At 59.5% G+C, this 53922-nt stretch carries 58 protein-coding genes, 2 tRNA genes, 1 pseudogene and 1 riboswitch (1 of these 62 running past the window's edge); of the genes and pseudogenes, 26 read left to right on the top strand and 35 right to left on the bottom strand.

The genetic code is table 11. The features are described from left to right. The 3 genes and pseudogenes from ACYZTY_RS23680 to ACYZTY_RS23670 all read left to right on the top strand — a co-directional run. A pseudogene (locus ACYZTY_RS23680) lies at positions 1-728 on the top strand (PAS domain-containing protein) (its annotated part extends 49 nt beyond the left edge of the window); the annotation flags it as partial. Then, positions 708-1316 carry a methyl-accepting chemotaxis protein gene (locus ACYZTY_RS23675; protein ID WP_461959387.1) on the top strand — a complete coding sequence of 203 codons (609 nt, stop codon included), beginning with the start codon at positions 708-710 and terminating at the stop codon, positions 1314-1316. The pseudogene ACYZTY_RS23680 and the gene ACYZTY_RS23675, both read left to right, overlap by 21 nt. Before the next feature lie 57 nt (positions 1317-1373). Continuing rightward, complete coding sequence (locus ACYZTY_RS23670; RefSeq protein WP_461955710.1) at positions 1374-1973, top strand: flavin reductase family protein; 600 nt, start codon at positions 1374-1376, stop codon at positions 1971-1973. Positions 1974-1985: 12 nt separating this feature from the next. On the opposite strand, the gene ACYZTY_RS23665 is transcribed toward ACYZTY_RS23670, so the two are convergent. Both ACYZTY_RS23665 and ACYZTY_RS23660 read right to left on the bottom strand, forming a co-directional pair. After that, a complete protein-coding gene (locus tag ACYZTY_RS23665) occupies positions 1986-2354 on the bottom strand; it encodes a cupin domain-containing protein (RefSeq protein WP_461955709.1) in 369 nt (122 codons plus the stop codon). Between the two features lie 77 nt (positions 2355-2431). Next, entirely contained in the window at positions 2432-3241 is an 810-nt protein-coding gene (locus ACYZTY_RS23660; protein WP_461955708.1) for an AraC family transcriptional regulator, read from the bottom strand. Positions 3242-3393: 152 nt separating this feature from the next. Here ACYZTY_RS23660 and ACYZTY_RS23655 point away from each other — a divergent pair, with 152 nt between their 5' ends. From ACYZTY_RS23655 to ACYZTY_RS23645, 3 genes are read left to right on the top strand one after another with little or no spacing between them, the layout of a single operon-like run. Continuing rightward, a complete protein-coding gene (locus ACYZTY_RS23655; protein WP_461955707.1) occupies positions 3394-4035 on the top strand; it encodes a LysE family translocator in 642 nt (213 codons plus the stop codon). Positions 4036-4045: 10 nt separating this feature from the next. Further along, positions 4046-5140: a D-alanine--D-alanine ligase gene (gene ddlA / locus ACYZTY_RS23650; protein ID WP_461955706.1), complete on the top strand. Its 1095-nt coding sequence runs from the start codon at positions 4046-4048 to the stop codon at positions 5138-5140. A 33-nt stretch (positions 5141-5173) separates the two neighbouring features. Continuing rightward, a complete protein-coding gene (locus tag ACYZTY_RS23645; protein ID WP_461955705.1) occupies positions 5174-5518 on the top strand; it encodes a gamma-glutamylcyclotransferase family protein in 345 nt (114 codons plus the stop codon). A gap of 76 nt (positions 5519-5594) precedes the next feature. Here the strand turns inward: ACYZTY_RS23645 and ACYZTY_RS23640 are convergent, their stop codons facing one another. From ACYZTY_RS23640 to ggt, 3 genes are all read right to left on the bottom strand, one after another. Then, on the bottom strand, positions 5595-5966 hold the full coding sequence (locus ACYZTY_RS23640; RefSeq protein ID WP_461955704.1) for a helix-turn-helix domain-containing protein: 372 nt from the start codon (positions 5964-5966) through the stop codon (positions 5595-5597). Positions 5967-5969: 3 nt separating this feature from the next. Beyond that, positions 5970-6272 (bottom strand): type II toxin-antitoxin system HigB family toxin, encoded by a 303-nt coding sequence (locus ACYZTY_RS23635; protein ID WP_461955703.1) that lies wholly within the window; start codon positions 6270-6272, stop codon positions 5970-5972. Between the two features lie 246 nt (positions 6273-6518). After that, entirely contained in the window at positions 6519-8351 is a 1833-nt protein-coding gene (ggt, locus tag ACYZTY_RS23630) for a gamma-glutamyltransferase (RefSeq protein ID WP_461955702.1), read from the bottom strand. Positions 8352-8514: 163 nt separating this feature from the next. Here ggt and ACYZTY_RS23625 point away from each other — a divergent pair, with 163 nt between their 5' ends. Next, positions 8515-9624: a DUF2817 domain-containing protein gene (locus tag ACYZTY_RS23625; protein WP_461955701.1), complete on the top strand. Its 1110-nt coding sequence runs from the start codon at positions 8515-8517 to the stop codon at positions 9622-9624. A 71-nt stretch (positions 9625-9695) separates the two neighbouring features. Here the strand turns inward: ACYZTY_RS23625 and ACYZTY_RS23620 are convergent. Both ACYZTY_RS23620 and ACYZTY_RS23615 read right to left on the bottom strand, forming a co-directional pair. Then, a tRNA-Met gene (locus ACYZTY_RS23620) sits at positions 9696-9772 on the bottom strand. A 116-nt stretch (positions 9773-9888) separates the two neighbouring features. Then, on the bottom strand, positions 9889-11946 hold the full coding sequence (locus ACYZTY_RS23615) for a methyl-accepting chemotaxis protein (RefSeq protein WP_461955700.1): 2058 nt from the start codon (positions 11944-11946) through the stop codon (positions 9889-9891). A 323-nt stretch (positions 11947-12269) separates the two neighbouring features. Here ACYZTY_RS23615 and ACYZTY_RS23610 point away from each other — a divergent pair, with 323 nt between their 5' ends. Next, the gene (locus ACYZTY_RS23610) at positions 12270-13487 is read left to right on the top strand and encodes an MFS transporter (RefSeq protein ID WP_461955699.1); all 1218 of its coding nucleotides are present in this window, start codon (positions 12270-12272) and stop codon (positions 13485-13487) included. 205 nt (positions 13488-13692) lie between these two features. Here ACYZTY_RS23610 and ychF read toward each other — a convergent pair whose 3' ends face one another. The 8 genes from ychF to ACYZTY_RS23570 form a co-directional block, all read right to left on the bottom strand. Continuing rightward, a complete protein-coding gene (ychF, locus tag ACYZTY_RS23605; RefSeq protein ID WP_134419017.1) occupies positions 13693-14793 on the bottom strand; it encodes a redox-regulated ATPase YchF in 1101 nt (366 codons plus the stop codon). A 22-nt stretch (positions 14794-14815) separates the two neighbouring features. Beyond that, positions 14816-15400 carry an aminoacyl-tRNA hydrolase gene (gene pth, locus ACYZTY_RS23600; protein ID WP_461955698.1) on the bottom strand — a complete coding sequence of 195 codons (585 nt, stop codon included), beginning with the start codon at positions 15398-15400 and terminating at the stop codon, positions 14816-14818. A 170-nt stretch (positions 15401-15570) separates the two neighbouring features. Beyond that, on the bottom strand, positions 15571-16173 hold the full coding sequence (locus ACYZTY_RS23595; RefSeq protein WP_461959386.1) for a 50S ribosomal protein L25/general stress protein Ctc: 603 nt from the start codon (positions 16171-16173) through the stop codon (positions 15571-15573). Between the two features lie 141 nt (positions 16174-16314). Continuing rightward, positions 16315-17256 (bottom strand): ribose-phosphate pyrophosphokinase, encoded by a 942-nt coding sequence (locus ACYZTY_RS23590; protein ID WP_003208392.1) that lies wholly within the window; start codon positions 17254-17256, stop codon positions 16315-16317. 45 nt (positions 17257-17301) lie between these two features. Continuing rightward, positions 17302-17376, bottom strand: a tRNA-Gln gene (locus ACYZTY_RS23585). Positions 17377-17412: 36 nt separating this feature from the next. Continuing rightward, on the bottom strand, positions 17413-18264 hold the full coding sequence (ispE, locus tag ACYZTY_RS23580) for a 4-(cytidine 5'-diphospho)-2-C-methyl-D-erythritol kinase (protein ID WP_131059510.1): 852 nt from the start codon (positions 18262-18264) through the stop codon (positions 17413-17415). A gap of 2 nt (positions 18265-18266) precedes the next feature. Continuing rightward, positions 18267-18884, bottom strand: a complete 618-nt coding sequence (gene lolB, locus ACYZTY_RS23575) for a lipoprotein insertase outer membrane protein LolB (protein WP_461955697.1) — start codon at positions 18882-18884, stop codon at positions 18267-18269. Positions 18885-18888: 4 nt separating this feature from the next. After that, the gene (locus tag ACYZTY_RS23570; RefSeq protein WP_461955696.1) at positions 18889-20613 is read right to left on the bottom strand and encodes a tetratricopeptide repeat protein; all 1725 of its coding nucleotides are present in this window, start codon (positions 20611-20613) and stop codon (positions 18889-18891) included. A gap of 182 nt (positions 20614-20795) precedes the next feature. On the opposite strand from ACYZTY_RS23570, the gene hemA reads away from it, so the two are divergent. The 6 genes from hemA (at position 20796) to ACYZTY_RS23540 (ending at position 26161) form a co-directional block, all read left to right on the top strand. Next, positions 20796-22085 carry a glutamyl-tRNA reductase gene (hemA, locus tag ACYZTY_RS23565; protein ID WP_461955695.1) on the top strand — a complete coding sequence of 430 codons (1290 nt, stop codon included), beginning with the start codon at positions 20796-20798 and terminating at the stop codon, positions 22083-22085. Beyond that, positions 22082-23164, top strand: a complete 1083-nt coding sequence (gene prfA / locus ACYZTY_RS23560; protein WP_131059492.1) for a peptide chain release factor 1 — start codon at positions 22082-22084, stop codon at positions 23162-23164. Before hemA ends, prfA begins: the two co-directional genes overlap by 4 nt. Continuing rightward, on the top strand, positions 23165-23995 hold the full coding sequence (gene prmC / locus ACYZTY_RS23555) for a peptide chain release factor N(5)-glutamine methyltransferase (protein ID WP_461955694.1): 831 nt from the start codon (positions 23165-23167) through the stop codon (positions 23993-23995). Beyond that, positions 23989-24744 carry a molybdopterin-synthase adenylyltransferase MoeB gene (locus ACYZTY_RS23550; protein ID WP_461955693.1) on the top strand — a complete coding sequence of 252 codons (756 nt, stop codon included), beginning with the start codon at positions 23989-23991 and terminating at the stop codon, positions 24742-24744. The genes prmC and ACYZTY_RS23550 overlap by 7 nt, the downstream gene beginning before the upstream one ends. Continuing rightward, complete coding sequence (gene murI, locus ACYZTY_RS23545; RefSeq protein WP_461955692.1) at positions 24737-25528, top strand: glutamate racemase; 792 nt, start codon at positions 24737-24739, stop codon at positions 25526-25528. Before ACYZTY_RS23550 ends, murI begins: the two co-directional genes overlap by 8 nt. 114 nt (positions 25529-25642) lie before the next feature. Then, on the top strand, positions 25643-26161 hold the full coding sequence (locus ACYZTY_RS23540; RefSeq protein ID WP_461955691.1) for an acyloxyacyl hydrolase: 519 nt from the start codon (positions 25643-25645) through the stop codon (positions 26159-26161). Between the two features lie 202 nt (positions 26162-26363). Here ACYZTY_RS23540 and ACYZTY_RS23535 read toward each other — a convergent pair whose 3' ends face one another. From ACYZTY_RS23535 to ACYZTY_RS23480, 12 genes are all read right to left on the bottom strand, one after another. Further along, positions 26364-26669, bottom strand: a complete 306-nt coding sequence (locus tag ACYZTY_RS23535; RefSeq protein ID WP_131059487.1) for a YkgJ family cysteine cluster protein — start codon at positions 26667-26669, stop codon at positions 26364-26366. Positions 26670-26722: 53 nt separating this feature from the next. Next, complete coding sequence (locus ACYZTY_RS23530; RefSeq protein ID WP_461955690.1) at positions 26723-27226, bottom strand: DUF2878 domain-containing protein; 504 nt, start codon at positions 27224-27226, stop codon at positions 26723-26725. Next, on the bottom strand, positions 27219-28490 hold the full coding sequence (locus tag ACYZTY_RS23525) for a class I SAM-dependent methyltransferase (RefSeq protein WP_461955689.1): 1272 nt from the start codon (positions 28488-28490) through the stop codon (positions 27219-27221). Before ACYZTY_RS23525 ends, ACYZTY_RS23530 begins: the two co-directional genes overlap by 8 nt. After that, positions 28477-29292: a DUF1365 domain-containing protein gene (locus ACYZTY_RS23520; protein ID WP_461955688.1), complete on the bottom strand. Its 816-nt coding sequence runs from the start codon at positions 29290-29292 to the stop codon at positions 28477-28479. The genes ACYZTY_RS23525 and ACYZTY_RS23520 overlap by 14 nt, the downstream gene beginning before the upstream one ends. Further along, on the bottom strand, positions 29289-30536 hold the full coding sequence (locus tag ACYZTY_RS23515; RefSeq protein WP_461955687.1) for an NAD(P)/FAD-dependent oxidoreductase: 1248 nt from the start codon (positions 30534-30536) through the stop codon (positions 29289-29291). Before ACYZTY_RS23515 ends, ACYZTY_RS23520 begins: the two co-directional genes overlap by 4 nt. Beyond that, on the bottom strand, positions 30533-31315 hold the full coding sequence (locus tag ACYZTY_RS23510; protein ID WP_461955686.1) for an SDR family NAD(P)-dependent oxidoreductase: 783 nt from the start codon (positions 31313-31315) through the stop codon (positions 30533-30535). Before ACYZTY_RS23510 ends, ACYZTY_RS23515 begins: the two co-directional genes overlap by 4 nt. Beyond that, on the bottom strand, positions 31312-31734 hold the full coding sequence (locus ACYZTY_RS23505) for a nuclear transport factor 2 family protein (RefSeq protein ID WP_461955685.1): 423 nt from the start codon (positions 31732-31734) through the stop codon (positions 31312-31314). Before ACYZTY_RS23505 ends, ACYZTY_RS23510 begins: the two co-directional genes overlap by 4 nt. Continuing rightward, positions 31727-33172, bottom strand: a complete 1446-nt coding sequence (phrB, locus tag ACYZTY_RS23500; protein ID WP_461959385.1) for a deoxyribodipyrimidine photo-lyase — start codon at positions 33170-33172, stop codon at positions 31727-31729. The genes ACYZTY_RS23505 and phrB overlap by 8 nt, the downstream gene beginning before the upstream one ends. 20 nt (positions 33173-33192) lie before the next feature. Beyond that, entirely contained in the window at positions 33193-34134 is a 942-nt protein-coding gene (locus ACYZTY_RS23495) for a MerR family transcriptional regulator (RefSeq protein WP_461955684.1), read from the bottom strand. Further along, entirely contained in the window at positions 34134-35096 is a 963-nt protein-coding gene (locus ACYZTY_RS23490; RefSeq protein ID WP_461955683.1) for a YbgA family protein, read from the bottom strand. The genes ACYZTY_RS23495 and ACYZTY_RS23490 overlap by 1 nt, the downstream gene beginning before the upstream one ends. A 134-nt stretch (positions 35097-35230) precedes the next feature. After that, positions 35231-35446: a TIGR02450 family Trp-rich protein gene (locus ACYZTY_RS23485; protein ID WP_461955682.1), complete on the bottom strand. Its 216-nt coding sequence runs from the start codon at positions 35444-35446 to the stop codon at positions 35231-35233. Beyond that, positions 35443-36429, bottom strand: coding sequence for an NAD(P)/FAD-dependent oxidoreductase (locus ACYZTY_RS23480; RefSeq protein ID WP_461955681.1), 987 nt, complete (start codon positions 36427-36429; stop codon positions 35443-35445). The genes ACYZTY_RS23485 and ACYZTY_RS23480 overlap by 4 nt, the downstream gene beginning before the upstream one ends. Before the next feature lie 196 nt (positions 36430-36625). On the opposite strand from ACYZTY_RS23480, the gene ACYZTY_RS23475 reads away from it, so the two are divergent. Together ACYZTY_RS23475 and hemH are read left to right on the top strand one after the other, a co-directional pair. Then, entirely contained in the window at positions 36626-37528 is a 903-nt protein-coding gene (locus ACYZTY_RS23475; RefSeq protein ID WP_461955680.1) for a TIGR01777 family oxidoreductase, read from the top strand. Between the two features lie 13 nt (positions 37529-37541). Beyond that, entirely contained in the window at positions 37542-38567 is a 1026-nt protein-coding gene (gene hemH / locus ACYZTY_RS23470; RefSeq protein ID WP_461955679.1) for a ferrochelatase, read from the top strand. Positions 38568-38669: 102 nt separating this feature from the next. Here hemH and ACYZTY_RS23465 read toward each other — a convergent pair whose 3' ends face one another. Then, positions 38670-39944 (bottom strand): uracil-xanthine permease family protein, encoded by a 1275-nt coding sequence (locus ACYZTY_RS23465; protein WP_131059474.1) that lies wholly within the window; start codon positions 39942-39944, stop codon positions 38670-38672. A 2-nt stretch (positions 39945-39946) separates the two neighbouring features. Further along, positions 39947-40585: a uracil phosphoribosyltransferase gene (gene upp, locus ACYZTY_RS23460; protein ID WP_461955678.1), complete on the bottom strand. Its 639-nt coding sequence runs from the start codon at positions 40583-40585 to the stop codon at positions 39947-39949. A 176-nt stretch (positions 40586-40761) separates the two neighbouring features. On the opposite strand from upp, the gene ACYZTY_RS23455 reads away from it, so the two are divergent. The 4 genes from ACYZTY_RS23455 (at position 40762) to ACYZTY_RS23440 (ending at position 42804) form a co-directional block, all read left to right on the top strand. Then, positions 40762-41319 (top strand): hypoxanthine-guanine phosphoribosyltransferase, encoded by a 558-nt coding sequence (locus ACYZTY_RS23455; protein WP_008025895.1) that lies wholly within the window; start codon positions 40762-40764, stop codon positions 41317-41319. Between the two features lie 3 nt (positions 41320-41322). Further along, positions 41323-41796 carry a WbuC family cupin fold metalloprotein gene (locus ACYZTY_RS23450; protein ID WP_461955677.1) on the top strand — a complete coding sequence of 158 codons (474 nt, stop codon included), beginning with the start codon at positions 41323-41325 and terminating at the stop codon, positions 41794-41796. A 171-nt stretch (positions 41797-41967) separates the two neighbouring features. After that, positions 41968-42453: a hypothetical protein gene (locus tag ACYZTY_RS23445; RefSeq protein WP_461955676.1), complete on the top strand. Its 486-nt coding sequence runs from the start codon at positions 41968-41970 to the stop codon at positions 42451-42453. 63 nt (positions 42454-42516) lie between these two features. Continuing rightward, complete coding sequence (locus ACYZTY_RS23440) at positions 42517-42804, top strand: PA4642 family protein (RefSeq protein WP_027925977.1); 288 nt, start codon at positions 42517-42519, stop codon at positions 42802-42804. 168 nt (positions 42805-42972) lie between these two features. On the opposite strand, the gene mqo is transcribed toward ACYZTY_RS23440, so the two are convergent. After that, a complete protein-coding gene (gene mqo / locus ACYZTY_RS23435; protein WP_461955675.1) occupies positions 42973-44481 on the bottom strand; it encodes a malate dehydrogenase (quinone) in 1509 nt (502 codons plus the stop codon). Positions 44482-45220: 739 nt separating this feature from the next. Continuing rightward, complete coding sequence (locus tag ACYZTY_RS23430) at positions 45221-45454, bottom strand: hypothetical protein (protein WP_131059469.1); 234 nt, start codon at positions 45452-45454, stop codon at positions 45221-45223. Between the two features lie 205 nt (positions 45455-45659). On the opposite strand from ACYZTY_RS23430, the gene ACYZTY_RS23425 reads away from it, so the two are divergent. Next, positions 45660-46244, top strand: coding sequence for a YajG family lipoprotein (locus ACYZTY_RS23425; protein ID WP_461955674.1), 585 nt, complete (start codon positions 45660-45662; stop codon positions 46242-46244). Between the two features lie 181 nt (positions 46245-46425). Here ACYZTY_RS23425 and ACYZTY_RS23420 read toward each other — a convergent pair whose 3' ends face one another. Further along, the gene (locus ACYZTY_RS23420; protein WP_010458215.1) at positions 46426-46632 is read right to left on the bottom strand and encodes a hypothetical protein; all 207 of its coding nucleotides are present in this window, start codon (positions 46630-46632) and stop codon (positions 46426-46428) included. Between the two features lie 192 nt (positions 46633-46824). Here ACYZTY_RS23420 and ACYZTY_RS23415 point away from each other — a divergent pair, with 192 nt between their 5' ends. Next, complete coding sequence (locus ACYZTY_RS23415; RefSeq protein WP_461955673.1) at positions 46825-47103, top strand: hypothetical protein; 279 nt, start codon at positions 46825-46827, stop codon at positions 47101-47103. Positions 47104-47284: 181 nt separating this feature from the next. Here ACYZTY_RS23415 and ACYZTY_RS23410 read toward each other — a convergent pair whose 3' ends face one another. Further along, positions 47285-48451 (bottom strand): 1-acyl-sn-glycerol-3-phosphate acyltransferase, encoded by a 1167-nt coding sequence (locus ACYZTY_RS23410; RefSeq protein WP_461955672.1) that lies wholly within the window; start codon positions 48449-48451, stop codon positions 47285-47287. A gap of 139 nt (positions 48452-48590) precedes the next feature. On the opposite strand from ACYZTY_RS23410, the gene ACYZTY_RS23405 reads away from it, so the two are divergent. From ACYZTY_RS23405 to ACYZTY_RS23395, 3 genes are read left to right on the top strand one after another with little or no spacing between them, the layout of a single operon-like run. After that, a complete protein-coding gene (locus ACYZTY_RS23405; RefSeq protein ID WP_461955671.1) occupies positions 48591-48773 on the top strand; it encodes a CPXCG motif-containing cysteine-rich protein in 183 nt (60 codons plus the stop codon). Between the two features lie 9 nt (positions 48774-48782). Continuing rightward, positions 48783-49043 (top strand): putative signal transducing protein, encoded by a 261-nt coding sequence (locus ACYZTY_RS23400; protein WP_131059464.1) that lies wholly within the window; start codon positions 48783-48785, stop codon positions 49041-49043. Between the two features lie 35 nt (positions 49044-49078). Next, a complete protein-coding gene (locus ACYZTY_RS23395) occupies positions 49079-49702 on the top strand; it encodes an SOS response-associated peptidase (RefSeq protein ID WP_461955670.1) in 624 nt (207 codons plus the stop codon). Positions 49703-49800: 98 nt separating this feature from the next. On the opposite strand, the gene ACYZTY_RS23390 is transcribed toward ACYZTY_RS23395, so the two are convergent. Further along, on the bottom strand, positions 49801-51942 hold the full coding sequence (locus ACYZTY_RS23390; RefSeq protein WP_461955669.1) for a methyl-accepting chemotaxis protein: 2142 nt from the start codon (positions 51940-51942) through the stop codon (positions 49801-49803). Between the two features lie 211 nt (positions 51943-52153). On the opposite strand from ACYZTY_RS23390, the gene ACYZTY_RS23385 reads away from it, so the two are divergent. After that, positions 52154-52969 (top strand): M48 family metallopeptidase, encoded by an 816-nt coding sequence (locus ACYZTY_RS23385; protein WP_461955668.1) that lies wholly within the window; start codon positions 52154-52156, stop codon positions 52967-52969. 147 nt (positions 52970-53116) lie between these two features. On the opposite strand, the gene ACYZTY_RS23380 is transcribed toward ACYZTY_RS23385, so the two are convergent. After that, entirely contained in the window at positions 53117-53701 is a 585-nt protein-coding gene (locus ACYZTY_RS23380) for a TMEM165/GDT1 family protein (RefSeq protein WP_461955667.1), read from the bottom strand. An 89-nt stretch (positions 53702-53790) separates the two neighbouring features. Beyond that, positions 53791-53915, bottom strand: a riboswitch (yybP-ykoY riboswitch). Between the last annotated feature and the right edge of the window lie 7 nt (positions 53916-53922).

Below are 53922 nucleotides of genomic sequence, written 5' to 3'. Positions count from 1 at the left end.
TGTTCAACAAACGCTTGAAGCAGGAGCTGTCGGCTCTTCGCGAAGAACTCTCCAGCCTTCAGCAAGTGAAGGAAAGTCTGGAAAGCGAGATGCTGGTCCTGACCCTGGATCCTGATGGACGGATTCAATCGGTCAACCAGAACTTCCTCGGTGAGATGCTCTACAAGAGCAGCGACCTGATTGGCCGGCACCTCGAAGACATCGTCCCGGCCCATGTGAAATCGGACGAATTCCACCACCGCTTCAAGGCTGCGCTGACCCGTGGCGAGCACTTCGCCGGCACCGTGCGTCTATTACGAGGCAATGGCCAGGAAGCCTGGCTGCGCTCGATCGCGCAGCCAGTGCGGTCTTCGGAAGGTCGGATCAAGCACTTCTCGATTTACTCCAGTGACCTGACCCGCACCATCGAGGCGTCCCGCGAGCATGAAAACCTGATCGGCGCGCTGGTGCGTTCGACGGCGGTCATCGAGTTCGACCTCAATGGCAACGTGCTGGCGGCCAACGAGCGGTTCCTCAGCGGCATGGGTTACAGCCTGGCGCAGATCAAAGGTAAACATCACCGAACGTTCTGCGAACCGGAGGATTACAACAGCGCTGAATATCAGAATTTCTGGCGACGCCTGAACGCCGGCGAGTTCGTGGCTGGCCGGTTCAAGCGTGTGGACAACCACGGTCGAGTGGTCTGGCTGGAAGCGTCCTACAACCCGGTGGTGGATGCCAACAATACGCTCTACAAAGTGGTGAAATTCGCCACGGTGATTACCGATCAGGTCAATCAGGAGCAGGCGGTTGCCGAAGCGGCCAATATCGCCTACAGCACCTCCCAGCAAACCGATCAAAGCGCCCAGCGCGGTACCGCCGTGGTGACTCAGGCGGTGGACGTGATGCGTGACCTGGCCAGGCACATGCAAACCGCCGGCGAAGGCATCGAAGCGCTGAACGAGCAATCGCTGGTGATTGGCACCATCGTCAAAACCATCAGCGGCATTGCCGAACAGACCAACCTGCTGGCGCTTAACGCGGCCATCGAAGCGGCGCGCGCCGGTGAACAGGGCCGCGGTTTTGCCGTGGTCGCAGACGAAGTCCGGCAACTGGCGTCGCGCACGAGCCAGGCCACCGATGAAATCGTGGGCGTGGTGCGCCAGAACCAGGACATGGCGCGCAATGCCGTGGCCCTGATGACCGACGGTCAACTCCAGGCTGAACAAGGCCTGGCGCTGGCGGCGGAGGCGGGCACGGTGATTGTCGAGATCCAGGACGGTGCACAGAAAGTGGTGAATGCGGTCGGGCAGTTTGCCAATCAGTTGTCGACTTGATACCTGACCTCCTGGTGGAAATCGCTACAATCGGCGTTTTCCCCAGGAGCAGCCTTTATGAGCGTTTCCCATCGCCGTCCGGTTCCTTTGTCCAAGGCTTATCGCTTGCTCAATCACGGGCCGACCGTGCTGGTCAGCGCGGCGCATGACGGCCAGCGCAACATCATGGCCGCTGCCTGGGCCATGCCGCTGGACTTCGAACCGCCGAAAATCGCCGTGGTGCTGGACAAGTCCACCTGGACCCGACAGCTGCTGGAAGCGTCGGGAACCTTTGTGTTGAACGTTCCCTGCGCCGCCCAGGCCGATATCGCACAGACCGTTGGCTCGACGTCGGGCCTGGAACTGACTCAGGGCCAGGGCCTGGACAAGTTTCAGGTGTACGGCCTGCAGACGTTCAACGGTGAGTTGATCGACGCACCGATGCTTGAAGGTTGCGTCGCCTGGCTGGAATGCCGACTGCTGCCGGAGCCCAACAATCATCAGCAATACGACCTGTTCCTGGCCGAGGTGATTGCCGCTCAGGCCGATGAGCGTGTGTTCAGCGAGGGCCGTTGGCACTTCGAAGGGCACGAGGCCTTACGCACCTTGCACCATGTCGCCGGCGGACATTTCCTGACAATCGGCGACCCGGTGGACGGCAAGACCTTGCAGCCGTAAACCGGCTGCCTTTCACACCCACACGTCATTTTGCGCCGTGCGTTCGCCGCCTTCGCTGCCCGTGTTCAATACACCTTTGGGCTCGATCAGCAGCAGTTTCACTTCTTGCGCGGCGGAGGGTTTGTGCTCGATACCCTTTGGCACCACATACATTTCTCCCGCGTTCAGCAGAACGTGGCCATCGCGGAAGTCGATGCGCAATTGCCCTTCGAGCACGATAAAGGTCTCGTCGGTGTCCAGGTGATCGTGCCAGATGAAATCCCCCAGCAGCTTCACCACCTTGAACTGGTAGTCGTTCATCTCGGCGATGACCCGAGGGCTCCAGTGCGAGTCGATCCGGGCGATTTTTTCAGCGAAGTTCAGGCTTTGATAAGCGGTCATGACGCAAGCTCTCGTGGTTGATCGTGACTCCACGATAGTCAGCGCGACAGCGGGTTTCTTGTACGATTGTGCGCGGCTCAGCGGCGGTGCATTTTCATCCACCGGGCCGGCGACAGACCGTAGGTCTTGCTGAATTGCCGGGTCATGTGGCTCTGGTCGGTGAAGCCGGCGATCAGTGCGGCACTGACGAGTGCCTGGCCTTGGATCAGCAGGGCACGGACCAGGTCCAGGCGGCGCATCGTCAGGTATCGATAAGGGCTGGTGCCGAACAACAGGCGAAAATCCCTCGACAGACCCCAGCGATCCCGGCCGCTGTGTTGCGCCAGTTCCTCCAGGGTCACGGTGCGATCCAGGGCGCTGTGGATGAACTCCCGCGCACGTTCCGCCGCCACGTAGTCGAAGCGCTGGTGTTTGCCGGGCGCGCCGCAGACGCTGCTCAAGGCGTGTGCCAGATCGAACAGCGCGTCCTGTTCTTCCAGTGGGTCGAGCGGGTCATCCAGGCTTCGCATCAGCACATCGGTGGCGGCGAACAAGCGTGGATCGGTGGACAGGCCTGTCTTGATAAACGGCAATGGCTGGCCGCCGAGTATCTGTTGGATCAGCGCCGGCTCGATGTACATCATTCGGTAGTGGAAACCGCTGTCGGTGCCGGCCTCGCCATTGTGCAGTTCATCCGGGTGCAGCACCAAGGTGCCGCCCGGCAGGCTGTGACGCCAACCGCCGCGGTACTGAAAGCTCTGCACCCCGGCCAGCGTGCGGCCGATGGCATAGGTGTCGTGGCGATGAAGGTCGTAGCCGTGACCGGCAAAAAACGCCTCGATACGGTCCAGCCCGCCGATGTTGGGCGCGCGGTGGAACCAGTCGATGGGAGGCGTGTGCTTGGCCATGGTGTCGTTGTCTTGAACTCGGTGCAGAACACGGTAACCCAGTGACCGGTCACCTGTCTGCGGGCGACAAAACCCTTGGGACCGGTAGAAAACCTCGGGCAAATGTAGCAAGGTATCGGACATTCTCTAAAGCCACGAAGGCGCCTCACCCCATGGAAATGACTCCTCTGGGCTACGCTGCACCGCTGTTGTCTCTGGCGCTGTTATGGACGGTCGCGGTAGTGACGCCGGGGCCCAATTTCTTCAATACCGCGCAATTGGCCGCCAGTTGCTCCCGCCGTCATGGCGTGGTGGCCGCATTGGGCGTGGCGACTGGCACTGTGCTCTGGGGACTGGCGGGAGGCTTGGGCATCAAGTCCCTGTTCAGTGCGGCGCCGACGCTGTACTTAAGCTTCAAGATTGCCGGTGGTTGTTACCTGATCTATCTGGGCTTGAAGCAGTTCAAGCACAAACCGGCGCTGATGCCGGGCGATAGCGTCTCGTTGAACGGGGCGGGGCGCACGCTGCTCTCGGCTTATGGCCGGGGCTTTGTCGGCAATATGACCAATCCCAAGGCAGCGCTGTTCGTCGCGACGATTTTCGCCACGGCCATGCCTGCCTCTCCGCCGCCGATGTTGCTCGCGCTGGCCGTGCTGACGATGGCGACCTTGTCGTTCAGTTGGTATTGCAGCGTCGCACTGCTGTTTGCCAGCCGTCGGGTCGCGGGCGCCTATGAGGGTTCGCGCAAATGGCTGGATCGCTTCGCCGGCAGTTGCTATCTGCTGTTCGGCGCGCATCTGGTGGCCAATCGTTGAGGTGTATGGAATGAGCAAACTGCGGGTAGGCATTATTTTTGGTGGCCGTTCGGCGGAGCATGAAGTGTCGCTGCAGTCGGCGAAGAACATCGTCGATGCGCTGGATCGGTCGCGCTTCGAACCGGTACTGATCGGTATCGACAAGCAAGGCCATTGGCACCTCAACGACCCTTCTAACTTCCTGCTCAACCAGGAAAATCCGGCGCTGATCGCCCTCAACCAGTCCAACCTCGAACTGGCCGTGGTGCCGGGCAAGGCAAGCCAGCAATTGATCGAAACATCCGGCCAGGAACTGCTGGGGCACGTCGACGTGATCTTCCCGATCGTGCACGGCACGCTGGGTGAAGACGGTTGCCTGCAAGGCTTGCTGCGCATGGCGGATTTGCCCTTTGTCGGATCCGACGTGCTCGGCTCGGCGGTGTGCATGGACAAGGACATCAGCAAGCGACTGCTGCGTGATGCCGGGTTGGCAGTGACGCCGTTCGTGACCCTGACCCGTGCCAGCGCCGCACGCATCGGGTTCGCCGAGGTCCAGGGTAAACTCGGCTTGCCACTGTTCGTCAAACCAGCGAACCAGGGGTCGTCCGTGGGCGTCAGCAAGGTCAACGACGAAGCGGAGTACACGGCGGCAGTGGAGCTGGCCTTGGGGTTCGATGAAAAAGTACTGATCGAATCCGCCGTCAGCGGCCGCGAGATCGAGTGCGCCGTACTCGGCAACGAGGACGCCGTCGCCAGCGGTTGTGGCGAGATTGTGGTGCGCAGCGGCTTCTATTCCTACGACAGCAAATACATCGACGCTCAAGCGGCAGAGGTCGTGGTGCCGGCAAACATCAGCAGCGAAGCCAGTGAGCGCATCCGTGCCTTGGCCGTCGAGGCGTTTCAAGTGCTCGGCTGCTCCGGGCTGGCGCGGGTCGATGTGTTCCTGACCGACAGCGGCGAAGTGCTGATCAATGAGATCAACTCGTTGCCCGGCTTCACCCGAATCAGCATGTACCCCAAACTCTGGCAAGCCACCGGCATGACATACAGCGAACTGGTGAGCCGCTTGATCGATCTGGCGCTGGAGAAACACAAGGCACGGCAAGCGCTGAAGATCACTCGCTGAGCGGCGCGCGACTATTCAATCAAGGATTTATGGATGAGCGATTCAACGGTGTACCTGTTTTCCTACGGCACCTTGCAGGACAAAGCCGTGCAACTGGCCAATTTCGGGCGTGAGCTGACCGGCAGTGCCGATGCGATGCTGGGTTACGAGCAGTCCTGGGTGGAAATTACCGACCCTGAGGTGTTGGCCACCAGCGGCAAGACTCACCATCCGATTCTTCGTCCGGGCAGCGACAGCAGCGCGCCGATTCCGGGGATGGTGTTCCAGATCACCCCCGAGGAATTGGCCGCCGCCGACAGCTATGAAGTGTCGGATTACAAGCGGGTCAGCGTGGTCCTTCAATCCGGGATTGAAGCGTGGGTGTATGTGAGCGTGTAGTGTACCTGCGTGATATCCGGTGAGCCGGCGAGGGGAAGTTTTCCGCGTCGGCCAGTACGATTCGGCCGACGCTCGATCAAGCTTGTTTCATAGGTTTAATCAGGCTCTCTGCTGGTATCCCGAACAGATCATGTAGTTTCCATATCATCGGGAGCGTCAACGCGCGCTTACCATTTAGCACTTCGTAAACCCGGTTTGTCCGGCCAATGGCAGGCGCAAGGTCCGCTGCGGACAGACCTGATTGCTCCATCCGAAATTTTATCGCATCGATTGGATTGGGCAGATCAACTGGAAACTGCTTTGATTCATAAGCTTCGATCAGTGTGATCATGATGTCGAAATAATCCCCTTCAGGGGTGCCAGGCTCTGGCTCATTGTCGAAGAGGGCAGATACATTCTTGAGGGCTGCGCGGTAGTCCTCATCGGTGTGGATCGGATGAATGTTCATTGATTACTCCATCTCGACGGTATCGGCGTCGATTGCGTCGTACTGTCTGTGAGTGCCGACAAATTTTATGTAAACGGCGCCGAAGCGATAAGCGACCGCGACTACCAACCGAAAGTCATTACCCTTGATGTTGAATACGACTCTACGGCTCTTGAGAATGCTGGCGGTAGCAAAGTGCTCTTTTATGTCCGCAGGTGTTTTCCACTCAGCATTTCTTGCCTCGTCAATCCAGGCCAGGAAGGATTGTTCCGAGTCTGGGTACTTCCTCCAAAAACTTTTAAGCTGACTAATGGCGATAATTCTCATGGCGTGATCCTAGTCCCGTGATGGGACTGATGCAAGTCTGTGGAGGTGTGGCCGATGGGAGGAGCGGATTCGACTTTGTACTTAGGTGCTTCGGGTAGCCGAACTGATGCGAAAAATGATCTTTGAACTTTATCGAAGAAGCAGTGGTTTGCAGGTAGGAAAAGTCGGCGCTAGATAGCCGATCAGGACTCATTGCGTACAAAAAAGGCCTACCTCCCGGTAAGCCTTTTCCACCCTCTGTAGGACTCAATCCCCCAACGCCGCCCCCTCACGCCGAGGATCCGCCCCACCCGCCAACGAAGCCTTCCCCTGAGCATCCTTCACCCGAACAATCGCCTGGGTGCCGCTGGTCATGTCGATCTCGTTCACGCTGTGCCCTTTGTCCTTCAACGCTTGAATCAGCCCGGCGCTGAACTGGCCTTCTTCCAGTTCCGTCGGGCCATTGCGGCTACCGAAGTTGGGCAGGTTGATGGCTGCTTGCGGATCGAGGTTCCAGTCGAGCAGGCCGATGGTCGATTTGGCGACGTACTCGATGATCTGCGAGCCGCCGGGCGAACCGAGGGTGGCGAGGAATTCGCCGCTCTGTCGATCGAAGATCAGCGTCGGAGCCATGGACGAGCGGGGGCGTTTGCCGGGTTCGACGCGGTTGGCGACTTTCTGCCCGTTTTCTTCAGGGATGAACGAGAAGTCGGTCATCTGGTTGTTGAGCAGGAACCCCTGCACCATCACGTGCGAGCCGAAGGCGGATTCGACGGTGGTGGTCATGGACACCGCGCCCCCGTCGTCATCGACCGCCACCACTTGCGAGGTGGAGATGCGCAGCGGCGAGCGGTCCGGTGCGTAGGCGACCTTAATGCCCGGCGGGGTGCCGGGTTTGGCCGTGCCCATGCTGCGATCACCGATCAGGGCTGCGCGGCTGGCCAGATACGTCGGGTCCACCAAGCCTTTGACGGGGACGGGCACGAAGTCGGCGTCGGCCAGATAGAGCGCGCGGTCGGCGTAGGCCAGGCGTTCGGTTTCGGAGATCAAGTGAACGGCTTCAGGCGCCGGTTCGATGCCGGCGGCTTTGTCAGTCTTGACTGGCTTCATTGATGCCAAGGCAAAGCGCGGATCGCGAGCCTCCAGCGCCTGGAGTGTGCCGAGGATCTGTGCCACGGCGATCCCGCCCGATGACGGCGGCGGCATGCCGCAGACCTGCCAGCGTTTATAGTCGGTGCACAACGGCGCGCGTTCCTTGGCCTTGTAGCCCTGAAGATCGTTCAACGACAGGCTGCCGGGGTTGGCGTGGCCCTGGACCTTGGTGACGATTTCTTGCGCAATCGGCCCTTTGTACAGCGCATCCGGCCCTTCTTTGGCGATGCGTTTGAACGCTGCGGCCAGTGCCGGGTTTTTCAACTGCGTACCAGCCGCTTTCGGGCTCCCATCCGCATTGAGGAAGTACGCCACCATGTCCGGCGAGCGCCGCATGGACAAGTCTGAAGCGATCAGCTGATGCAGGCGCGGCGAGATGGCGAAGCCTTGCTCCGCGAGTCTGATGGCCGGTTCGAACAGCTGCGCCCATGGCAGGCGACCGTGTTTCTGATGGGCCAGCTCAAGCGCCCGCAACACCCCCGGCGTTCCCACTGAGCGACCACCAATCTGCGCCTGGGTAAAGGCCATCGGTTTGCCGTCGGCCTGTAGGAAAAGTTTCTCGGTCGCGCCGGCCGGTGCCGTTTCGCGACCGTCGTAAGTGCGCACGTTCTTGCCATCCCACAACACAATAAACGCGCCGCCGCCGATGCCCGAGGATTGTGGCTCCACCAGCGTCAGCACCGCCTGCATGGCAATCGCGGCATCAATCGCCGAACCGCCCTGACGCAGCATTTCCCGCCCGGCTTCGGCTGCCAGTGGATTGGCCGCCGCGGCCATGTGTTTCGAGGCGTGGCGGGTTTGCAGGTCGGTGCGATAACCCGAGGCGCTTTCTGGTGCGACCGGCAACGTTGACGTCGGCGGGGCGTTGCAGGCAGCGAGGGTCAGCGCGGTGGCGATCAACGACACGGCTGACAGGCGATAGCGGCTCAAGTGAAAGGCTGAGAACACGTTGGGCACTCCGTCCGTGGGAAAAGATCAGGGAACTTTATCGGCCGACAGGGCGAGGTGCAAACCACGGACTACAGCAAAGACGCTTTTGTCCTTCATGAGTCAACGGATTTTCTGTAGGGTCTAGAGAACAGACGAGCCAGAAGACCAACAAGAGGCAGCCATGCAGACGGAGTTTCCTACCCAGCCGAGTTACCGCGCACAACGTGAACAATTCCTCGCGGCAGCGACGGCGGCCGGAGCGACACTGACCGCGTATACGCATCCACTCAAAGGGCCCTTCGGCGAGACCCTGAGCACCGATGTGGCGGTGTTGGGCGATCCGGGTGCCAAGCGACTCCTGATCGCGTTGAGCGGCACCCACGGGGTGGAAAGCTTCTATGGCTCCGGTTGTCAGATCAAGTGGATGCAGGAGTTGGGCAAGCGTTCACTGCCGGCCGATGTCGCGGTGGTGATGATCCACCTGATCAACCCGTGGGGCACCGCGTGGCTGCGCCGGGTCAACGAAGACAACATCGACCTGAACCGCAATCACCTGAACTTTACGGGCCCGCTGCCGGACAATCAGGCTTACGCAGCGCTGCATGAAATCTATGCCTTCACTGAGTTGCGAGGCCCGGAGCGTGACCGCGCCGATGCCTTGCTTGACGGGCAGATTCGCGAACACGGCTGGCCGGCGGTGATGTCGATTGTCGAGGGCGGCCAGCACAGTCATCCCGATGGTCTGTTTTATGGCGGGCTGGCGCCGAGCTGGTCGAACCGCACGCTGCACGAAATCATGCGAAAGCATATTTCCCACGCCGAGGTCGCGATGTGTTTCGACTTGCACACCGGTGCGGGCGAGTATGGTCATCCGATGTTGCTGACCATCACCGAGGCCGCTTATCCCGCGCTGCCTGATGCGCAGGCCATTTACGGTCCGTGGCTCTACACGTTGCTCACCGGCGCCGATACCTTGAGTGAAACCGGTGTTGCAGCAACCGCTACGGGCTACACCTCGCAGGCACTGATCAATGCGCTGCCGCAGGTAAAACTGATGCCATTTGTGATCGAGTGCGGGACTTACCCGGGGGCGGACGTTCATCGTCATTTGCGCGATGACCATTGGCTGCACCTGCACGGTAATCCGAGTGATGCAGTGGGGCGTGAGATCAAACTGAACCTGCTGGAGCAGTTCTATCCTGCCGACAGCGACTGGCAGGAGATGGTCTGGCTGCGGACCTGGCAGATTTGGGAGCGAGCGTTGTCGGCGTTGCCGACGGTTGGTTCCTGACGTGCTGTTCGAGGCACTTTTCTCGGGGCATAAAAAAACGGCCTACCTTTCGGTAAGCCGTTTTTAGTACTTGGTGGCTACACAGGGACTTGAACCCCGGACCCCAGCATTATGAATGCTATGCTCTAACCAACTGAGCTATGTAGCCAAGTGGCGCGCATTATTCACCGGTAATGCAGATGCGTCAAGCGTAAATCTAAAATATTTCTCTACGCTTTCAACCGCTTATCCACCTGACCCGAAAATTCGAACCAGGGGAGGGCGTCAACTGAGCTGAAATCTCCCGGTATTGGCACTCAGGGCCTTGCTGCCCTGGCTCAAGGTTTCCGCCGCCAGGTTCACCGCCCGTGCACCTTCGAGCAATCTTACCGCTGCCTGATCGACCTGCTGGATGTTGCCGCTGACTTCATCGGCAGTACTGGCCTGTTCCTCCACTGCCGTGGCGATTTGCGCCAGGGTGTCGGTCACGCCTTGCACTGCGAGGGCAATTTCGCCCAGGCGTTCACCCAGGCTGGTGACTGACTGGGCATCACTTTGTGCCTGGCTACAGGCCGCTTCCATCAGGCTGACCGCCTCATTCACCGTGCTGCGCAGGCTGTCCACGGTGCCGGCGATCTGCGCCGTGGAGGACTGGGTGCGTTGCGAGAGGCTGCGCACTTCATCCGCCACCACCGCAAAACCACGACCCTGTTCGCCAGCGCGAGCTGCCTCGATCGCCGCGTTGAGCGCCAACAGGTTGGTCTGCTCGGCCACGCCGCGAATGGTGTCGACCACCAATTGAATCTGCTGCCCTTGTTCGCTGACCCGCCCGAGTGCCGCCGCCGTGTCGTTCAAACGCTGATTGAGCTGCTGAATGCTCGCCGTGGTGCGCTGACTGTCGCGGCTGCTGTCGGCCGCAATCCTTTGGGTGTGCTGAGCGCTGCCGGACGCCTGTTCACAACTCTGGGCGACCCCTTGAGAGGTCGCCGCCAATTGCGTGGCCGCTGCGGCGATCTGGCTGATCTGCAATTGCTGCGCTTCAACTTCGCCCAAGGCGCCGCTGGAGTGATGGTTGAGGGTGCGCACCGCATTGCTCACCTGCAAGGTTTCGTGATCGACCCCCAGCAAACTGTTGCGCAGTTGCACTACCGCGACGTTCAGGGCGGTGCTGATGGCCGCCAGTTCGTCGCGTCCCTGCACCGGCACTTGCAGGCTGAGGTTGCCGTCGCGCAAGGCTTCGGCCAGCAAGGTGATGCCACTGGCGCTGCGACGGATCGAGGCCTGCAAACAGATGAACAGGTACAGCGCGGCCAGCAGCAGACAGCCGAAGATCGTTGCCACGAGAATGAACTGGCGAATCGCCGAGCCGTGGTAGTAATCCAGACGCTGATCCAGCGACACCAGCGACTGCTGGCGCAGCGAGGCAAGGTCGGTGAGCAGGGCGTCGAGGCTGCGTTCGAACTCTTCCGGTTTGAGCTTGATGCTGCCGCCGAAAACACCGTCGTCGAGGACTTTCAGTTCGGCGTCCAAATGCTTGAGGCTGTCGTGGTATTGCCCGGCCCAGCTTTGCAAGGCGCTGGGCAGGCGTGCTTCCAGAAGGCTGGCAGTTTTCGCCAACTGTTCACGGGCATCGCCGATACGGCTGCGCAAATCGCGCAATTGCAGACGGCTTTGCAGGGTGAACTGCCCGGACACCACCGACGCCTGACCGACACTGGCGAGGCGGCCGACCCGTTCAATCAGGTCCGGTGCGTGTTGCGTGGAAATCTGCGTCAGCAGATACGTTTCCAGCCAGGGCGCGAGCGTCAGGCGATTGTCCATGGCGATCTGCTCGCGCAAGGCTTGCAGCGCACTCAAGGCGTTGGTGAAACGATCGTAGCCATCCGGCCACCAACCGACACTGCTCAGGCTTTTCGAGTCGAGGCCGTTGAGAGCGGTTTGCAGGGCCTGGTAACGGGCCAGGGTTTCGCCCTCGGCGCCTTCGGTTTTCAGCGCATTGCCGAGGTCCGAGGTGGCTTGGGCGACGGCGGGTTGTACCGCATCGAACGCAGCCATCGCGGCAAGGGTCGCAGGCGTTGGCTGGCGATTGGTTTCCGTCGCGCGCCAGCGGGCAGCGCGGTCACGTTGCGCGGCGAGCAGGTTATCGAGCGCATCCAGGGCGAGCAGTTGCCGAACGCCGGCACGTTCGCCGGAGATCAGGTTCAGTTTGGCGCGATAGTCCTGACCGATCATCAACAGGCTGCCCGCCAGCGGCAGGATAAACAGCAGAAACAACAACTGAAATTTGCGTGCGAAGCCAAAACGCCCCAGCAATCCGATCCCCGGTGATAAAAAAGCCTGCATGCCCCATGACTCCTCTGGATACCACGCACCATTGGCGTGCGTCGAGGTCTTTGCGACCGCGACTTGTGCCCCTTTAAAAGGCCTCGAAAGTTCACCTTTGTCAGCTCTGTAGGCCGACTCTGTGGCGAAACTTCCCATTCTCGGTCCCCTTTGTAAGGGGCCGCGTTGAAGCGGATTAACAAGGCAAGATTCAGACCATGGCGTTGAGCTATCAACGACTGAATTTAGTTCGTTAGCTGGCTAAGGGGATGGCGCTGCTGCACTGAAAAATGGCACATTGACCCACCTGCCCGTGTGCACCCATCTGTTGTACGGAAACTCTCATGGCTATCAGCAATGCCCAGACCGGCGCGACGCCGGCATCCGCGACTCCACAAAGCAGCCCGCTGGTCATGCGCATCATCGGCGCGGTGGCGCTGGCGCATTTGATCAATGACCTGATTCAGTCGGTGCTGCCGTCGATTTATCCAATGCTCAAGGCCAACTATGGCCTGACTTTTACCCAGGTAGGATTAATCACCCTGACCTTCCAGCTGACAGCGTCATTGCTACAGCCATGGGTCGGCTACCACACCGATCGCCATCCCAAACCCTGGCTGCTGCCGGCGGGAACGGTCTGCACGCTGATCGGCATTTTGATGATGTCGGTGGTCGGCAGCTTCCCGATGATTCTACTGGCGGCGGGGTTGATCGGTATCGGCTCCTCGACCTTTCACCCGGAAGCTTCTCGTATTGCGCGGTTGGCCTCGGGCGGGCGATTCGGCCTGGCGCAATCGACCTTTCAGGTTGGCGGTAATGCCGGCTCAGCCTTTGGTCCGTTGCTGGCGGCGGCGATCATCATTCCCTTCGGGCAGGGCCACGTAGCCTGGTTCGGCTTGTTCGCTGTGTTTGCGCTGTTCGTGCTCTATCGGATCAGCCGCTGGTACGCCAACCACTTGAACCTGTTCAAGCTCAAGCAAGGTCAGGCCGCCACTCACGGCCTGTCAAAACGCCGGGTCATCAGTGCGCTGGTGGTGCTCGGGCTGCTGGTGTTTTCCAAGTATTTCTACATGGCGAGCTTCACCAGCTACTTCACCTTCTACCTGATCGAGAAGTTTGATCTGTCGGTGGCCAGTTCGCAGCTGCATCTGTTCCTGTTTCTGGGCGCAGTGGCGGCGGGGACGTTCTTTGGTGGACCGATCGGCGACAGGATCGGGCGTAAGGCGGTGATCTGGTTCTCGATCCTTGGTGTTGCGCCGTTCACGCTAATCCTGCCTCACGTTGATCTGTTCTGGACCAGCATCCTCAGCGTGGTGATTGGCTTCATCCTCGCGTCGGCGTTCTCGGCCATCGTGGTTTATGCCCAAGAACTGGTGCCGGGGAATGTCGGGATGATTGCTGGGGTGTTCTTCGGATTGATGTTCGGTTTTGGCGGGATTGGCGCGGCGTTGCTCGGGCATTTGGCCGATATTCACGGCATCGAATACGTGTACTTCCTGTGCTCGTTCCTGCCGTTGTTTGGCGTGTTGGCGATCTTCCTGCCGAGAACCAAAAAGCCCTAGCACCGCCGGACCGGTAGAAGCGAGCGGTGCGGCGGTCCGACTTGCCCGCGAAGAACGATGACGCGGTGCTTCAGTTCAACCGCGTTATCGTTCTTCGCGGGCAAGCCTCGCTCCTACAGGATTGTGGGTTGCCCGGGTTTCAGGCACAAAAAAGCCGCGTATCAAACGCGGCTTTTTCTTGTGCGGCTGCTTCGTCTTGAAAAACTTACACGTTGAAACGGAAGTGCATCACGTCGCCGTCTTTAACGATGTAGTCCTTGCCTTCCAGACGCCATTTACCGGCTTCTTTGGTGCCGGCTTCGCCCTTGTACTGGATGAAGTCGTCATACGCGATGACTTCGGCGCGGATGAAGCCTTTTTCGAAGTCGGTGTGGATCACGCCAGCAGCTTGCGGCGCGGTGGCACCGACGCGGACGGTCCAGGCGCGGACTTCTTCGACACCGGCGGTGAAGTAGGTCTGCAAGTGCAGCATTTCGTAGCCAGCACGAATCACACGGTTCAGACCTGGCTCTTCAAGGCCCAGGGCTTCGAGGAACATGTCTTTCTCTTCACCGTCATCCAGCTCGGCGATTTCGGCTTCGATCTTGTTGCAGACCGGAACCACCATGGCGCCTTCTTCTTCGGCAATGGCCTTGACGATGTCCAGCAGCGGGTTGTTCTCGAAACCGTCTTCAGCGACGTTGGCGATGTACATGACCGGCTTGGTGGTCAGCAGGTGGAAACCACGAATCACCGCTTTATCGTCGGCACCCATGGTCTTCATCAGCGTGCGCGCTGGCTTGCCGAGGGTGAAGTGAGCGATCAATTGCTCCAGCAGGCCTTTCTGGACGACGGCGTCCTTGTCACCACCCTTGGCGTTGCGGGCGACTTTCTGCAGTTGCTTCTCGCAGCTGTCGAGGTCGGCGAAGATCAGTTCCAGGTCGATGATTTCGATGTCGCGTTTCGGGTCGACGCTGTTGGAGACGTGAATTACGTTCTCGTCTTCGAAGCAGCGGACTACGTGAGCGATGGCATCGGTCTCACGGATGTTGGCGAGGAATTTGTTGCCCAGGCCTTCACCTTTCGAGGCGCCGGCTACCAGGCCTGCGATGTCGACGAATTCCATGGTGGTCGGCAGGATGCGCTTTGGATTGACGATGGCCGCCAGGGCTTCCAGACGCGAATCCGGCATCGGCACGATGCCGGTGTTCGGCTCGATAGTGCAGAAGGGGAAGTTCTCGGCCGCGATCCCGGATTTGGTCAGGGCGTTGAACAGGGTGGACTTGCCGACGTTAGGCAGGCCGACGATGCCGCAATTGAATCCCATGGTGTTTCCCCTCGGATTAGAGTCAGGCCTTCTGGCTGTGCAGGTTTTTCATCGCGCGGTTCCATTCACCGGCGAGGATATCCGGCAGCACGCCGAGGGCAAAGTCGATGCTGGCATCGAGTTTTTCCTGTTCGGCGCGTGGCGCACGACCCAGGACGAAATTTGAAACCATACTGGCAACGCCCGGGTGGCCAATGCCAAGCCGCAAGCGGTAAAAGGTATTCTGATTGCCCAGTTGCGCAATGATGTCGCGCAACCCGTTGTGACCGCCATGGCCGCCGCCCTGTTTGAGTTTGGCAACGCCCGGTGGCAGGTCGAGTTCGTCATGCGCCACGAGGATTTCTTCAGGCTTGATGCGGAAGAAACCGGCGAGTGCCGCGACGGCCTGGCCGCTGCGGTTCATGTACGTGGTGGGAATCAGCAGACGAACATCCTGACCCTGATGCGAATAGCGCCCGGTCAGGCCGAAATATTTGCGATCGGCCACAAGGCTGACACCCTGTGCGTTCGCGATGCGCTCAACAAAAAGGGCCCCTGCGTTATGCCGGGTCTGTTCGTATTCAGCGCCTGGATTTCCCAGGCCGACGATCAGTTTTATGGCAGTCACGATAGGGGCCCTTCCTTGGAGTGGTGGGTAACATCGCCGAAATCAGTGTGTGCGGCGAAAGTGGACGACAAGTGCTCATTTACCATTATGTAAACTCCGCGTTCTCGCCCGCTTTCTCGCTACGTTCCAGTCCGCGATGTTACCGGGTCACTCCGGCATGACAGAGTAAATTACTCTGCAGTACCTTCAGCAGCAGCTTCTGGAGCAACACGTGGAGCGTGGACGTTGGCAACAGCCTTGTCATCGCCGTGTGCCAGAGCAACAAACTCAACGCCTTTAGGGGCTTTGAGGTCGGACAGGTGAATGATCGAACCGATTTCGGCGTTAGCCAGGTCGACTTCGATGAATTCAGGCAGGTCTTTTGGCAAGCAGGTCACTTCGATTTCCGAAACAACGTGCGAAACTTCGCCGCCTTTCTTGATCGGAGCTTCTTCACCAACAAAGTGTACAGGCACGATAGCGGTCAGTTTCTGGCCAGCTACAACGCGTACGAAGTCAGCGTGCATCACGTGGCCTTTGGCCGGGTGACGTTGCAGAGCTTTGATGATTACGTTTTGCTTGGTGCCGCCAACGTTCAGCTCGATGATGTGGCTGTAAGCCGCTTCGTTTTCGAGCAGTTTGGCAACTTCTTTAGCCAGCATGCTGATGGATTCAGGGGCTTTTTCGCCACCGTAAACTACAGCTGGTACCAGGCTTGCGAGACGACGCAGGCGGCGGCTCGCACCTTTCCCCAGGTCGGAACGCACTTCAGCATTCAGAGTAAAATCGTTCATGTTGTATCTCCAAAATAACCACATTCGCCCCAGCGGTTGCGACCAGCGCTAAAGGCGATATGGGCAAAAAAGCCCCGCCCCGACAGGAATGCCGGGGCGGGGCGCTTTTCGTCAACGAGACAGTCGAGAAGGGCAGGGCCCTTAACGGAACATCGCGCTGATCGATTCTTCGTTGCTGATGCGGCGGACCGCTTCGGCAACTACCGGCGCGATATCCAGTTGACGGATACGCGAACAGGCTTGAGCAGCAGCGGACAACGGGATGGTGTTCGTCACCACCAGTTCGTCCAGCATGGAATTTTCAATGTTTTCGATCGCCCGACCGGACAGCACAGGGTGTGTGCAGTAGGCGAAAACCTTGGCAGCGCCATGCTCTTTCAAAGCCTTGGCCGCGTGGCACAGAGTGCCGGCGGTATCGACCATGTCATCGACCAGAATACAGGTACGCCCTTCGACATCACCGATGATATGCATCACTTCAGAGTGATTGGCTTTCTCACGGCGTTTGTCGATGATCCCGAGATCCACGCCCAGGGATTTGGCAACAGCACGTGCGCGCACGACGCCGCCAATGTCCGGGGACACGATCATCAGGTTTTCGAAGCGCTGATCTTCAATGTCATCCACCAGAACCGGGGAGCCGTAGATGTTATCTACTGGAATATCGAAGAAACCCTGGATTTGGTCAGCATGCAGATCAACCGTGAGAACACGGTCGATGCCGACTACGGTAAGCATGTCAGCAACGACTTTCGCGCTGATAGCCACACGTGCGGAACGCGGACGGCGATCCTGACGGGCATAACCAAAGTAAGGAATAACAGCAGTAATACGAGTAGCCGAGGAGCGGCGGAAGGCATCAGCCATCACTACCAGTTCCATCAGGTTATCGTTGGTCGGAGCGCAAGTCGGCTGAATAATGAAGACATCTTTACCGCGGACGTTTTCATTGATCTCGGCTGTAATTTCGCCGTCGGAAAACTTGCCGACAGAGATGTCACCGAGAGGGATATGCAGCTGACGTACGACACGCCGAGCCAGATCGGGGTTAGCGTTCCCCGTAAAGACCATCATCTTGGACACGCGCAGTACCTAGAGGCTGAGGGTAACCTGGATGAGTATAGAAAATGGCAGGGGCGGCTGGATTCGAACCAACGCATGGCAGGATCAAAACCTGCTGCCTTACCGCTTGGCGACGCCCCTGTATCTGTTGCAACGATTACCCAGTAATCGGTTCCTTTAGAGCAGACTTTGCAGCTTGCGATGCAACATCGAAACGTTGCTTCCTTTTGCTACAAACCCTGTAAGGGTCTCTGTAAGAAGGGCCGAGACTTTATCAGCTTCAGCTTTGCTTGGGAAGCCCCCAAACACACAACTTCCAGTTCCGGTGAGTTTTGCTTCGGTAAATTTACCTAACAAATTCAATGCGTTACGTACATCTGGATAACGCCTTGCTACCACCGGTAAGCAGTCATTTCGACTGTTTCCCTTGGGAACGGGGCGCACTTTAATGGGAGAAGAGTTACGTGTCAACAACGGATCTGAAAAAATTTCTGCTGTACTTACAGAGACTTGCGGCACCAGCACGACATACCACGGTTCTTCGGGGTCTACAGGGGTGAGTTTCTCCCCCACGCCTTCGGCAAAAGCCGCGTGTCCACGCACGAAAACCGGGACGTCGGCCCCCAGTGTCAGGCCCAGCGCAGCCAGTCGATCCTCATCCCAGTCCAGTTGCCAGAGGTGATTCAGGCCGAGCAACGTCGTCGCGGCATTTGAGCTGCCGCCGCCGATTCCCCCGCCCATGGGCAGAATTTTTTCGATCCAGATGTCGATGCCGAGTGAGCAACCGGATTGCTCCTGAAGTTTTTTCGCGGCTTTGACGATCAGGTTGCTGTCGTGAGGAACGCCGACGAATTCGGTGTGCAGTTGAATCACGCCGTCGTCGCGTACGGCGAAGGTGATTTCATCGCCGTAGTCGAGAAACTGAAAAATCGTCTGCAACTCGTGGTAACCGTCTTCACGGCGACCGAGGATGTGCAGCATCAAATTGAGTTTGGCCGGGGAGGGCAGCGTCAAGCGCGGAGCAGTCATGTTCACTGCCCCAGTTTGCGTGGTTGCCATTCCTTGATCACCAACGTGACATCAAGGTCGGTGCCGTGCAGTTTGATCCGCTCGGGCAGCCAATAGCCGTTTTGCTCGGCGTAACTGAGGTATTCCACTTGCCAGCCATCCTGTTCGAGATTGGCCAGGCGGCTGTCGGCATCCAGGGTCAAGCGACTTTTGCTGTCCGGCGCCGGAAGTCCGCGAACCCACCAGGCCAGATTGGACACCGGCAGCTTCCAGCCGAGCTGTTCTTCGACCAGCGCTTCGGGAGTCGTTGCGTCATAGCGGCCCTGATTGGCCACTTCCAGCGAGACTTTGCCGGGGCGACCGGTCAAGCGAGCAGCACCGCGACCCAGCGGGCCGGAAAGGCGAATGTCGTAGTAGTCCTGTCGTTGCAGCCAGTACAGCGTGCCGCTGCCCGAATCCTTTGGCGCACGAATACCGATCTTGCCGTTGATCTGCCAGCCATCGAGCCCTGCCAGCTGTTGCTTGTACTCGCGCCATTGGGCCGGGTTGCCTTGACCCTGGACCGATTCGCGAGCGCCGAAGCCCGCGCAACCGGCGAGCAGGGCGATGAAGCTGAAAACAATGAGGTGGCGCAAAAACATAATCTTAAAGAGTCTCTGATCCGGTCAGGCGCTTGATGGTGCTGCGCAGGATGGGGCTGTCGGGTTGTTCCTTGAGGAACTTGCCCCAGATTTGCTTGGCTTCGCGTTGCTTGCCATTGGCCCACAGGACTTCACCCAGGTGCGCGGCAACTTCCTGATCGGGGAAACGCTCCAGGGCCTGACGCAGGTAGCGCTCGGCTTCATCGAGATTGCCCAGGCGGAAATGCACCCAGCCGAGGCTGTCGAGTACCGCCGGGTCTTCCGGGTTGATCTGGTGCGCTTGTTCGATCAGGGCCTTGGCTTCGGCGTAACGCGTCGTGCGGTCGGACAGGGTATAGCCGAGGGCGTTCAACGCCATCGCATTGTCCGGGTCGCGCTTGATGATCAGGCGCAGGTCTTTTTCCATCTGCGCCAGGTCATTGCGTTTTTCCGCCTGCATGGCGCGGGTGTAAAGCAGGTTCAGATCGTCCGGGTATTTTTGCAACGCGGTTTGCAGAACCTTCCAGGCCTTGTCGGGCTGATTATTGGCAGACAAGGTCTCGGCTTCGATCAGGTACAACTGAATCGCGTAATCGGGTTGCTCATCGCGTTCGGTAGCCAGACGGCTTTGGGCTTCGGCGGTCTTGCCGTTGTTGATCAGGATGTCGGTCTGGCGCAGTTGTGCGGGCAGGTAGTCATTGCCCGGGCCGACCTGGGCGTACTCGATCAGCGCGCCTTGTGGATCGTTGCGTTCTTCAGCGATACGGCCGAGGTTCAGGTGCGCCGAATCGACGTGGCTTTCCCGGGCAATCAAATCTTCCAGGTAACCCTTGGCCTCGTTCCAGGCCTTGGCTTCCAGGCACACCAGCGCCAGGGAATAACGCAGTTCGTCGTCTTCCGGGTATTGCTGAACCAGGCTTGAGAACTCGACTTTGGCGTCATCCATGCGGTCCTGTTCAACCAGCATGCGCGCATACGTCAGGCGCAGGCGTTTGTCGTCGGGGTATTTCTTGATGCTTTTTTGCAGCAGCGGCAAGGCTTCGTCGCCACGGTTGAGCCCTTGCAACAGGCGCGCGCGCAGCAGGATCGGGGCAATTTCGCCGTCGTCCGGTGGATTGTCTTCCAGCAGGGTCAGCGCGCCTTTGGTGTCGCCGTCCTGTTGCAGCAGCAAGGCCTTGCCGAAGATCAACTGGCTATTGTTCGGGTGGCGCAGCAATAAACGGTCAAAACTTTTCATCAAGCCGTTGCGCGTGTCCTGGTCGGTATCGGCCGCGGACAGGGCGAGGAAGTCGAAATGGGTGTCGCCCTTGCCTAACAGGACTTTCTCCATATAGGCCATGGAGTCGTCATAACGCCCGGCGCGAGCCAGCTGCACGGCCGCCGCACGTTGCGCCTCGAGATCGTCCGGGGCGTTTTTTGCCCAGATCAATGCTGTATCCAGGGCGGCCTGATCGGCGCCCAGGTACTCGGCGATGCGGAAAGCCCGCTCGGAGATACCCGGATCCTGGGTATTGATGGCCTGGGTCACGTAATTGTCCAGGGCAATGTCGAAACGATTGCGCTGGCCAGCCAGTTCGGCGCTCAACAGGCTGAATACGGTTTCTTCACTGAATGAGCTGTAAACCTTGGGCTTTTCAGGGGCCGGAGTGCTGTCTTCGACCGGCGGCGTACCGTCCGACGAGACGGGTGCCAAGACCTGGCAGCCGCTGAGGAAGACAAAAGCGAGGAGCAACGCGGAAGATCTATTCATATAGGAAGAGGACGACTAACCTGCGGTCGGATCATCATGACACAAGCCTTCGGCCAAACATAACCGAGTCTCGATTGATGCCTTTATAGAGGCAGGTCAATGGGACAATAGTCAGCGGTAGTTGTTCTGGCTCTGTCGAAGTAGGACAATTGCCGGCTTCACGTCACCATCAGCGACCTTGAATGGCCTTCCTTGCACTCGGTATCAACCACAAGACTGCGTCAGTAGACGTCCGCGAGCGCGTGGCCTTTACCCCTGAGCAACTGGTGGAGGCCTTGCAGCAGCTCTGCCGACTCACCGACAGCCGCGAAGCTGCGATCCTCTCCACCTGCAATCGCAGTGAACTGTATATAGAACAGGATCACCTTTCGGCTGACATCGTGTTGCGCTGGCTGGCCGATTATCACCATTTGAGCCTCGAAGAGCTCCGTGCGAGCGCTTATGTGCACGAAGATGATGCGGCAGTTCGTCACATGATGCGGGTGGCCTCCGGGCTCGATTCGCTGGTGTTGGGCGAACCGCAGATTCTCGGTCAGATGAAATCGGCCTACGCCGTTGCGCGTGAGGCCGGCACCATCGGGCCGCTGCTCGGGCGTTTGTTTCAAGCGACGTTCAATGCCGCCAAGCAAGTGCGCACTGACACGGCCATCGGCGAAAACCCGGTGTCCGTGGCGTTTGCCGCGGTCAGCCTGGCGAAACAGATTTTCAGTGACTTGCAACGCAGCCAGGCCTTGCTGATCGGCGCTGGCGAGACCATCACCCTGGTCGCCCGCCATCTGCACGAACTGGGTGTGAAGCGCATCGTGGTCGCCAACCGTACCCTGGAACGCGCGAGCATACTGGCCGAGCAGTTTGGCGCCCATGCCGTATTGCTCTCGGACATCCCGGCGGAGCTGGTGCGCAGCGACATCGTTATCAGCTCCACCGCCAGCCAGTTGCCGATCCTCGGCAAAGGCGCCGTGGAAAGCGCCTTGAAACTGCGCAAGCACAAACCGATTTTCATGGTGGACATCGCCGTCCCTCGGGATATCGAGCCGGAAGTCGGCGAACTGGACGACGTTTACCTGTATAGCGTCGACGATCTCCACGAAGTGGTCGCCGAGAACCTCAAGAGTCGCCAGGGTGCAGCCCAGGCGGCCGAAGAGATGGTCTCGGTCGGTGCCGAAGATTTCATGGTCCGCCTGCGCGAACTGGCGGCGGTGGATGTGCTCAAGGCCTATCGACAACAAAGCGAGCGCATGCGCGACGAAGAATTGCAAAAGGCCCAGCGCATGCTGGCCAACGGCAGCAGCGCCGAAGAGGTGCTGGTGCAACTGGCGCGCGGCCTGACCAACAAACTCTTGCATGCACCAAGCGTGCAGTTGAAAAAGCTGTCTGCCGAAGGCCGCCTCGATGCGCTGGCCATGGCCCAGGAACTCTTTGCCCTGAATGAGGGCTCATCGGATAGCTTTTCGGATAAGAAACCGCAATGAAAGCGTCACTGCTCAATAAGCTGGACATCCTCCAGGATCGTTTCGAGGAATTGACCGCCTTGCTTGGCGATGGTGAAGTCATTTCCGATCAGGCCAAGTTCCGCACCTATTCCAAGGAATACGCGGAAGTCGAACCGATTGTCGCCACCTATAAACAGCTGCTCAAAGTGCAGGGTGACCTCGAAGGCGCCCAGGCACTGCTCAAGGACAGCGACCCGGACATGCGCGAAATGGCCGTGGAAGAAGTTCGCGAAGCCAAAGAGCAACTGATCGACATCGAAGCCAGCCTGCAACGCATGCTGCTGCCCAAGGATCCGAATGACGGGCGCAACGTGTTTCTCGAAATCCGTGCCGGCACCGGCGGTGACGAGGCGGCGATTTTCTCTGGCGACCTGTTCCGCATGTATTCGCGTTACGCCGAGCGGCGTGGCTGGCGGGTGGAAATCCTCTCCGAGAACATCGGCGAGCACGGCGGCTATAAAGAAGTCATCGCCCGGGTCGAAGGCGAGAACGTCTACGGCAAACTGAAATTCGAATCCGGCGCGCACCGCGTGCAACGGGTTCCGGCCACCGAATCCCAGGGTCGCATCCATACCTCGGCCTGCACCGTGGCGGTGTTGCCCGAGCCGGACGAACAGGAAGTGATCGAGATCAACCCGGCGGATCTGCGGGTCGATACGTATCGCTCCTCCGGTGCCGGTGGTCAGCACGTCAACAAGACCGACTCGGCGATCCGCATCACGCACTTGCCGTCCGGTATCGTCGTGGAGTGTCAGGAAGAACGTTCACAACACAAAAACCGCGCACGGGCGATGTCCTGGCTGTCGGCCAAACTCAACGATCAGCAGACCAGCGCCGCCGCCAATGCGATCGCCAGCGAGCGTAAGTTGCTGGTCGGTTCGGGTGATCGCTCCGAGCGCATCCGCACGTACAACTTTGCCCAGGGCCGGGTGACCGATCACCGAGTCAACCTGACGCTGTATTCCCTCGACGAAATCCTCGCGGGCGGCGTCGAAGCGGTGATCGAACCGTTACTGGCCGAGTTCCAGGCCGATCAATTGGCAGCGATAGGTGAGTAAATGACGATCATTGCCAGTTTGTTACGCGCCGCCGATTTGCCCGACTCGCCCACGGCGCGTCTGGATGCCGAATTACTGCTGGCCGCTGCCTTGGGCAAGCCCCGCAGTTTTCTGCACACCTGGCCGGAACGCATTGTGCCGAGCGACGCCGCGCTGAAATTCTCCGAGTACCTGCAACGCCGTCGTGGCGGTGAGCCGGTGGCCTACATCCTCGGCCAGCAAGGTTTCTGGAAGCTCGATCTGGAAGTCGCGCCGCACACGCTGATCCCGCGCCCGGACACCGAATTGCTGGTGGAAGCCGCGTTGGAATTGTTGCCGGCAACACCGGCCAAAGTGCTCGACCTCGGCACCGGCAGCGGCGCCATTGCGTTGGCTCTGGCCAGTGAGCGTCCAGCGTGGAAAGTCACTGCCGTGGATCGCGTACTCGAAGCCGTGGCCCTGGCCGAGCGCAATCGCCAGCGCCTGCACTTGAACAATGCCACCGTGCTCAGCAGCCATTGGTTCAGCGCCCTGGAAGGTCAGGGTTTTCAACTGATCATCAGCAACCCGCCTTACATCGCCTCCGCCGATCCGCATCTGGTGGAAGGCGATGTGCGCTTCGAACCGGCCAGTGCCTTGGTGGCTGGCGTCGATGGGCTCGACGATCTGCGTCTGATCGTCGATCAAGCGCCGGATTATCTGGAGGCCGGTGGCTGGTTGATGCTCGAACACGGCTACGATCAAGCGGTGGCAGTCCGTGATTTGCTGCTGACCCGCGGCTTTGAAGAAGTCCACAGCCGCACTGATCTGGGCGGTCACGAACGTATCAGCCTGGGGCGTCTGCCGTGCTGAATGATCAGGAATTGTTGCGCTATAGCCGGCAGATTCTGTTGCAACACGTCGACATCGACGGCCAGTTGCGGCTGAAAGAAAGCCGCGTGTTGATCGTCGGCCTCGGCGGTCTCGGCTCACCGGTTGCGCTCTATCTGGCGGCGGCCGGTGTCGGCGAGCTGCACTTGGCGGACTTCGACACTGTTGACCTGACCAACCTGCAACGCCAGATCGTTCACGACACCGACAGCGTCGGCCTGAGCAAAGTCGATTCGGCGATTCGCCGTCTGAGTGCGATCAATCCCGAGATTCAATTGATTGCCCATCGCACCGCGCTGGACGAAGACTCCCTGGCGGCCGCCGTGGCTGCGGTGGATCTGGTGCTGGACTGCTCCGACAATTTTTCCACCCGCGAAGCGGTCAACGCTGCGTGCGTTGCTGCCGGTAAGCCGCTGGTCAGCGGCGCGGCGATTCGCCTCGAAGGGCAATTGTCGGTGTTCGACCCGCGCCGCCCAGAGAGTCCGTGCTACCACTGTTTATACGGTCACGGCAGCGAAGCTGAGTTGACCTGCAGTGAAGCCGGCGTCGTCGGTCCATTGGTTGGGCTGGTTGGCAGCCTCCAGGCGCTGGAAGCCTTGAAACTGTTGGTGGGTTTCGGCGAGCCTCTGGTGGGGCGCCTGTTGTTGATCGATGCCTTGGGCTCGCGCTTCCGTGAGTTGCGGGTCAAGCGTGATCCGGGCTGCAGCGTCTGTGGTTCGAAACATGCGTGAAGCGCCTATCGGCGTGTTCGACTCCGGTGTCGGTGGGCTTTCGGTGTTGGCCGAGATCCAGCGCTTGCTGCCCAACGAGTCTCTGCTGTACGTCGCCGATTGCGGCAATGTTCCCTACGGTGAGAAAACCCCGGCGTTCATCCAGCAGCGTTGCAGCGTGATGGCCGAGTTTTTTCAGCAGCAGGGCGCCAAGGCCTTGGTGCTGGCCTGCAACACGGCGACCGTATCCGGTGTTGCGGATCTGCGCCGCGATTTCCCTGAGTGGCCCATCGTCGGCATGGAACCCGCCGTCAAACCCGCCGCTGCCGCCACCCGCAGTGGCGTGGTCGGCGTACTCGCCACCACCGGCACGTTGCAGAGCGCCAAGTTTGCCGCCTTGCTCGACCGTTTCGCCACCGATGTAAGGGTCATCACTCAGCCGTGCCCCGGCCTGGTGGAGCTGATTGAAAACGGCGATCTGCACAGCGAGGCATTGCGTCAGTTACTGGCCGGGTATGTCGGGCCGCTGCTCGGCGCCGGGTGTGACACAATAATTCTCGGCTGCACGCATTACCCCTTCCTAAAGCCGTTGCTTAAGCAGATGATCCCGGATGACATCAGCTTGATCGACACGGGCGCCGCTGTAGCGCGGCAACTTCAGCGCCTGTTGGCCGAGCGTGAATTGCTCGCCGACGGGCCTGCACGTGCTGCGCAGTTCTGGACGAGTGCCGATCCGGAGCATTTCAGAAATATCTTGCCGATCCTGTGGAATACCGCTGGCGTTGTGCAAAGCTTCAAGGGGTAAACAAAATTCTGGGGCACACGAATAATTGGGGTGAACTTCTGATTAAGCGTCGACTTCTATTGCGGTGAGCAACAAAAAAAACCTTACGAAATTGTTCGGAAAAGGATGTTTCTAATGAAGCGACTATTCTGCTTGGCCGCGATTGCGGCCGCACTGATGGGGCAAAGTTTTACCGCACAGGCGGCAGGCGTGGAGTTCGCGGTCGGGCAGACCAGCGAGTCGACCATGACCTACCGACTGGGCATGCAATTCGATTGGGACAAGAGTTGGTTGCAGAGTGATGTCGGTCGTTTGACCGGGTACTGGAGCGGCGCTTACACCTACTGGGACGGCAAAGAGACCACCAGCAACCACAGCCTGTCGTTCTCACCGGTGCTTGTTTACGAGTTTGCCGGCCAGACCGTCAAGCCTTACGTGGAGTTGGGCGTTGGCGTCGCGGTGTTCGCCAATACCGAAGTCGAAAACAATCAACTCGGCAGCTCCTTCCAGTTTGAAGACCGGTTCGGTTTTGGTCTGCGCCTTGCGGGGGGGCATGAAGTCGGCATTCGTGCGACACACTATTCCAATGCAGGGCTCAGTAGCCCGAACAACGGTGTAGAAAGCTACGCGCTGCACTACACGATGCCGTTGTAAGACTTGCTACTTTAAATGTGGGAGCGAGCCTTGTGGCGAGGGGATTTATCCCCGTTGGGTCGCGCAGCGCCCCCAAAACCTGCAACAGCGGAGTATCAGATACACCGCGTGCAGTGGTTCTGCGGCTGCTTCGCAGCCGAACGGGGATAAATCCCCTCGCCACAAGGCTCGCCCCCACATTTGATTTTCAGTGACGTCGAATTCAGCGATACGCCGTGGTAATCCCCTGGCGCTCTTCAATGCATTCCGGTGCGCCCATCTCGAACTCGCGGCAGATCAGCGGGCGTTTTTCGTAGATGGTGCACATCATGCTGTTGCGATCCAGCGCAGCGCACCAGCCGTCATCCAGGCGCAGCATGACTTCCCCGCCCCAATCATCGGTATCGATAAAACGCTCGGGCACGCCCGTGTCGGTGATCAGCATGACTTCGAGCTGACAGCAGCAGGCTGCGCAGGTCGAGCACGTGACGGCCGGCTCGGTGATTTGCGTGTGGGGAATGGTTTTCATGGCGCGCAGTGTAAGGCAGTGGGTCGATGCTGTGTGAAAGGCCTGACGGACGCTTAGCTGCGGGTGTCTGCTGCCAGTCGTTGAGCCATGAAATGCAGCGCGGGAAACAGCAAGGCCCAGAGCAGTCCGATGCCCACCAGCGTGGGCACCTGACCGTAAGGAAACTGCACGTCTGCCAGTTTCCCTCCCGCGAAATACGACACCGGTCCACCCACAGCGCCCAGCAGGCTGCCGAGCCACCAAGGGTTCGCGGTCCATTGCAGGCAATGGCGCAAGGTCGTTGCCAGTAACGCCCACAACAGCATCAGCCACAACGGAATCAATGGCGCGACGTCGGCGAAGTCGAACACCCCCAGCCAGCGCAACGAACTGTCGACGGTGGTGCCCAGCAGCACAACACTGAGGATCAGTCGGCCTTCATCGGCCCAGCGACTTATCCACAGCAGATGAATGGCCAGCACCGCCAGCGCCACCAACAGCCACAAACTGTTGCCGCCCGCCACACAGGCAAACCAGCCGAGCTGAAACAGCACGGCATTGGCCACGCGCTCAAGCATCGAAGCGACCCAGCAGCGGCGCGGGCATCGCCGACGGTTTGGCCAGCAGCAATTGCGCGGTGCCGATGGTGCGCTCCAGAAATCCCCCTTCGCAGTAGCACAGATAAAATTCCCACAATCGCAGGAAATAATCGTCGTAGCCCAGTTCGCTCAAGCGCCCTTGGGCCCGGCGAAAATTCTCATGCCACAGACGCAGGGTTCGGGCGTAGTGCAGGCCGAAATCCTCCATGTGCAGCAGGTTCATGTCGGTGTCGCGGCTGATGACTTCCAGCATCTTCTGCACACAGGGCAGGGCGCCGCCGGGGAAGATGTAACGCTGAATGAAATCGACACTGCCCTTGGCCTGTTCGTAGCGTTGTTCGCGGATGGTGATCGCCTGCAACAGCATCAAGCCGTTGCTTTTGAGCAGATGTGCGCATTGTTTGAAATAGACCGGCAGGAAACGATGGCCGACGGCTTCGATCATCTCGATCGACACCAGTTTGTCGTACTGCCCGGTGAGGTCGCGGTAATCCTTGAGCAGCAACGTGACCTGGTCTTGCAGGCCGAGGGCTTCGATGCGTTGTGCCGTAAAGGCGTACTGTTCTTTTGACAGCGTGGTGGTGGTGACCTTGCAGCCGTAATGCTGCGCCGCGTAAAGCGCCATGCTGCCCCAACCGGTGCCGATTTCCAGCAGGTGATCACTTGGTTTCAGCGCAAGCTTCTGGCAGATCCGTTCCAGCTTGTTCAACTGCGCCTGTTCCAGGCTGTCTTCGTCGGTCAGGAACTGCGCGGCGGAATACATCATGGTCGGGTCGAGAAACTGTTCGAACAAGTCGTTGCCCAGGTCGTAGTGGGCCGCGATGTTTTTCTGCGAGCCCTTGCGCGTGTTGCGATTGAGCCAGTGCAGCCCTTGAACGAAAGGTCGGCCGAGTTTCGCCAGGCCACCTTCCAGTGCATCCAGCACCTCAAGGTTACTGACGAAAACGCGAACCACCGCGGTCAGGTCCGGTGAGCTCCAATAGCCGTGGATAAACGCTTCGCCAGCGCCGATCGACCCGTTACCCGCCACCAATCCCCAGGCAGCAGCGTCGAGAATATGGATCTCGCCGATCAGTTGGCTGCCTGCGGTACCGAAGACATGCCGTTCGCCGTTTTCGATGACCACCAATTGTCCATGTTTGAGCTGCGTCAGTTGCCGCAGTACGCCACGGCGCAGCAACGATCCGGTCAAACCGTTGGTGCTAAGCAGATTGACTTTGGCCGAGGCGCTAGTGGATTTCATGACGGCGATCCTTGGGCGGAACCCTGGCTGTTTGAAAGCTGCCATCGGCAGCCTGATGAGCGAATAGCGGTGCGCGTTTGAGCAGCAAGCGCAGGGCCTGCCAATAGATCGCCAGGCAGGTTTTCGCCGTCATCCATGGAAAGCGCCGCAAGTAACGGTGCAGGCTGGTGCGATCCAGCGCTTCGCGTTCCAGGTTGAGCGTGGCGTCGAACAATTTCAGTTCGCCTTGCCAGTCCGCCATGTGCACGCCGAGCTTTTGCGCCGCGGGACTGAAACTCATGCGGTACTCCAGATCCGGCGGCAAAAACGGCGATACGTGAAAGGCTTTGGCCACGGCGAAGTGTTGATGGAAATCAGACAGATTCACCGGGGCCTTGGCGGGTAATACGTAGTGATAACGCTCGCGCCACGGGGTGTTAGTGACTTCGCAAAGAATCGCCGCCAGTTGCCCGTCAGCTTCATGGCAGTAGAAAAAACTCACCGGGTTGAACGACAGGCCCCAACTGCGGGCCTGGGTCAGCAGGCAGATCGAACCTTGCGGTGCATGGCCGATGGCCTGGCCGACCAGTTGGCGCACGGCGTCGATCAGGCGCGTGCCGTTGCCGGTGTAGGCTTTGAGGTAATCGCTCTCGCGAAACGAAAACGGGGCGAAGCGACTGGCGCCTGAGAGCGGCGACAAACCGAGCACGGCGTCCTGTTCGTCGAGGTCCAGATACAACAGGCCGATCCGGTAGCGGAAGGCATGGGGCTTTGGGGCGAACCGTCGATGGGCGATCCAGCCGCTGTAGAGGGCGCTGTTCATAACACTTCGCCAAACGAACGAGCGACGCGCAACGCGCTGACCACGCCGTCTTCATGGAAACCGTTGGCCCAATAGGCGCCGCAATAGTAAGAGTGTTGCGCGCCGTCCAGTTCTTCCCAGCGGCTTTGCGCGGCGATGGCCGCCAGGCTGAATTGCGGATGGGCGTATGTGAATTTGGCGAGCACTTTGCCCGGTTCGATGCCTGCGCTCTGGTTGAGGCTGACGCAGAACGTGGTATCGCTCTGGATGCCTTGCAGGATGTTCATGTCGTAGGTGACGGCGGCCCGTGTGTGGCCCGGGCCACCGAGGCGATAATTCCAGCTGGCCCAAGCGAGTTTTCGTGTCGGCAGCAGGCGTGTGTCGGTGTGCAGCACCACTTCGTTGTCGGCGTAAGGCAGGGCGCTGAGGATCGAGTGTTCGGCATCGCTCGGCTTGGCCAGCAGCTTCAGGGCCTGGTCGCTGTGGCAGGCAAACACCACTTTGTCGAATCGCTCGCTGCCGGCCGCGCTGTGGACAATGACGCCATCCGCATCGCGTTCGACCTGGGTCACTGGGCAGTTGAGGCGGATCTTCTCTTTGAAGGTCGCCGTCAATGGCCCGATGTAAGCACTCGATCCGCCTTCGATCACCCGCCATTGCGGGCGATTGCTGACGGACAGCAGGCCGTGATTCTTGAAAAACCTGACAAAAAATTGCAGCGGAAAACCCAGCATGTCGGCCATGGACATCGACCAGATCGCCGACCCCATCGGGACGATGTAATGCAGGACGAAGCGCTCGCCGTAGCGGCCGTTTTTCAGGTAGTCGTCCAGCGTGGTGTCGGCGTCGATCCGCCCCTCGACCAAGTCGCGCTGAGCCTCTTTATTGAAGCGCTGGATGTCGCGCAACATACCCCAGAATCCTGGCGACAACAGATTTCGACGTTGGGCGAACAGGCTGTTGAGGTTATTGCCGTTGTACTCCAGGTCCGAGTCCGGATCCGTCACTGAGAAACTCATTTCAGTCGGTTTGAACCCCACGCCGATCTGGCCCAGCAGGCGTATGAAATTCGGGTAGGTCCAGTCGTTGAACACAATGAAACCGGTGTCCACGGCATATCGCTGGCCATCGGCGGTCACGTCCACGGTGTGGGTGTGACCGCCGATCCAGTCGCTGGCCTCGAACAGGGTGATCTCATGCCTGCGATTGAGCAGGTAGGCGCTGGTCAGCCCCGAGATCCCGCTGCCGATGATGGCGATGTTCATGGCACATCCCGAATAGGCGGACTGCTGCGCACCATGCGTTTGCCGATGGCCAGTTTCACGCAGTTAGGCATTTTCGACAGCGGCCAGAGAGCCGCCATGAACAATCCCGGGAAGGCGATTTCCAGTGGACGGTTCTTGAGCTTGGCGAAGATGTGCCGGGCGGCTTTGGCCACTGGCCAACTGAGCGGCATCGGGAAATCGTTTTTCGCTGTCAGCGGTGTCTCGACAAAGCCCGGGCTGACCACCGTGACTTCGATGCCTTCTGGCGCAAGATCAATGCGCAGGGATTCAAACAGGTAACGCAACCCGGCCTTCGACGCGCCATAGGCTTCGGCCCTGGGTAGCGGCAGGTAGGTCACCGAACTGGCGACGCCCACCAGATGTGGCGCCGTGCCCTTGCGTAACAGGGGCAAAGCGGCCTCGATACAATAGGCGCTCGCGAGCAAATTGGTGCGCACCACGTGCTCGACGATTGACGAATCGAACTGCTGAACGTCGACGTATTCGCAGGTGCCGGCGTTGAGGATGACCGTGTCCAGAGAGCCCCAGGCATAAGCAATTTGTTCGCCGATTTCGCGCACCGTCTGACTGTCGGTGAGATCGCCCGGCACGACCAGCACTTGCCCGGGATAACGCAGGGACAAGACTTTCAGTGCCGCTGTGGAGCGCGAACTCACGGCCAGATGTGCGCCGGTTTTCAGTATTTCTTCGGCCAGCGAAGCGCCAATGCCGCTACTGGCGCCCGTCAACCAGTACCGCCGTGGAGGTGTAAGGCTCATCCCATTCTCCTTTTCAGCCAGGCAATCGCCCGGCCCAATACGGGTAAATGTTCGTAAAGCAGTGCCCCGGCATCGAAGTAATCCCGGTGGCAATAAACCTTGTCGCGCCAGCGCAGGTGCGAGCACCCGTCAACGCGAATCAACTGGCCACCGCTCAGGCGCGGATGGCGGTAACTCATGACCCAGCGCAGATACCCTTCGCCTTCGCCGGTCTGGTCGAAGCCATGAAAATCGAAGCGCAGTTCACTGACGTTGGCGTAGAGCTCGGCGAAGTAATTGCGCAACTGTCCGAGTCCTTGCACTTCGTGCAGCGGATCGGTGAAGCGCACGTCTTCGGTGTAGAGCTCACCGAGGCGTTGCAAATTGTCTTTGTCCAGCTGCGCGAACTGCCGGGCAAAATGCCGCAGGAAATCACTCATAAGCACCTCCTGCGCTCTGTCGCGAGGGCAGGTCCTTGAACGCAGCCAGGGCACGTGCGCGACTGGTACTCAGGTTGACGATTGGCGATGGATAATCCGCAACCCCGAACAAGCCGCCGAGGTTCGCCGGGTTGTGCACTTCTTTCTTGTTCAGCCCGGCCAGTTCCGGCAGCCAGTGCTTGATGAACACGCCTTCGGCGTCGAATTTTTCCGACTGGCTCAGCGGGTTGAAAATACGGAAATAAGGGGCCGAGTCAGTGCCCGTGGAAGCACTCCACTGCCAGCCGCCGTTGTTCGCCGCCAGGTCGCCGTCGATCAAGTGGCGCATGAAAAAGCGTTCGCCTTCGCGCCAATCGATCAGCAGGTTCTTGGTCAGGAACATCGCCACCACCATGCGCAAGCGGTTGTGCATCCAGCCGGTTTCGAGCAATTGGCGCATGGCCGCATCGATGATCGGCAGGCCGGTACGGGCTTGCTGCCAGGCCAGCAGTTCCTCCGGGGCATCGCGCCAGGCCAGGGCTTCGGTTTCCGGGCGGAAGGCGCGATGACGCGAAACCCGTGGGTAGCCCACCAGAACGTGTTTGTAGAACTCGCGCCACAGCAACTCGTTGATCCAGGTGACCGCACCAACTTTGCCACTTTCGAACTCGCCTTGATTACTTTGCAGGGCCGCGTGCAAACACTGGCGTGGGGAAATCACCCCGGCGGCGAGATAGGCGGAGAGCTGGCTGGTGCCGGGTTTGGCCGGGAAGTCGCGCTCGTTTTTGTAGTAGTCGATTTGGGCGTCGGCGAAGGTGTCGAGGCGGCGCCGAGCTTCGGCTTCACCGGCCGGCCAGAGCTTGCGCAAGCTGTCGCTCGGCATTTCGAAACCTTCAATGCTCGACGGGATGTCGTCGCTGCTGATGTTCAAAGGATCCTGTATGGCCGGCGCAGCAACCCGTCCAGGCAGTGAGCGGTGCAGGCGTTCGTAACAGACTTTGCGGAACTGGCTGAAGACCTGGAAGTAGGTGCCGGTCTTGGTCAGCACGGTGCCCGGTTTGAAAAACAATTGATCGAGGTAGCTAAAGAAATCGATGCCATGGGCCTTCAGCGTTTCGGCCACCGCCGTATCGCGACGGTTTTCATGAATGCCGTATTCCTCGTTGACGTGCACTGCGACAATCTTCAATTGCTGACACAGATCGAGCAGAACGTTCGGCGCCTCATCCCAGCGAGAGGCCTGGCGGATCAACAGGGGAATGTTCAGTTCGCCCAAGGCGCGGCTCAGTTCACCCAGATTGCGCAGCCAGAAATCCACTTTGCAGGGCGCGTCATCGTGTTCCAGCCATTGCTCCGGGCTCAACAGGTAGACCGCCACCGTCGGGCCGCGCGCTGCGGCAGCCGAGAGGGCGGTATTGTCGTTCTGGCGCAAGTCGCTGCGCAGCCAGATCAGTTGCATGGTGGTGTCCGTACGTTTCATTAAATAAGCCCACGCTCGACCAGTTCCTGATGAGCCGAAAGCGGGTCTTCAGCCAGGAACAAATCAGCCATTTCGGAAATTCTTACGGACAGCTCGGCGTGGTGGATGCATACCGTTGGTCCGGCAATTATTTTTGGGCAACTGACGCCATTCAAAAGTTTCGGCAACTGCAAAAGATTCATGGCTTTGCTGGAGTACAGCAGTACGCCGCGGGCTTGCAGGTGATCGACCGCCAGCGCGAGTTCGCCCGCCGGCAGCGGCCAGTCGAAGACTTCCACCGGGCAATCGGCGCTGCTGATCAGCCACGCGGTCAGCCACAGATGAGGTTCCAGTGGCAGGTCCGAATGATTGATCAACAGGAGTGGCGCGGTGCGTAACTGACGATTGTTATGGTAGATGCGTGCGCCGAACTTGCTGCGCAGCCAGGAGAAGAAAAACACTCGCTCCATCTGCGCACCGAACTGGCCCTGCCAGCGTTGTTCCAGTTCCGCCAGCAACGGCATCAGCAGTTGTTCGCACAAGGTGCGTGGCGGGTACAGCGCCATGGCTTGATTGACGGTGTCATCCAGCGTGCGTTCATTGAGTTGAGTCACCGCTTGCAGCAACGTCTGGCCCAGCACCTGCCAATCGTTTTCGATGGCTTCGGTAAAGGCCTGAGGCGTGTCGAGCAGTTGCTTGACCTGGCTGACGGCCACGCCGCGATTGAGCCAGGTGAGGATCGTCAAGATTCGTTGCACATGCTCGGCAGAGAACAGACGATGCCCCTTGGGCGTGCGCTGGGGCACGATCAGCCCGTAGCGTCGTTCCCAGGCGCGCAGGGTCACGGCGTTCACGCCGGTCTGCCGCGCCACTTCACGGATCGGCAGCCAACCTTCATCCAGGGCTTTCTTGAAGTCATCGCCGAGGTCTTCCTGGGCGCTGGTGTCGATTGGGGTCTTCATTAGATTGCGTTTCGCAGGCTGAGGTTTTCCGGGTGCGGCTGAAGGTAAACCTGCTGCGCAATGTACGGATCCGGGTGTTGGCGGAAGTAGTGTTTGAGCAGAGTCATTGGCACCACCAGCGGCACGATGCCGTGTCGGTACTGGCCGATGACGTGCTGCACTTCCTGCTTGTCTTCAGGGCTGATGACCTGTTTGAGGTAACCACTGATGTGTTGCAGCACATTGGTGTGAGTGCGGCGCGTGGCACATTTTTTCAATGCGACCATCAGCTCACTGAAATAGCGCGGGCCGAGTTCGCCTGGATCGGTCTGGCCCATGTTGCCCAGCAGGTTGCCCAGGGTTTTGTATTGCACCGGGTTGTGGGCCATCAGCAGGTATTTGTAGCGCGAGTGGAAGTCCGTGAGGCCGCGTCGGGTCAGGCCTTCTTGCAGTAAATGCTGCCAGGCGCTGTAGGCGAACACGCGGGTGAGGAAGTTTTCGCGTAGCACCGGGTCGTTGAGCCGGCCATCTTCTTCCACCGGCAAATCCGGGTGCAGGGCGCAGAACGCCTGGGCGTAGATGCCGCGTCCACCACCGTCCACCGGCGCGCCGTTGGCGTGGTAGACCTTGACCCGGTCGAGGCCGCAGGAAGGGGATTTCTGCATGAAGATGTAGCCGCAGATATCGTCCAGTTCCGCGGCCATTTTCTGACCGTACTCAGCGAGCGGTCGGGTGACATTGATTTCAGAGGTGACGGTGCCGACTGCCTCGGGATGTTCGGGGTCGCCGATCAGGCGGATCGGTTCACGAGGAATACCCAGGCCAATGGCGACTTCCGGGCACACCGGGACGAACTCGAAATAGTCGGTGAGGGTGCGACTGCACAGCCGTGATTCCTTGTGCCCGCCGTTGTAACGCACCTCGGCCCCCATCAAGCAGGCGCTGATGGCGATTTTCGGTTGGGTCGTTGGCTGTTCGCGCATCGGAGCACCTCGAATCTAAACCTGTACAGGGTGATTGTTCTGTACAACATGTTCTTCATCATAGATTCAAAGGTGTACAAGTCAAATTATTTGTATAAGTTTTCGAGAAGGATCCATTCCCTTGTGGGAGCGACTTATTTCCAGCCCAACACCCAAGCGTCGCTATCTTTCAGGGTCTGCCAGGTCAAACGCTGATTACGTTGGGTCAGCACCGCCTGCAACTCGACCTCCAGCACCGTGCCTTCCTCATCTCGGAACAACTCGGTCACCAGAAAATGTTTTTCGCGGTTTTGCGGATGGGCTGCTGTCCATTTCGACAGCAGCAATTTACTCGGGGAAATGCGATTCACTGCAAGTGCTCATGCAAGCGGCGCGCGGCTTCCTGGCCGCTGAGCCAGGCACCTTCGACACGTCCGGACAAGCACCAGTCGCCGCACACATAGAGGCCCAGGTCGGCATCGGCCAAGGCGCCCCATTCGTGACTGCTGGCGGGGCGTGCATAGAGCCAACGGTGTGCGAGGCTGAAGGTCGGGGCGGGCATGGCACTGTGCAACAGCTCGGCAAACGCACCGTGCAATTGCTCGATCACTGCCTCCTTGGGCAGGTCTATATGCTGACGACTCCAGGCACTGGTCGCGTGCAGCACCCACGTGTCGAGGGTGTTGTCGCGCCCGGGTTTGCTGCGGTTGCGCGCGAGCCAGTCGAGCGGGCTGTCCTGCACGAAGCAACCTTCCATGGGGGTATCCAGCGGAGTCTCGAACGCCAGCGCTACCGCCCAGGTCGGCTCCATTTTTACCCCGGCGGCGGCCCCGGCGAGTTTCGGCGCGGAAGCCAGCAGCGCAGTCGCCTGAGGCGCCGGCGTGGCGATCACCACGTGACTGAACGGACCATGGGTGAAGCCCTCGGCGTCTTGCAGATGCCAGTGTTCTTCACCGCGATACACCTCGGTGATCCGGCAGGCGAAATGCACTTCCAGATCGCCGAGCAGTCCACGAGTGATGGCGCTCATGCGTGGCGTACCGACCCAGCGCGTCTGTTCATCCGGCGACAGGTTGAGCTGGCCGCCGTGGAAGGTATAGAGCTGCGGCGTCCATTCGGCGACCCAGCCGTTGGATTGCCAGCGCTGGACTTCGGTGACAAAACGACGGTCGCGGGCAGTGAAATACTGGGCGCCCATGTCCAGGGCACCCGCATCGCTGCGCTTGCTCGACATGCGTCCGCCACTGCCGCGGCTTTTATCGAAAAGTTGAACGACATGCCCTGTATCTGTCAGGGCTTGCGCGGCTGAGAGCCCGGCGATGCCGGTGCCGATGATTGCGATAGGTACAGTCATAGGGGCCTCGTTTACCTTTCTGTACAGACTACGCCGTGGATTAAACCTGTACAATATTGTTTTTCGGTATAACTTTTAGCGTTCTCGATCTGACAGCTTGGCCTATTGTTAAACACAGACACTGCCCGATATCAAAGATCCCTGCTTATAAAAATAGACTAGTGAACAGGGTAAAACGCCACGCGAGGAAGAAGTCATGCACATATTGCTGACCGGCGGTACTGGTTTGATAGGACGTCAACTCTGCCGGCACTGGTTGAGCCAGGGACATCGCCTGGCAGTCTTGAGCCGCACGCCGGAAAAAGTCGCAAAAATCTGCGGTGCCCAAGTTCGCAGCGTCGCGTCGCTCGAAGACCTCGGGCAAGAACCCGTGGACGCAATTATCAACCTGGCGGGCGCGCCCATTGCTGACCGGCCGTGGACGTCCAGACGCAAAGCCTTGCTCTGGAGCAGTCGGATCACCCTGACCGAAACCTTGTTGGCGTGGCTCGAAACCCGTGAGCAGAAACCGCAGGTACTGATCTCGGGATCCGCCATTGGCTGGTACGGCGACAGTGGCGAGCGGGAGCTGACTGAAGCGTCTCCGCCGTCCATCGATGATTTCGCCAGTCAGTTGTGCATTGCCTGGGAAGAAACCGCCCAGCGCGCCGAGGCCTTGGGCGTTCGGGTGATTCTGATTAGAACCGGGTTGGTGCTGTCCGCCGAGGGCGGCTTTTTGTCGCGGCTGTTGCTGCCGTTCAAGTTGGGGCTGGGCGGGCCTCTGGGCAGTGGTCGGCAGTGGATGCCATGGATTCATATCAACGATCAAATCGCCCTGATTGATTTTCTTCTGCATCGCAACGACGCCAGCGGTCCTTATAATGCCTGCGCGCCTAAACCGGTGCGCAACAGCGAGTTTGCCAAGACATTGGGCAGCGTGCTGCACCGCCCGGCGTTCATGCCGATGCCGGCCCTGGCCCTGAAAGTGTGCCTGGGCGAGTTGTCACTGCTGTTGCTGGGCGGCCAGAAGGCCGTACCGGCGCGCTTGCTGGAAGCGGGTTTCACTTTCCAGTTCACTGATTTGCGCGCGGCCCTGGACGATCTGTCCAGCCGCCTTTGAAATAGGACGTTGCATGACCGATCACGCATTGCTTCTGGTTAACCTGGGTTCACCTGCTTCCACCTCGGTGGCGGATGTGCGCAGCTACCTCAATCAATTTCTGATGGATCCGTACGTGATCGATCTGCCATGGCCAGTGCGACGTTTACTGGTGTCGCTGATTCTGATCAAGCGTCCGGAGCAGTCGGCCCACGCCTACGCGTCGATCTGGTGGGAGGAGGGCTCGCCGCTGGTGGTGCTCAGCCGTCGCCTGCAACAGGCCATGACCGCCCAGTGGACCCACGGCCCGGTGGAGCTGGCGATGCGTTATGGCGAGCCGTCGATTGAGTCGAAACTGGTTCAGCTGGCGGCGCAGGGCTACAAAAAAGTCACCCTCGCGCCGCTTTATCCACAGTTCGCCGACAGCACCGTGACCACCGTGGTCGAAGAAGCCAAGCGGGTGTTGCGCGAGAAAAATCTCAATGTGCAGCTGTCGATTCTCCAGCCGTTCTACGATCAGCCGGAATACCTCGATGCCCTGGTGGCCAGTGCCAAGCCGCATTTGCAGCAGGATTATGATCACCTGTTGCTGAGCTTCCACGGTTTGCCGGAGCGCCACCTCACCAAGCTCGATCCGACGGGTAAGCATTGCTTCAAGAATGAGGATTGCTGCAAAAACGCTTCGCCAGAGGTCTTGGCTACCTGCTATCGCGCGCAATGCCTGCGCACGGCGTCGGAGTTCGCCAAGCGCATGGGGCTGGCGAATGGCACGTGGTCAGTGTCGTTCCAGTCCCGTCTGGGCCGTGCGAAATGGATCGAACCCTACACCGAAGCACGCCTCGATGAATTGGCGGGAATGGGCGTGAAGAAGGTGCTGGTGATGTGCCCGGCGTTCGTTGCCGATTGCATCGAGACGCTTGAGGAAATCGGTGATCGCGGGAAGGAATTGTTCCGCGAAGCGGGGGGGGAGGAGCTGGTGCTGGTGCCGTGCCTCAACGATGATCCGCAGTGGGCCAGGGCGTTGAATACTCTATGTGAACGAGCACCGTTGGCGCTTTAAAAGCTTCGCGGGCAAGCCTCGCTCCTACAGAGGCGTGTCGCTCAACATAACGACGCACTCTGTAGGAGCGAGGCTTGCCCGCGAAGGCATTCTCAAGGCTGACTACAACAACGGCTCATCCGCCTTCTTGTGCTTCCAGCTGTCATTGCCCGGCAGCAGCAGATTCAGCCCGATCGCCACCACCGCGCACAGCGCGATGCCTTTGAGGCCGAAGTCGTCCGGGCCAGTCCCGGTGCCGACCAGCACACCGCCTATCCCGAACACCAGCGTCACCGACACAATCACCAGATTGCGCGCTTCGCCCAGGTCGATCTTGTGGCGAATCAGCGTGTTCATCCCCACCGCGGCAATCGAACCAAACAACAGGCACAGAATCCCGCCCATCACTGGCACAGGAATGCTTTGCAGCAGCGCGCCGAACTTGCCGACGAACGCCAGGCTGATGGCGAAAATTGCCGCCCAGGTCATGATTTTCGGGTTGTAGTTCTTGGTCAGCATCACCGCGCCCGTCACTTCGGCGTACGTGGTGTTGGGCGGACCGCCGAACAGGCCCGCCGCGGTGGTGGCAATGCCATCGCCGAGCAGGGTGCGGTGCAGGCCGGGTTTCTTCAGGTAATCGCGGCCGGTCACGCTGCCGACGGCGATCACGCCGCCGATATGCTCGATGGCCGGCGCCAGGGCCACCGGAACGATGAACAGAATCGCCTGCCAGTTGAACTCCGGTGCGGTGAAGTGCGGAATCGCGAACCACGGTGCCGCGGCAATCTTCGCGGTGTCGACGACACCGAAGTAGAACGCCATGGCAAAACCGACCAGCACGCCGGAAATGATCGGCACCAGGCGGAAAATGCCTTTACCGAACACCGCGACGATCAGGGTGGTGAGCAGCGCCGGCATCGAGATCAGCATGGCGGTCTGGTAATGAATCAGCTCGGTGCCGTCGCCCGCCTTGCCCATCGCCATGTTGGCGGCAATCGGTGCCATGGCCAGGCCGATCGAGATGATCACCGGACCAATCACCACCGGTGGCAGCAGGCGGTCGATGAAACCGGTGCCTTTGATCTTCACGGCCAGGCCTAAGAAGGTGTAGACGAAGCCCGCCGCCATCACGCCGCCCATGGTCGCTGCGAGACCGAACTGGCCCTTGGCGAGAATGATCGGGGTGATGAAGGCAAAGCTCGACGCCAGGAACACCGGCACCTGACGCCCGGTGACGATCTGGAACAGAATCGTCCCCAGGCCTGCGGTGAACAGCGCCACGTTCGGGTCGAGGCCGGTAATCAGCGGCATCAACACCAGGGCGCCGAAGGCCACGAACAGCATCTGTGCGCCAGACAGTACCGTGCGCCAGAGCGGATCGTTGAACTCTTGCTGCATGCTCAAGCGTCCTTCTGCTTGGTGCCGAAGATCTTGTCACCGGCATCGCCCAGGCCCGGGATGATGTAACCGTGTTCGTTGAGTTTTTCGTCAATGGAGGCGGTGTAGATCATCACGTCGGGGTGCGCTTTTCCTACCGCTGCGATGCCTTCCGGCGCGGCAACCAGCACCATGGCGCGGATGTCGCGGCATCCGGCCTTTTTCAGCAGGTCGATGGTCGCGACCATGGAGCTGCCGGTGGCGAGCATCGGGTCGATGATCATCGCCAGGCGTTCGTCGATTTCCGGAACCAGTTTTTCCAGGTAAGTGTGAGCTTGCAGGGTCTGTTCGTTGCGGGCCACGCCGACGGCGCTGACTTTGGCGCCCGGGATCAGGCTCAGCACGCCTTCGAGCATGCCGATACCGGCGCGCAGGATCGGCACCACGGTGATTTTCTTGCCGGCGATTTTCTCCACCGACACCGTGCCGCACCAGCCTTCGATGTCGTAGGATTCCAGCGGCAGGTCTTTGGTGGCTTCATAGGTCAGCAGGGCACCGACTTCCTGAGCGAGCTCACGGAAATTCTTCGTGCTAATGTCGGCGCGGCGCATCAGGCCGAGTTTATGACGGATCAGCGGATGGCGGATCTCGAGGATGGGCATGGGAAAGGCTCCGGCGGCGGGCAAAAAAACCGGCCTAGATTAATCTATCCGAGGGTGTTGTCCTATAGACAATAGAGTACGTTAGTCCACAAACGCTTGATCTGGCCTCGCTTGATGCGTACCTTTGCCCGCTTTTCCTGAACCGTCCCTCCCTTTCAAACCCCCTGGAGAGCGCCATGTCCGCTGATCTCGAGCATATCCGTCAAATCATGCGAGAGGCTGACTGCCTGTACACCGAAGCTGAAGTTGAGGCGGCCATCGCCCGCGTCGGTGCACACATCAACGAACAGATGGCAGACACTAACCCTGTGGTGTTCTGTGTGATGAACGGCGGGCTGATTTTCGCCGGAAAGCTGCTCACCCATCTGCAATTCCCGCTGGAAGCGTCCTATTTGCACGCTACCCGTTATCGCAACGAAACCAGCGGTGGCGACCTGTTCTGGAAAGCCAAGCCCGAAGTGTCGTTCATCGACCGCGACGTGCTGATCATCGACGACATCCTCGACGAAGGTCACACCCTGGGCGCGATCATCGACTTCTGCAAACACGCCGGCGCGCGCAAAGTGCACACCGCCGTGCTGATCGACAAGGACCACGACCGCAAGGCTCGCCCGGACCTCAAAGCCGATTTCGTCGGCCTGCCGTGCATCGACCGTTACATCTTCGGTTACGGCATGGACTACAAAGGCTACTGGCGTAACGCCAACGGGATTTTTGCTGTTAAAGGAATGTGATCATTGGCCACGCCGAGCTTTCTTGATCAAACGCTGTTCACTGAATTGGCCGAGAAAGCTGCGGCCAATCCGCGCGGGCGCCACCATCACAACTTCCATCAGATGGAAGAGCCGTGCCATCGCATGGCCGTGGGCTTGCAGCCGAGTACGTACATTCCCCCTCATCGGCACTTGGGCGATAACAAGGCCGAAACCTTGTTGGTCCTCAAAGGCCGGCTCGGTTTGCTGATCTTCGATGAGTCCGGCGTGGTCGTGAAGAAGCAAATCCTCGTGGCGGGTGGTGACTGTGTCGGCGTGGACCTGCCAACCGGTGTGTTCCATGGCCTGGTAGTCCTGGAAGCCGACAGCCTGATGTTCGAGTGCAAGGCCGGTCCTTATCGTCCGGTCGGCGAGAGTGAGCTGGCGCACTGGGCTCCACGCGAAGGCGAGCCGGGTGTGGCCGAGTATCAGGCGTGGATGCGCGCGCAGTTTGATTGATCTTCGCCCTTTGTAGGAGCGAGGCTTGCCCGCGAAGGCGTCGTGTCAGTCAAAACAGTTATCGCCTGACACACCGCCTTCGCGGGCAAGTCGGATCGCCGCACCGCTCGCTCCTACAGGGAATGTGAACAGCCATGCTAGAGTGCTCGGCCCCGCCCTCCGGAGCCCGTCATGAGCCTTTTGATCCGCAGCTGCGCCGCCCTGTTGCTGACCCTCAGCCTGCCTCTGGCGGCCGCCCCGGCGCCGATGCACGCGCAGTTCCTGCCGCCTGACGACCTGACCCTGCGTGATGCGGAGCCCGAGCAGCAACAACTGTTGCAGGTTACCGAGTATTCGGTGGTGGTCGGCAGCCAGCGTCAGTCCAATCAACAGCCTATTCCGGTCACTTCACCGTTACTGATCCGCCTCAAGGGCAAATCCTTGAACAAGGGCGCGACCATCAATCAGGTGCTGGTCAACTTCGATGGCGAAAGCAAAAGCCTGAAGAAGCCGATCTACGACGAAAAGAGCAAGACCCTGACGCTGTTTTACCCGATGGCGCAGTACCGGGTGGTGATCGACTTGTTGCGCAATGACACGGTGTATTGCCAGTTCCTCAGCTACGCCAACGGCCATATCTGGGCCGATCTGCACACCGGGGCTGTTCGTCCGCGTTGAGCCTTGTGCCCGGGCAGGGGTAAACTGCCCGCCCCGTGAAATGTCTGCGAGCTGGAGTCGGCAATGCGTAAAGATAAGAAACAAGTGATTGGTGACGAGATCGGCGATGAGCAGATCAAGTTGTTTCTCGATTTCGAGCCGGTCGACGCCACTTCGCCGTCCCTGCACAAATTGATCAAGGCCTACCGTGGCCTGCGCATCGATGACTTCGAGCGTTTTCTGACGTTCTTCGTCGAAGCCGGCCTGGACCTGGATGGCAAGGATGAACACGGCAATGACTTCGTCGCCCTGATCAAGGATCAGCGCAATGCGGCCGACTACATCGAGTTGATCGCCAAGGCGCGCGGTTAATCTCGAAAGTAAAGATCAAGAGATCGCAGCCTCGTTTCACTCGACAGCTCCTACAGGTATGCGCAATTACTTGTAGGAGCTGTCGAGTGAAACGAGGCTGCGATCTTTCAAAGGCACAAAAAAACGCCCCGCTCTCAACGAGAACGGGGCGTTTTTTATGCAGCCGAATCAAGCGTAGCTTTCGGTCTCGTTACTGGCTTCAACCAGTTCCAGCGCGACGTTGTTGTGCGCATTGATCTTGCGATACAGCGCAGCGTCGGTTTCCAGAACCTTTTCCCGAGCCGGGAAGATTTCCGCCAGCTTGGCTGCCCACTCACCGGACGCCTTGTTCGGGAAGCATTTTTCGATCAGTTCAAGCATGATCGAAACGGTCACCGACGCGCCTGGGGAGGCACCGAGCAGGGCGGCAAGGGAACCGTCCTTGGCCGCGACCAGCTCGGTACCGAACTGCAGAACGCCGCCCTTTTTCGGGTCTTTCTTGATGATCTGCACCCGTTGGCCAGCCACTTCCAGGCGCCAGTCTTCGGCTTTCGCTTCAGGGTAGAAACGACGCAGGGAATCGAGACGCTGTTCCATCGACTGCATCACTTCGCTGACCAGGTACTTGGTCAGGTCCATGTTGTTTTTTGCCACGGCCAGCATCGGGCCGATGTTGCCGGCGCGAACCGACATCGGCAGGTCCATAAAGGAGCCGTGCTTGAGGAACTTGGTGGTGAAACCGGCGTAAGGTCCGAACAGCAGGGACTTCTTGCCATCGACCACACGGGTGTCCAGGTGCGGCACCGACATCGGTGGCGAACCCACGGCTGCCTGGCTGTAAACCTTGGCCTGGTGGTGTTTGACCACTTCCGGGTTGTCGCAACGCAGCCACTGGCCACTGATCGGGAAGCCGCCGAAGCCTTTGCTTTCTTCGATGCCCGACGCCTGCAACAGCGGCAGTGCCGCGCCGCCTGCGCCGAGGAAGACGAACCTGGCGTCGACTTCACGGGAGTTGCCGCTGTTGACGTCCTTGATGCTGACGGTCCAGCCACTGCCGTTACGCTTGAGGCCGGTCACGCGCTTGCAATACTTGACCTGGGCATCGGGTGCGCTGGTCAGGTGCTTGAGCAGTTGGTTGGTCAGGGCGCCGAAGTTGACGTCGGTGCCGTTCATCACGCGTGTGGCTGCGACGACTTCGTCGGCGGGGCGGCCCGGCATCATCAACGGCATCCACTCGGCCATGGTGGCCTTGTCTTCGGTGTATTCCATGTCCGAAAACGCGTGGTGCTTGCTCAGGGTCTTGAAGCGTTCCTTGAGGAAGGAAACACCATCATTGCCTTGCACGAAGCTCAGGTGCGGCACCGGGCTGATGAACGTCTTGCACGAGCCGAAGGTGCCTTTTTTGGTGAGGTAGGACCAGAACTGCTTCGACACTTCAAACTGAGTGTTGATGTGCACGGCTTTCTTGATGTCGACGTTGCCGTCGGCGGCCTGCGGCGTGTAATTGAGCTCACACAGCCCGGCGTGACCGGTACCGGCATTGTTCCACGGGTTCGAACTCTCCGCGGCACCGGAATCCATCAGCTCGACGACTTCCAGCTTGATCGCGGGGTCGAGTTCTTTGAGCAGTACGGCAAGGGTGGCACTCATGATGCCGGCCCCAACCAGTACTACGTCGACTGCTTCGTTATGCGCCATTTAACGCGTCTCCAAAATCTGCAGCACCAAATTGTCGGCATGGCTGCCAGGCGTTCAGGGGCGTGTCAGTGATGCCCCAGGAACCCGTGGTCAGTGTCGCCATGTCCGAATCTTCGCAATTTTTCGCAACTTCGACGGATGCATGCGGCCGGGCCTAAAGAGTTACATGAACTCATCTCAGCGCGCGGCTGGCAATTCGACTTATGGTCGAGACATCCGTTTGTGCAACCAAATCCGTAGCGGACAGGCTTCAGGCTCCGGTGTTCGAGGAGTACTCGGTCCTGTGTCGTTGGGCTGTTTCAGACGCTAATGGTGCATGTTCAGACGCAAAACTATTCATTTGCTCGCCACACTCTTGTGAAGTTGTGAAAACCCGTTTTTTTCACGCTCTTTTGAAGACGTGAACCTCAAAAAAGGGCTGTCCCAGCCTGGCACTGTGCCCGGATGGATTGCCGTCATGGGGTACATGACAGGCAAAACGGGCAAACAGCTCAGTAACCGAGCGTAATGACAGCTCTGCAGATTCGCGAAAAGTGGGGTTTTTGCTCAAGGAACAGCAAGCGCGCCAGCTTCACTCGATCTGTGTGGGCGGCTCTCTGTGGGCGGTGCGGGGTGCCAATACCGAAGCATTGACGATGCTGCGAGGCCCGATCAGGAGACGTCCTTATAATCGGGGGGAGATTGTATCTAAGAAACGCAGGGAAATGGACGTGTTTAATGACTTTTATTAGGCGTCTGGTCAGGTGGTCAACAGATGTTGCACCCGTGCACGTGGCTGGCGCTGGCTGACACGGGCGCTCGGGGGCAGGGGATGGTGCAGCCAGTTGAGGCGGATTTCCTCGATTTCGACCCAGCCATCGCCCATCGGCTGGAGGCTGCACTGCTTGAACGCCTGGCAGTGGCCATTGCGGTCGAGCAGGGCGAAGCTGCGGTGCAACGGACGTGGCGCGAACAGCGAGATCAGATAACGCATGGGGAAGTACCTTGTGGGTGACCTGCTGTGAAGGTTGCCAGCGAGCCGTGACGTGAACGTGTATGGGCGATGACAGATGTGTGACACGAGGCGGTTTCTGATGGGTTTGTAGGAAATTACTTCAATCATTGCGCTGCCCTAGTTAGCGACAGTGGCGCACAGCTATACTGCGGGCCTGTTTGTGCCTGATTCTGGAGAGAAGAGCATGTTGCAACGCCTGTTGTTCGGTTTGATCACTGTGACCAGTTTGACCCTCGTCGGCTGCGCCCACAGCCCGCAACAACTGAACCCTGAACCCAAGCTGACGACTCAGCTGGCGCCGGTCGGCCATGGTCAGCCAGTGGTGGTGCGTGTGGTGGACGGTCGTCCGTCGCCAACCCTGGGCACCCGTGGTGGCTTGTACCCTGAGACCAGCGCAATCACCGTGCAGGGCGCGCAGGTCCTGCCGAAGTTGCAGGCTCAGGCCGAGGCGGCCGTGCGGCTGCTGGGCTTTACCCCGACGTCGAATGCGCTGAATGCTCCGCAGTTGACGGTGACCCTGGCCGAGCTGAAGTATCAGTCGCCCAAAGAAGGCATGTACGTGACCGAGGCGACCATTGGCGCGACGTTCCGCTCTGATGTGCAGAATGCCAACCGTCGTTACAGCGGTCGTTATGGCGCGTCCCTGGATCAGCGTTTTGGTATGGCGCCAAATCAGGAAACCAACACCAAGCTGGTCAGTGATGTGTTGAGCGATGCGTTGACGCGTCTGTTCAAGGACCCGACGATTGGTCAGATTCTCAGCGAGTAATGGTTCGCGAGATTCAAAAAAGCCCGGTGCCAGCAATGGCCCCGGGCTTTTTCATGCCTGCACCGCAGATCCTTTGTAGGAGCGAGGCTTGCCCGCGAAAGCAGTGTTTCAGGCGACTCTAATGTTGAATGTCAGACCGCCTTCGCGGGCAAGCCTCGCTCCTACAAGGGATCTGCGGTAGTCAGGCAGCTTGCGAATAAAAATCCAGCACACTCACCCCTGTCAGCAAATCCGTCTCCGGCAAATCCGCATGTTGATGCCCGCCCAACGCGCAATAAACCAGCCAGTGGCGGTCCTGAACGTTAAAGGCGAGGCTTCCTACGAGGTTTTGTTGTTCGTCGCTCTGCGCGATGAGGTAGAGGCGGTCCTGGTTTTCGGCGTGAAGCATGACGGTTTCCGTGTCGGTTTCGAGGGCGGCCAGACTGGCGTATTCAGATGACGGAGCCGTGACACAGGGCAGCATTCGGTCAGATGTTTCGTTATTTATCGGAAAGGCAGGGCAGGTGGACAGGCTTTCGGTAGAATCCGCGCCGCAGTCGTCGGTTCGGCGTCTGCCACACCTGTTTTGCCGAGGTCCGTGATGTCGTTGCATTTGATTTCGCTGTTCACCCACCATCCCGCCAAGTTGATCAACCTGCTGGCCTTGCTGTTGGCCTTCCCGGGCGGTTGGCTGCTGCACGCCACTCGTCGCCGCGAACAGCGCGCCATGGCCAGCCTGGTAGCACAGCGCCAGAGCCGCCCGAGCGAAGAGCCCACTCTGGATTGGGCGACCTTGCGTATGAACCGGTTCTTCTACCGTTTCGGTTTCGCCTGCCTGGGGTTGGCGTTGCTGGTGTCGTGGATCAGCACCCGGTTCTGACTGTGGCGAGGGGGCTTCTGTGGCGAGGGGATTTATCCCCGTTGGGCTGCGAAGCGGCCCCAAAATCTGCAACCACATTTTTTCAGACATACCGTGGGTACCGACTTTACGACTGCTGCGCAGCCGAACGGGGATAAATCCCCTCGCCACAGGGCGCCGTTGTTGTATCCAGTCAAAAACCTTACAGCGGCAATCCCGCTTTCACCCGGTACTGATTACGCACCGGCGTCGCATATTGCAGCACCATGAATGGACGATGTTCCTCAGGACAGGCTTCCAGTCGCCGTTGCCATTCTTCCTGCGCCTTGGCCAGTTCATCCGCCGCAAACACTTCGGCGGCTTTCGGCACCTGCAATTGCGGGTCGGCGTCCTTCCACTGCGCGTAGGCCAGGTAGTGCACCGGGAACAACCGGTAGCCGCCGAGGATCTGCCGGTCCATCTCGATCGCCAATTGCTTGGTGTCGTCGAACAGTTCGGTGATCGGCGCGGCGAAGTTCACATGCACCCGGCCCTTGTAGCCGGTGATGCCCTTGGCGATGCTGACGTCGTCCTCACCCGGGACTTTGGTGTAGCTGCCGGTGGTGGCGCGGATGAACAGCTCGCGAGCCTTGGCCTGGTCGCACGGGTCGTATTCGTAGCTGATCGACACCGGGCTGACGTTCAGCGAGCGGATGACTTCGCCGAACGGCTCGTCCTTGCGGCTCATGTGGAACATTTTCAGGATCGCCGACTCGGTGCGGTCGTCGCCGTCCTTGGCCCGGCCTTCGGCCTGGGCGATCCAGATAGAGGCGCAATCGTTGCGGATCGAGTGGTTGATGTAGGCCGACAGCAGCTGATACGCCGCCATCTTCTCGCGACGACCGGTGATCGAACGGTGCACGATAAAGCTCTTGTTCAGGCGCATCAAATCGCTGACGAAGGGCTTTTGCAGCAGGTTGTCGCCGATCGCGATGCGCGGTGTCGGCAAGCCGGCATGGTACACGGCGTAGTTGACGAAGGCCGGGTCCATCACGATGTCGCGGTGGTTGGCGATGAACAGGTACGCACTGCCGGACTTGAACTGCTCGACGCCGGTGTACGTCACACCGTCCGTGGCCCGTTCGATGGTGTGGTCGACATACATCTCGACTTTGTCCTGCAACGTGGCCACCGATGTGACGCCGGCGAACTCACGGCGCAGCCGATGAGCTATAAGAGGTTTGAGCGCCCAGCCGAAAGCTCCGGCAAAACGCGGGAAGCGGAAGTGGATGAGGATGTCTAGAAACGCCTTGTCGCCGAGCAGCCTGTCCAGCACCGCTGGGACTTCGCTATCGTCGTACGGTCGGATGGCATCGAATTCGCCCATCATGCTCTCTTGTTAGAAACGGCTAGGGTAAGTAAAGGTTTTGCTCGAAAACCAACGGGGCACGGTCTGAAAAGGTAGCCAGACAAAAATAGCCCTGCAAATAGACCGGCGATTATACGCACAAGTCACTTGGGAGACCGCGATGCTGGAAACTGCGCTGTATGAATGTCCGTATTGTGGTGAAGAGGTTGAGACGACCGTGGATCTGTCCGGGGGCGATCAGACCTATATCGAGGACTGCCAGGTGTGCTGTCGCCCGATAACGTTTGTGTTGCAGGTTGACGGAGCGGAATGGCATCTCGAAGTGTTCAGCGAAAACGAGTGAGGGGCGTCTATGCAGCGAATCTACGAGCCGGAAAACCTGATGGAAGGCGAGTTGCTGCAAGGCATGCTGGCCAGCGAGGGCATCGAAGCGCATCTGGTGGGGCGCGATTTGCTCGGCGGGACCGGCGAATTGCCGGTCTATGGCCTGCTGGGCTTGTCGGTGGATAACGACCAGGCCGAATACGCCCGCGAGCTGATCACCGCGTACAATGCCGCGCTGCCACTGCCCGGTGATGAACCAGACAGTTTTCCCGGCACGCTGGTCTGTTAGGCTGGCGTTCGTTTTATTGAGAGTCGTGTTGCCCCATGTGTGGACGTTATGCCCTGTTTCGCTGGAACCCTGCCTTCGCGGCCCTGCCTGGCTTCCCTGCCGATCAGCAGGCCCAGTGGAATATTTCCCCTAACGATTCGGTGCTGATGCTGCGTGCAGGCACAGACGGTCAGCGTGAGTTGGCGCGGGCGCGTTGGGGTTTGACGCCGCCGTGGCTGACCGATCTGTCCCGTACCCCGGCCCATGCCCGGGCCGAAACCGTTGCCGAACAACCGATGTTTCGCCAGGCCCTGCGCGAACGCCGTTGCCTGCTGCCGGCCAACGGCTTTTACGAATGGCGTGGCACCACCCGCAAGCGGCCGTACTGGCTGACGCCGGGGGAAGGTTCGACATTGTTTTTCGCGGCAATCTGGGAAGCGTATCCGGTGCAGGAGCAGGTGTGGTTGAGCACGGCAGTGATCACCCAGCCGGCGGCGAGTCAGCGTCGACCGTTGATTCTGGATGCGGCGGGGCAGGAGACGTGGCTGAATCCTGAAACACCTTTGCATGCGTTGCAGGCGTTGCTCGCCAGTGAGCCCGCCGCATTGCGCGAGCGGGTGTTGGCGAATCTGGTGAATGATCCGAAGCTGAACGGGCCAGAGTGTTTGACCCCCGGCTGATGGTTGCCTGGGCTGACGCCTTCGCGGGCAAGCCTCGCTCCTACAGGGGGATCACTTAACCCGTAGGAGCGAGGCTTGCCCGCGAAGAGGCCCTCGGATCAAACCTTGAACTGATTGATCAACCGCCGCTGCTGTTCAGCCAGCTTGGTCAAATCCGCACTCGCCGCACTCGATTCATCCGCCCCGCCAGCCACTTCATTGGCCACTTGCCCAATGTTGATCACGTTCCTGTTGATGTCATCCGCCACCGCACTCTGTTCCTCCGCCGCGCTGGCAATCTGCGTGTTCATGTCATTGATCACCGACACTGCCTGAGTAATTGTCTCCAAGGCCTCGGCCGCTTTCGCCGCATGCTGCACGCTTTCGTCTGTACGGTTCTGGCTGTCTTCCATTACCCGCACCACATCGCGGGTGCCTTGTTGCAACTGCTGGATCATGGTCTGGATTTCTTCCGTGGCCTTCTGGGTTTTCTGCGCCAGGTTGCGCACCTCATCGGCCACCACCGCAAAACCACGGCCCTGTTCGCCAGCGCGGGCGGCTTCAATGGCCGCGTTCAAGGCCAGCAGATTGGTTTGTTCGGCGATCCCGCGAATGGCGGTCAGGATCGCGTTGATGTTCTCACTGTCCTTGGCCAGGGTCTGGACCACGCCGACAGCCTTGCCGATTTCCACCGCCAGCACGCCAATCGAGTTCGACGTGTCGCGCACGATCTGCATGCCTTGGGCCGCTGCCTGATCGGCATGGCTGGCGGCTTGCGCGGCCTGGGTCGCGTTGCGTGCCACGTCTTGCGCGGTAGCGGTCATTTCATGCACGGCGGTGGCCACTTGATCGATCTCGGCCATTTGTTTCTGCACACCGATGTTGGTGCGGATGGCAATGTCGGCGGTGTGTTCAGACGAATCACTGACGCTCTGCACCGACGTCACCACCTGGGTGATCATCGCCTGCAACTTGGCCAGGAAGGTGTTGAAGCCTTTGGCGATCGAGCCCAGTTCGTCGGCGCGGTCGCTGGTCAGGCGGCGCGTCAGGTCGCCTTCACCTTTGGCAATATCGTCGAGCATGGCGACCATTTGCTTCAGTGGGCGGGCAATGCCGTGGCCCACCAGCCAGATCACCAGCAAACCGATGCCCGCGATCAACAAACCGACCATGGCCATGCCGAAGGTGTCGGACTTGCGCTGGGCGTCCAGGTCGCCCTGAAGTTTTTGCAGGTCGGCCATCACTGCGTTCAATGGCAGCTGCAGCATGAGGGTCCAGCGCGCATCGGTCTGGCCGATGCCAAACGGCAGGTACAACTCGATCCGGCCCTGGGTCTTGTCGACGGTGTAAGTCACTTCGCCGCGCTTGAGGTTGGCCATGTTGGCGATCTGTTTGCTGTCGAGGATGTCGCTGACCTTCTCACCGAATTTGCTCGGGTCTTTGGTGTAGGCAACGATCCGGCCGTTACCGCCGATCAGCGCCATTTCCCCTGCGCCGCTGTACAGTTTCTGATTCGCGCCCAGCAACATTTCCTGGATGAAGTTCACCGACAGGTCGGCACCGACGATGCCCTGAAACGCGCCGTTGAGCATGATCGGTTCAATAAAGGAGGCGAGCATGACGATCTTGTCGCCGACCTTGTAGGGCGCCGGATCGATCACGCAGGATTTTTTGGTTTCTTTCGAGCACAGGTAGTACTCGCTGGCGCGGACCCCGGTGGACAGGGTTTTCTGGTCGTCGACGTCCACCAGTTTGTCCAGGCCCAGGGTGCCGTCCTCGTTGCGGAACCACCACGGCAGAAAGCGCCCGTTGCTGGCGTCGATGCCGACCACTTTTGTGTCGACGTAGGCTGCGTCGTTGTGGTCGAGCGCGTCTTTTTCCCAGCCTATATAAATGCCGAGAATCTTCGGGTTCCTGGCCACGTTTTCCTTGATCAGGCTGATCAACTGCTCACGGCTCAGGCTCAGCTGCGGCTGGCCATCGGCGCCCGGTGTGCCGATCAGCGCGTTGACCCGCACCAGGCCGCCGGCGATCAGCAGCGGCGCTTCGAGTTCGCGCTGGATCTGGCTGACTTGGGTTTGCGCCAGAGAGGTCAGGCGTTGCTCGATCACTTGCTCGAATTGCGCCTGGGTCCGCTCCTGGACCATGTCTTGCGTCCGGGCACCGGAAAACAGTGCGTACAGCACCAGCGCGGCGACTACGCTAAGAACGATGGCGCCGGCGAGGGCTGCCACGGAAAACTGGATCGACTTGAATTTCATGGGTGCTCCGCACGCAAGAGGACGTCTGCGGAGGTGTATCGGCAGAGCCTGCGCGGGGCATGAGCGGTGAAGGGGCAAATGGCTGTTTTGGACGGTTCGATGTCGCTATCAGACAGGTGCCGAACCTTTGTGCAGTCAGGCAGTCAGTGCTGTATGAATCTTTTGCTACGACCGTCTCTCGATCGGGTGGCGGATTAAAGGGAGTGTCTTGATGAACAAGTCTCTGGTTGCGTGCGTGTTGGGCTCGGCGCTGTTGCTCAACGGCTGTGAGACCGTGAACACTACCAGTGCCGGTGAAGTCGGTGTCGTACGCCAGCAAAAGATGTTTACGTTGCTGTCGAGTGAGCAGGTCAACCAAGCGTATGCGCAGGACTACCAGCAGACGTTGGGCGATGCCAGCAACAAAAACATCCTCGATAAAACCAGTGCTGACGCCAAGCGTGTTCAGATGGTTGCCGATCGTCTGATTGCTCAGGCGCCAATGTTTCGCCCTGATTCTGCGCAATGGAAGTGGGAGGTCAACCTGATCAAGAGCGATGATCTCAACGCCAACTGCGGTCCTGGCGGCAAAATCATTGTCTACACCGGGTTGATCGACAAACTGCAACTGACCGATGACGAACTGGCGGCAGTGATGGGCCACGAAATCGCCCACGCCCTGCGCGAGCACGGCCGTGAAGCGCTGTCCAAGGCCTATCCCGTGGCTTTTGCGCAGCAAATTGCCGTAGCGGCCGGGGCGCCAGTGCAGCTCGTGGAGGTGGGAAGTAACGGCGTGAACCTGTTGATGACATTGCCCAACAGCCGCACCAATGAAAACGAAGCCGACCTGATCGGTCTGGAACTGGCGGCTCGCGCCGGTTACAACCCGAATGCCGCGCTGACCTTGTGGGACAAGATGAGCAAGGCTTCTGAAGGAGCTCCACCGGAATTTCTTAGTACGCACCCGTCTTCGAGCAGCCGGACATCGGCGTTGCAGGCAGCGATTCCGAAGGTGATGCCGTTGTATGAAAAAGCGCCGAAGTCCTGAAAGTAGGCATTGACGCCACTGACGCCTTCGCGGGCAAGCCACGCTCCCACACGTTTTGTGTTGTACACAAATTATGTAATTGACCAAAAACCTGTGGGAGCGGGCTTGCCCGCGATGAACGATTACGCGGTCTACCAACCTAGCGCGTCAAACCCACCCGCTGCTCTGCATCGCCTTGTACACCGCCACAATCGCCAGGACAAAAAACGCCGACGCCGCCAGGCGACGGATCAGGGTGAGCGGCAATTTGTCCGCCGCAAAGTTACCCGCCAACACCACGGGCACGTTGGCAATCAACATCCCGGCGGTGGTGCCGATGATCACCAGCCACAGCTCCGGGTATTGCGCGGCGAGCATCACCGTGGCGACCTGGGTTTTGTCGCCCATTTCGGCAAGAAAGAATGCAATCAGCGTGGTCAGGAACGGCCCGAATTTGCGGGCGGTGCTGGCTTCGTCGTCGTCCATCTTGTCCGGCACCAGGGTCCACAACGCGGTCGCGGCGAAGCTCGCTGCGAGGATCCAGTGCAACACTGCATCCGAGAAGAAACTCCCGAACCAGGCACCTACCGCGCCGGCTGCCGCGTGGTTGGCCAGGGTCGCGGCGACGATGCCGGCGATGATCGGCCAGGGTTTGCGAAAGCGCGCAGCGAGAATGAGCGCGAGCAGTTGCGTCTTGTCGCCGATTTCGGCCAAGGCAACGATTGCGGTGGGAACGAGCAGAGAGTCCAGCATCAGGGGTTTTCCTAAGGGGCGGGTCGACACGGCTATGACACGTACAGCCTTCCCGCCCCGGGTAAGGTGTTCGTGTCATAGGTCTTGTCAAACCCTGCGATCCGTCTGATGCGGACGCTTGGGTCGCATACGCCATGGTCTGTTGACCAAGTATGTTGACGTATGCCGGACGAGCATGGCGCTCGTGGGAGACTACTCCCCTAGGACGGAGCGGATTCTGC

Source organism: Pseudomonas sp. LB1P83 (assembly GCF_054897885.1).
This window is presented reverse-complemented; position numbering and strand designations above follow the sequence as displayed.

Excerpts from the sequence above, each read along its gene's own strand:
- ACYZTY_RS23670 (WP_461955710.1), top strand. The coding sequence starts at position 1,374 with ATGAGCGTTTCCCATCGCCGTCCGGTTCCTTTGTCCAAGGCTTATCGC.
- ACYZTY_RS23665 (WP_461955709.1), bottom strand. The coding sequence starts at position 2,354 with ATGACCGCTTATCAAAGCCTGAACTTCGCTGAAAAAATCGCCCGGATC.
- ACYZTY_RS23660 (WP_461955708.1), bottom strand. The coding sequence starts at position 3,241 with ATGGCCAAGCACACGCCTCCCATCGACTGGTTCCACCGCGCGCCCAAC.
- ACYZTY_RS23655 (WP_461955707.1), top strand. The coding sequence starts at position 3,394 with ATGGAAATGACTCCTCTGGGCTACGCTGCACCGCTGTTGTCTCTGGCG.
- ddlA (WP_461955706.1), top strand. The coding sequence starts at position 4,046 with ATGAGCAAACTGCGGGTAGGCATTATTTTTGGTGGCCGTTCGGCGGAG.
- ACYZTY_RS23645 (WP_461955705.1), top strand. The coding sequence starts at position 5,174 with ATGAGCGATTCAACGGTGTACCTGTTTTCCTACGGCACCTTGCAGGAC.
- ACYZTY_RS23640 (WP_461955704.1), bottom strand. The coding sequence starts at position 5,966 with ATGAACATTCATCCGATCCACACCGATGAGGACTACCGCGCAGCCCTC.
- ACYZTY_RS23635 (WP_461955703.1), bottom strand. The coding sequence starts at position 6,272 with ATGAGAATTATCGCCATTAGTCAGCTTAAAAGTTTTTGGAGGAAGTAC.
- ACYZTY_RS23625 (WP_461955701.1), top strand. The coding sequence starts at position 8,515 with ATGCAGACGGAGTTTCCTACCCAGCCGAGTTACCGCGCACAACGTGAA.
- ACYZTY_RS23615 (WP_461955700.1), bottom strand. The coding sequence starts at position 11,946 with ATGCAGGCTTTTTTATCACCGGGGATCGGATTGCTGGGGCGTTTTGGC.
- ACYZTY_RS23610 (WP_461955699.1), top strand. The coding sequence starts at position 12,270 with ATGGCTATCAGCAATGCCCAGACCGGCGCGACGCCGGCATCCGCGACT.
- ychF (WP_134419017.1), bottom strand. The coding sequence starts at position 14,793 with ATGGGATTCAATTGCGGCATCGTCGGCCTGCCTAACGTCGGCAAGTCC.
- ACYZTY_RS23595 (WP_461959386.1), bottom strand. The coding sequence starts at position 16,173 with ATGAACGATTTTACTCTGAATGCTGAAGTGCGTTCCGACCTGGGGAAA.
- ispE (WP_131059510.1), bottom strand. The coding sequence starts at position 18,264 with ATGACTGCTCCGCGCTTGACGCTGCCCTCCCCGGCCAAACTCAATTTG.
- lolB (WP_461955697.1), bottom strand. The coding sequence starts at position 18,884 with ATGTTTTTGCGCCACCTCATTGTTTTCAGCTTCATCGCCCTGCTCGCC.
- ACYZTY_RS23570 (WP_461955696.1), bottom strand. The coding sequence starts at position 20,613 with ATGAATAGATCTTCCGCGTTGCTCCTCGCTTTTGTCTTCCTCAGCGGC.
- hemA (WP_461955695.1), top strand. The coding sequence starts at position 20,796 with ATGGCCTTCCTTGCACTCGGTATCAACCACAAGACTGCGTCAGTAGAC.
- prfA (WP_131059492.1), top strand. The coding sequence starts at position 22,082 with ATGAAAGCGTCACTGCTCAATAAGCTGGACATCCTCCAGGATCGTTTC.
- prmC (WP_461955694.1), top strand. The coding sequence starts at position 23,165 with ATGACGATCATTGCCAGTTTGTTACGCGCCGCCGATTTGCCCGACTCG.
- murI (WP_461955692.1), top strand. The coding sequence starts at position 24,737 with ATGCGTGAAGCGCCTATCGGCGTGTTCGACTCCGGTGTCGGTGGGCTT.
- ACYZTY_RS23540 (WP_461955691.1), top strand. The coding sequence starts at position 25,643 with ATGAAGCGACTATTCTGCTTGGCCGCGATTGCGGCCGCACTGATGGGG.
- ACYZTY_RS23535 (WP_131059487.1), bottom strand. The coding sequence starts at position 26,669 with ATGAAAACCATTCCCCACACGCAAATCACCGAGCCGGCCGTCACGTGC.
- ACYZTY_RS23530 (WP_461955690.1), bottom strand. The coding sequence starts at position 27,226 with ATGCTTGAGCGCGTGGCCAATGCCGTGCTGTTTCAGCTCGGCTGGTTT.
- ACYZTY_RS23525 (WP_461955689.1), bottom strand. The coding sequence starts at position 28,490 with ATGAAATCCACTAGCGCCTCGGCCAAAGTCAATCTGCTTAGCACCAAC.
- ACYZTY_RS23520 (WP_461955688.1), bottom strand. The coding sequence starts at position 29,292 with ATGAACAGCGCCCTCTACAGCGGCTGGATCGCCCATCGACGGTTCGCC.
- ACYZTY_RS23515 (WP_461955687.1), bottom strand. The coding sequence starts at position 30,536 with ATGAACATCGCCATCATCGGCAGCGGGATCTCGGGGCTGACCAGCGCC.
- ACYZTY_RS23510 (WP_461955686.1), bottom strand. The coding sequence starts at position 31,315 with ATGAGCCTTACACCTCCACGGCGGTACTGGTTGACGGGCGCCAGTAGC.
- ACYZTY_RS23505 (WP_461955685.1), bottom strand. The coding sequence starts at position 31,734 with ATGAGTGATTTCCTGCGGCATTTTGCCCGGCAGTTCGCGCAGCTGGAC.
- phrB (WP_461959385.1), bottom strand. The coding sequence starts at position 33,172 with ATGCAACTGATCTGGCTGCGCAGCGACTTGCGCCAGAACGACAATACC.
- ACYZTY_RS23495 (WP_461955684.1), bottom strand. The coding sequence starts at position 34,134 with ATGAAGACCCCAATCGACACCAGCGCCCAGGAAGACCTCGGCGATGAC.
- ACYZTY_RS23490 (WP_461955683.1), bottom strand. The coding sequence starts at position 35,096 with ATGCGCGAACAGCCAACGACCCAACCGAAAATCGCCATCAGCGCCTGC.
- ACYZTY_RS23480 (WP_461955681.1), bottom strand. The coding sequence starts at position 36,429 with ATGACTGTACCTATCGCAATCATCGGCACCGGCATCGCCGGGCTCTCA.
- ACYZTY_RS23475 (WP_461955680.1), top strand. The coding sequence starts at position 36,626 with ATGCACATATTGCTGACCGGCGGTACTGGTTTGATAGGACGTCAACTC.
- hemH (WP_461955679.1), top strand. The coding sequence starts at position 37,542 with ATGACCGATCACGCATTGCTTCTGGTTAACCTGGGTTCACCTGCTTCC.
- ACYZTY_RS23465 (WP_131059474.1), bottom strand. The coding sequence starts at position 39,944 with ATGCAGCAAGAGTTCAACGATCCGCTCTGGCGCACGGTACTGTCTGGC.
- upp (WP_461955678.1), bottom strand. The coding sequence starts at position 40,585 with ATGCCCATCCTCGAGATCCGCCATCCGCTGATCCGTCATAAACTCGGC.
- ACYZTY_RS23455 (WP_008025895.1), top strand. The coding sequence starts at position 40,762 with ATGTCCGCTGATCTCGAGCATATCCGTCAAATCATGCGAGAGGCTGAC.
- ACYZTY_RS23445 (WP_461955676.1), top strand. The coding sequence starts at position 41,968 with ATGAGCCTTTTGATCCGCAGCTGCGCCGCCCTGTTGCTGACCCTCAGC.
- ACYZTY_RS23440 (WP_027925977.1), top strand. The coding sequence starts at position 42,517 with ATGCGTAAAGATAAGAAACAAGTGATTGGTGACGAGATCGGCGATGAG.
- mqo (WP_461955675.1), bottom strand. The coding sequence starts at position 44,481 with ATGGCGCATAACGAAGCAGTCGACGTAGTACTGGTTGGGGCCGGCATC.
- ACYZTY_RS23430 (WP_131059469.1), bottom strand. The coding sequence starts at position 45,454 with ATGCGTTATCTGATCTCGCTGTTCGCGCCACGTCCGTTGCACCGCAGC.
- ACYZTY_RS23425 (WP_461955674.1), top strand. The coding sequence starts at position 45,660 with ATGTTGCAACGCCTGTTGTTCGGTTTGATCACTGTGACCAGTTTGACC.
- ACYZTY_RS23420 (WP_010458215.1), bottom strand. The coding sequence starts at position 46,632 with ATGCTTCACGCCGAAAACCAGGACCGCCTCTACCTCATCGCGCAGAGC.
- ACYZTY_RS23415 (WP_461955673.1), top strand. The coding sequence starts at position 46,825 with ATGTCGTTGCATTTGATTTCGCTGTTCACCCACCATCCCGCCAAGTTG.
- ACYZTY_RS23410 (WP_461955672.1), bottom strand. The coding sequence starts at position 48,451 with ATGATGGGCGAATTCGATGCCATCCGACCGTACGACGATAGCGAAGTC.
- ACYZTY_RS23405 (WP_461955671.1), top strand. The coding sequence starts at position 48,591 with ATGCTGGAAACTGCGCTGTATGAATGTCCGTATTGTGGTGAAGAGGTT.
- ACYZTY_RS23400 (WP_131059464.1), top strand. The coding sequence starts at position 48,783 with ATGCAGCGAATCTACGAGCCGGAAAACCTGATGGAAGGCGAGTTGCTG.
- ACYZTY_RS23395 (WP_461955670.1), top strand. The coding sequence starts at position 49,079 with ATGTGTGGACGTTATGCCCTGTTTCGCTGGAACCCTGCCTTCGCGGCC.
- ACYZTY_RS23390 (WP_461955669.1), bottom strand. The coding sequence starts at position 51,942 with ATGAAATTCAAGTCGATCCAGTTTTCCGTGGCAGCCCTCGCCGGCGCC.
- ACYZTY_RS23385 (WP_461955668.1), top strand. The coding sequence starts at position 52,154 with ATGAACAAGTCTCTGGTTGCGTGCGTGTTGGGCTCGGCGCTGTTGCTC.
- ACYZTY_RS23380 (WP_461955667.1), bottom strand. The coding sequence starts at position 53,701 with ATGCTGGACTCTCTGCTCGTTCCCACCGCAATCGTTGCCTTGGCCGAA.